The 57,671-nt window shown below is 49.0% G+C and carries 49 protein-coding genes (2 of these 49 running past the window's edge); 39 read left to right on the top strand and 10 right to left on the bottom strand.

The features are described from left to right. Nucleotides 1-1,472, top strand: partial view of an alkaline phosphatase family protein gene (locus ODZ53_RS11145; protein ID WP_372677014.1) — the 3' portion only. Its footprint begins 595 nt before the window's first position; the window shows 1,472 of its 2,067 coding nt (coding positions 596-2,067); its start codon lies beyond the left edge, outside the window; it ends in the stop codon at nt 1,470-1,472. A 75-nt stretch (nt 1,473-1,547) separates the two neighbouring features. Here the strand turns inward: ODZ53_RS11145 and ODZ53_RS11150 are convergent, their stop codons facing one another. Further along, nucleotides 1,548-2,147, bottom strand: a complete 600-nt coding sequence (locus tag ODZ53_RS11150) for a MerR family transcriptional regulator (protein WP_234127071.1) — start codon at nt 2,145-2,147, stop codon at nt 1,548-1,550. A gap of 273 nt (nt 2,148-2,420) precedes the next feature. Here ODZ53_RS11150 and ODZ53_RS11155 point away from each other — a divergent pair, with 273 nt between their 5' ends. The 3 genes from ODZ53_RS11155 to ODZ53_RS11165 all read left to right on the top strand — a co-directional run bounded on the left by ODZ53_RS11155 (nt 2,421) and on the right by ODZ53_RS11165 (nt 4,579). Then, nucleotides 2,421-2,618, top strand: coding sequence for a hypothetical protein (locus tag ODZ53_RS11155; RefSeq protein ID WP_048031656.1), 198 nt, complete (start codon nt 2,421-2,423; stop codon nt 2,616-2,618). Nucleotides 2,619-2,751: 133 nt separating this feature from the next. After that, on the top strand, nt 2,752-3,447 hold the full coding sequence (locus tag ODZ53_RS11160; protein WP_199930224.1) for a metal-dependent hydrolase: 696 nt from the start codon (nt 2,752-2,754) through the stop codon (nt 3,445-3,447). Nucleotides 3,448-4,120: 673 nt separating this feature from the next. After that, nucleotides 4,121-4,579 carry a TspO/MBR family protein gene (locus ODZ53_RS11165; protein ID WP_372677017.1) on the top strand — a complete coding sequence of 153 codons (459 nt, stop codon included), beginning with the start codon at nt 4,121-4,123 and terminating at the stop codon, nt 4,577-4,579. 12 nt (nt 4,580-4,591) lie between these two features. Here ODZ53_RS11165 and ODZ53_RS11170 read toward each other — a convergent pair whose 3' ends face one another. Further along, nucleotides 4,592-5,884 (bottom strand): amidohydrolase, encoded by a 1,293-nt coding sequence (locus ODZ53_RS11170; RefSeq protein ID WP_372677019.1) that lies wholly within the window; start codon nt 5,882-5,884, stop codon nt 4,592-4,594. 218 nt (nt 5,885-6,102) lie between these two features. Between ODZ53_RS11170 and ODZ53_RS11175 the strand changes: the two genes are divergently transcribed. The 9 genes from ODZ53_RS11175 to ODZ53_RS11215 all read left to right on the top strand — a co-directional run bounded on the left by ODZ53_RS11175 (nt 6,103) and on the right by ODZ53_RS11215 (nt 15,292). Beyond that, nucleotides 6,103-6,960, top strand: a complete 858-nt coding sequence (locus ODZ53_RS11175) for a MurR/RpiR family transcriptional regulator (protein ID WP_483862073.1) — start codon at nt 6,103-6,105, stop codon at nt 6,958-6,960. 17 nt (nt 6,961-6,977) lie between these two features. Then, nucleotides 6,978-8,015, top strand: a complete 1,038-nt coding sequence (locus ODZ53_RS11180; RefSeq protein ID WP_372677021.1) for a serine hydrolase domain-containing protein — start codon at nt 6,978-6,980, stop codon at nt 8,013-8,015. Nucleotides 8,016-8,040: 25 nt separating this feature from the next. Next, nucleotides 8,041-9,324 carry an ABC transporter substrate-binding protein gene (locus tag ODZ53_RS11185; protein ID WP_372677023.1) on the top strand — a complete coding sequence of 428 codons (1,284 nt, stop codon included), beginning with the start codon at nt 8,041-8,043 and terminating at the stop codon, nt 9,322-9,324. Between the two features lie 92 nt (nt 9,325-9,416). Next, entirely contained in the window at nt 9,417-10,355 is a 939-nt protein-coding gene (locus ODZ53_RS11190) for a carbohydrate ABC transporter permease (RefSeq protein ID WP_372677409.1), read from the top strand. Between the two features lie 33 nt (nt 10,356-10,388). Beyond that, nucleotides 10,389-11,213, top strand: coding sequence for a carbohydrate ABC transporter permease (locus ODZ53_RS11195; protein ID WP_372677025.1), 825 nt, complete (start codon nt 10,389-10,391; stop codon nt 11,211-11,213). Then, complete coding sequence (locus tag ODZ53_RS11200) at nt 11,200-12,183, top strand: N-acetylglucosamine kinase (protein ID WP_372677027.1); 984 nt, start codon at nt 11,200-11,202, stop codon at nt 12,181-12,183. The genes ODZ53_RS11195 and ODZ53_RS11200 overlap by 14 nt, the downstream gene beginning before the upstream one ends. Before the next feature lie 127 nt (nt 12,184-12,310). Further along, on the top strand, nt 12,311-13,723 hold the full coding sequence (locus tag ODZ53_RS11205; protein ID WP_372677029.1) for an ATP-binding protein: 1,413 nt from the start codon (nt 12,311-12,313) through the stop codon (nt 13,721-13,723). 12 nt (nt 13,724-13,735) lie between these two features. Then, the gene (locus ODZ53_RS11210) at nt 13,736-14,050 is read left to right on the top strand and encodes a DUF3870 domain-containing protein (RefSeq protein WP_007725309.1); all 315 of its coding nucleotides are present in this window, start codon (nt 13,736-13,738) and stop codon (nt 14,048-14,050) included. Nucleotides 14,051-14,077: 27 nt separating this feature from the next. Next, nucleotides 14,078-15,292, top strand: coding sequence for a sensor domain-containing diguanylate cyclase (locus tag ODZ53_RS11215; protein ID WP_372677031.1), 1,215 nt, complete (start codon nt 14,078-14,080; stop codon nt 15,290-15,292). Here the strand turns inward: ODZ53_RS11215 and nhaC are convergent. Further along, on the bottom strand, nt 15,289-16,641 hold the full coding sequence (nhaC, locus tag ODZ53_RS11220; RefSeq protein ID WP_142495337.1) for a Na+/H+ antiporter NhaC: 1,353 nt from the start codon (nt 16,639-16,641) through the stop codon (nt 15,289-15,291). The two genes, ODZ53_RS11215 and nhaC, sit on opposite strands and share 4 nt — an antisense overlap. 328 nt (nt 16,642-16,969) lie before the next feature. Between nhaC and ODZ53_RS11225 the strand changes: the two genes are divergently transcribed. From ODZ53_RS11225 to ODZ53_RS11235, 3 genes are read left to right on the top strand one after another with little or no spacing between them, the layout of a single operon-like run. Further along, nucleotides 16,970-17,893 (top strand): NAD(P)/FAD-dependent oxidoreductase, encoded by a 924-nt coding sequence (locus ODZ53_RS11225; RefSeq protein ID WP_372677033.1) that lies wholly within the window; start codon nt 16,970-16,972, stop codon nt 17,891-17,893. Between the two features lie 22 nt (nt 17,894-17,915). Beyond that, the gene (locus tag ODZ53_RS11230) at nt 17,916-18,164 is read left to right on the top strand and encodes a glutaredoxin family protein (protein ID WP_087344647.1); all 249 of its coding nucleotides are present in this window, start codon (nt 17,916-17,918) and stop codon (nt 18,162-18,164) included. Between the two features lie 45 nt (nt 18,165-18,209). Then, nucleotides 18,210-18,764 carry a peroxiredoxin gene (locus ODZ53_RS11235; protein ID WP_041749801.1) on the top strand — a complete coding sequence of 185 codons (555 nt, stop codon included), beginning with the start codon at nt 18,210-18,212 and terminating at the stop codon, nt 18,762-18,764. 108 nt (nt 18,765-18,872) lie between these two features. Here ODZ53_RS11235 and ODZ53_RS11240 read toward each other — a convergent pair whose 3' ends face one another. Beyond that, nucleotides 18,873-19,787, bottom strand: a complete 915-nt coding sequence (locus ODZ53_RS11240) for an NAD(P)/FAD-dependent oxidoreductase (protein ID WP_372677035.1) — start codon at nt 19,785-19,787, stop codon at nt 18,873-18,875. A 399-nt stretch (nt 19,788-20,186) separates the two neighbouring features. Between ODZ53_RS11240 and ODZ53_RS11245 the strand changes: the two genes are divergently transcribed. The 11 genes from ODZ53_RS11245 to ODZ53_RS11295 all read left to right on the top strand — a co-directional run bounded on the left by ODZ53_RS11245 (nt 20,187) and on the right by ODZ53_RS11295 (nt 33,588). Next, nucleotides 20,187-22,409, top strand: a complete 2,223-nt coding sequence (locus ODZ53_RS11245; RefSeq protein WP_372677037.1) for a hypothetical protein — start codon at nt 20,187-20,189, stop codon at nt 22,407-22,409. Nucleotides 22,410-22,430: 21 nt separating this feature from the next. After that, entirely contained in the window at nt 22,431-23,615 is a 1,185-nt protein-coding gene (locus ODZ53_RS11250) for a HEAT repeat domain-containing protein (RefSeq protein WP_372677039.1), read from the top strand. A 17-nt stretch (nt 23,616-23,632) separates the two neighbouring features. Further along, the gene (locus ODZ53_RS11255; protein WP_372677041.1) at nt 23,633-25,075 is read left to right on the top strand and encodes a glycosyltransferase family 2 protein; all 1,443 of its coding nucleotides are present in this window, start codon (nt 23,633-23,635) and stop codon (nt 25,073-25,075) included. Continuing rightward, nucleotides 25,072-25,863: a response regulator transcription factor gene (locus ODZ53_RS11260; protein ID WP_372677043.1), complete on the top strand. Its 792-nt coding sequence runs from the start codon at nt 25,072-25,074 to the stop codon at nt 25,861-25,863. The genes ODZ53_RS11255 and ODZ53_RS11260 overlap by 4 nt, the downstream gene beginning before the upstream one ends. A gap of 30 nt (nt 25,864-25,893) precedes the next feature. Then, nucleotides 25,894-27,255 (top strand): nucleotide sugar dehydrogenase, encoded by a 1,362-nt coding sequence (locus tag ODZ53_RS11265; RefSeq protein WP_012685085.1) that lies wholly within the window; start codon nt 25,894-25,896, stop codon nt 27,253-27,255. 44 nt (nt 27,256-27,299) lie between these two features. Continuing rightward, nucleotides 27,300-29,132, top strand: coding sequence for a glutamine--fructose-6-phosphate transaminase (isomerizing) (gene glmS, locus ODZ53_RS11270; protein ID WP_372677046.1), 1,833 nt, complete (start codon nt 27,300-27,302; stop codon nt 29,130-29,132). 55 nt (nt 29,133-29,187) lie between these two features. Beyond that, nucleotides 29,188-29,394 carry a hypothetical protein gene (locus ODZ53_RS11275; protein ID WP_012685087.1) on the top strand — a complete coding sequence of 69 codons (207 nt, stop codon included), beginning with the start codon at nt 29,188-29,190 and terminating at the stop codon, nt 29,392-29,394. Continuing rightward, on the top strand, nt 29,391-30,413 hold the full coding sequence (locus ODZ53_RS11280) for a sugar phosphate nucleotidyltransferase (RefSeq protein WP_372677048.1): 1,023 nt from the start codon (nt 29,391-29,393) through the stop codon (nt 30,411-30,413). Before ODZ53_RS11275 ends, ODZ53_RS11280 begins: the two co-directional genes overlap by 4 nt. Next, nucleotides 30,368-31,327, top strand: coding sequence for a hypothetical protein (locus tag ODZ53_RS11285; RefSeq protein WP_372677050.1), 960 nt, complete (start codon nt 30,368-30,370; stop codon nt 31,325-31,327). The genes ODZ53_RS11280 and ODZ53_RS11285 overlap by 46 nt, the downstream gene beginning before the upstream one ends. A gap of 3 nt (nt 31,328-31,330) precedes the next feature. Continuing rightward, nucleotides 31,331-33,010 (top strand): hypothetical protein, encoded by a 1,680-nt coding sequence (locus ODZ53_RS11290; protein WP_372677052.1) that lies wholly within the window; start codon nt 31,331-31,333, stop codon nt 33,008-33,010. 71 nt (nt 33,011-33,081) lie between these two features. Then, nucleotides 33,082-33,588 carry a hypothetical protein gene (locus tag ODZ53_RS11295; RefSeq protein ID WP_199930241.1) on the top strand — a complete coding sequence of 169 codons (507 nt, stop codon included), beginning with the start codon at nt 33,082-33,084 and terminating at the stop codon, nt 33,586-33,588. 57 nt (nt 33,589-33,645) lie between these two features. Here ODZ53_RS11295 and ODZ53_RS11300 read toward each other — a convergent pair whose 3' ends face one another. From ODZ53_RS11300 to ODZ53_RS11320, 5 genes are all read right to left on the bottom strand, one after another. Beyond that, nucleotides 33,646-34,497 carry a hypothetical protein gene (locus tag ODZ53_RS11300; RefSeq protein WP_372677054.1) on the bottom strand — a complete coding sequence of 284 codons (852 nt, stop codon included), beginning with the start codon at nt 34,495-34,497 and terminating at the stop codon, nt 33,646-33,648. 335 nt (nt 34,498-34,832) lie between these two features. Continuing rightward, entirely contained in the window at nt 34,833-36,140 is a 1,308-nt protein-coding gene (locus tag ODZ53_RS11305; protein WP_372677055.1) for a YheC/YheD family endospore coat-associated protein, read from the bottom strand. Nucleotides 36,141-36,181: 41 nt separating this feature from the next. After that, nucleotides 36,182-37,558, bottom strand: coding sequence for a YheC/YheD family endospore coat-associated protein (locus ODZ53_RS11310; protein WP_064202475.1), 1,377 nt, complete (start codon nt 37,556-37,558; stop codon nt 36,182-36,184). A 3-nt stretch (nt 37,559-37,561) separates the two neighbouring features. Then, nucleotides 37,562-38,650, bottom strand: a complete 1,089-nt coding sequence (locus ODZ53_RS11315) for a YheC/YheD family endospore coat-associated protein (protein WP_064202474.1) — start codon at nt 38,648-38,650, stop codon at nt 37,562-37,564. A 5-nt stretch (nt 38,651-38,655) separates the two neighbouring features. Next, nucleotides 38,656-40,101: a YheC/YheD family endospore coat-associated protein gene (locus ODZ53_RS11320; RefSeq protein WP_372677058.1), complete on the bottom strand. Its 1,446-nt coding sequence runs from the start codon at nt 40,099-40,101 to the stop codon at nt 38,656-38,658. 91 nt (nt 40,102-40,192) lie between these two features. Between ODZ53_RS11320 and ODZ53_RS11325 the strand changes: the two genes are divergently transcribed. The 3 genes from ODZ53_RS11325 (at nt 40,193) to ODZ53_RS11335 (ending at nt 44,197) form a co-directional block, all read left to right on the top strand. Next, nucleotides 40,193-41,350: a DUF445 domain-containing protein gene (locus ODZ53_RS11325; protein WP_372677060.1), complete on the top strand. Its 1,158-nt coding sequence runs from the start codon at nt 40,193-40,195 to the stop codon at nt 41,348-41,350. Nucleotides 41,351-41,564: 214 nt separating this feature from the next. Continuing rightward, nucleotides 41,565-42,875: a DRTGG domain-containing protein gene (locus tag ODZ53_RS11330; RefSeq protein ID WP_012685098.1), complete on the top strand. Its 1,311-nt coding sequence runs from the start codon at nt 41,565-41,567 to the stop codon at nt 42,873-42,875. A 692-nt stretch (nt 42,876-43,567) separates the two neighbouring features. Continuing rightward, complete coding sequence (locus tag ODZ53_RS11335) at nt 43,568-44,197, top strand: DUF2087 domain-containing protein (protein WP_172140983.1); 630 nt, start codon at nt 43,568-43,570, stop codon at nt 44,195-44,197. Nucleotides 44,198-44,416: 219 nt separating this feature from the next. Here ODZ53_RS11335 and ODZ53_RS11340 read toward each other — a convergent pair whose 3' ends face one another. Then, nucleotides 44,417-44,728: a YtpI family protein gene (locus ODZ53_RS11340; protein WP_199930246.1), complete on the bottom strand. Its 312-nt coding sequence runs from the start codon at nt 44,726-44,728 to the stop codon at nt 44,417-44,419. Nucleotides 44,729-44,906: 178 nt separating this feature from the next. Between ODZ53_RS11340 and ODZ53_RS11345 the strand changes: the two genes are divergently transcribed. From ODZ53_RS11345 to nrdJ, 9 genes are all read left to right on the top strand, one after another. Then, the gene (locus ODZ53_RS11345; RefSeq protein ID WP_372677062.1) at nt 44,907-48,335 is read left to right on the top strand and encodes a DNA polymerase III subunit alpha; all 3,429 of its coding nucleotides are present in this window, start codon (nt 44,907-44,909) and stop codon (nt 48,333-48,335) included. A gap of 168 nt (nt 48,336-48,503) precedes the next feature. Next, nucleotides 48,504-49,748 (top strand): NADP-dependent malic enzyme, encoded by a 1,245-nt coding sequence (gene ystJ, locus ODZ53_RS11350; protein WP_234127128.1) that lies wholly within the window; start codon nt 48,504-48,506, stop codon nt 49,746-49,748. A 105-nt stretch (nt 49,749-49,853) separates the two neighbouring features. Further along, a complete protein-coding gene (locus ODZ53_RS11355; protein WP_012685105.1) occupies nt 49,854-50,525 on the top strand; it encodes a FadR/GntR family transcriptional regulator in 672 nt (223 codons plus the stop codon). 81 nt (nt 50,526-50,606) lie between these two features. After that, nucleotides 50,607-50,789, top strand: coding sequence for a glutamate decarboxylase (locus tag ODZ53_RS11360; protein ID WP_199930248.1), 183 nt, complete (start codon nt 50,607-50,609; stop codon nt 50,787-50,789). A 19-nt stretch (nt 50,790-50,808) separates the two neighbouring features. Beyond that, entirely contained in the window at nt 50,809-51,753 is a 945-nt protein-coding gene (gene accD, locus ODZ53_RS11365; RefSeq protein ID WP_372677064.1) for an acetyl-CoA carboxylase, carboxyltransferase subunit beta, read from the top strand. Then, nucleotides 51,720-52,676, top strand: a complete 957-nt coding sequence (accA, locus tag ODZ53_RS11370) for an acetyl-CoA carboxylase carboxyl transferase subunit alpha (RefSeq protein ID WP_012685108.1) — start codon at nt 51,720-51,722, stop codon at nt 52,674-52,676. The genes accD and accA overlap by 34 nt, the downstream gene beginning before the upstream one ends. 221 nt (nt 52,677-52,897) lie before the next feature. Then, nucleotides 52,898-53,857: a 6-phosphofructokinase gene (pfkA, locus tag ODZ53_RS11375; protein ID WP_199930250.1), complete on the top strand. Its 960-nt coding sequence runs from the start codon at nt 52,898-52,900 to the stop codon at nt 53,855-53,857. A gap of 40 nt (nt 53,858-53,897) precedes the next feature. Then, on the top strand, nt 53,898-55,652 hold the full coding sequence (gene pyk, locus ODZ53_RS11380; protein ID WP_372677067.1) for a pyruvate kinase: 1,755 nt from the start codon (nt 53,898-53,900) through the stop codon (nt 55,650-55,652). Nucleotides 55,653-56,094: 442 nt separating this feature from the next. Then, on the top strand, nt 56,095-57,671 hold the 5' portion of the coding sequence (nrdJ, locus tag ODZ53_RS11385) for a ribonucleoside-triphosphate reductase, adenosylcobalamin-dependent (protein ID WP_372677069.1). 685 nt of this gene lie beyond the right edge of the window; the window shows 1,577 of its 2,262 coding nt (coding positions 1-1,577); the start codon lies at nt 56,095-56,097; the stop codon falls past the right edge of the window.

The raw sequence follows: 57,671 nt of genomic DNA on the forward strand, positions 1-57,671 counted from the left end.
TCGACGGTAAAGTAGCAAAAACAATCGATATCAGCCAATCCAAGGGAACAATCGACACTAGCTTCACTACCAAGATTGGAGTAGATGGCGCTGGAAACCATTTTGGAAGTCGCTATGACGTGCAGTTGGACCAGTTGCAGATTCTGAGTCGCACCGTTACAGATAAAGAAGTAGCCGATAGTTACGCAAGTGCTCCGAAGATTCCAGTGAAGAGCCTTTCCCTGGATCAGAAGGAGCTCAAATTGAAGGCTGGAGCAACGATGCCTGTTACAGTTGTGATCTCTCCGAAAGAAGCATCCGTTCAGGATGTCAAATGGAGTTCCAACAACAAAGAGGTCGCGAAGGTCGAAATGATCAATGGACGCCCAACTGTTGTAGCAGGCAAGCCGGGCAAAGCAAAAATCACGGTGAAAACTGTCGATGGAGGCAAAACAGCGAAAGCGGAAGTAACCGTTACAAATTCGATTGACGTATCGGGAGACGGTCTCCTAACCGAGGAAGATCTAAACGTCATCTTGGACAACCAGAAAAGCCGCTTCGGTGATCGGCGTTGGGAAAAAGCGCAACACGCGGATATTAACAATGACAAGAAAGTGGACAAAGCCGATGTGGAGATGATGAAAGAAAAGCTGGCTCCTTATGAGAACGATTTCCTTTACAGACGTGTCGTAGTTATCGGCATCGATGGTGCAGGGAATGCAGTCAAAGATCCGGAAGCAAAGGCGACGAATATCTTGAAACTGATCGAAGAAGGTGCTGGAACATTTGAAGCGAAAGCAGAGCTGCCCACGATCAGTGCGCAAAACTGGGGATCTATCCTGCACGGCGTCACTCCTGACAAGCATCAATTGACTAACGATAGCGTAGCGGCTACTCCTTATCCGGAGAAAAACGAGTATCCTTCCTATTTGAAGCTGTTGAAACAAGAGCGTCCTAAGCTCCAGCAAGCTTCCTTCGCTACATGGGGCCCGATCAATATCGGTATCATTGAAGATTCAGCAGGTTCTTACAAGCAAAATAGCAAGTCGGATGAAGAGACTGCGAAAAAAGTAGTCGATTATATCAAAAAAGAGGGTGAAAATACTCGTAACATTTTCGTTCATTTAGATGAAGTGGACGGGGCTGGCCATAATCAAGGCTATTTCACACCGGCATTTTATAAAAAGCTCCAAAAAGCAGATGAGTATGTAGGTAATATCCTCGAGGCACTGGAAGAGGAAGGACTGATGGAGGATAGCCTGATTATCGTTACGACTGACCACGGTGGAAAAGGAACAGGGCATGGGGGTTCTTCACCGGGAGAACAGACGATTTTCTGGGCGGCAAAAGGTGGCTCCATCACGCCTGGTACAGAGCTCTCAGAGGTAGGAAACATAGACACTGCCGCCGTAGTAGCCCATGCGCTTCGGTTAGAATTGCCTGCAAATTGGGATGCTAAAATTCCAGAAGGGTTGTTTGAAGACAACGAGTAAAAAGACCAGTTATTCCTTATTCCACCATGGTGTAATAGGGGATAACTTTTTTCTTTCTAGCTAGTGACAGCGCAACTAGTACAGACGAATCAGCTTTTGCCAAAAGGAAGTTTTTCTACTCGCGTCCTTGATCTTTGCCAACTCGATTTTGGCATCCATAATGTCATTCATCGCCTTTGTCAAGCGGCGATCTCGTTCCTTCAGATTGTTGGTAATATAGGCTTCCTGCTTTTCTACACGCGCTAACAGCGCTAAGTAGGCGGCGTCTTGTTGCTGGACATGGGAAGCCAAGGCATGCAGCTTTTCATCCAGCTCTTCGAGGACAACAGTATGGTTCAAAGCCGGATGTGAGGAAACAGGGGCAGGGGGGAATGCAACCGCAACGGCCGTTTCCTTTCGGGCGGGTTCAGGTGAGCTCTGCGTGACAACCATTCGGGCAGCTTCATCTTGCGGAATGAGCTGATCCTTTGTTAAGCTATAGAACCGCTGAAGACACGTAATATCTGCCTGTCTGTACTCCCGACGATTCTGACTATCCCGCAAAAACCAGTAGCCGTGCTGTTCTAAGAGCATGCTCCACTTGCGCAAGGTGCTGGCCCCAATCCCTAACAGTCCCGCCACATCTCTTCCACTGTATGTTCTCTCCCGTGCCAATAACTCGATAACCTCTCCCATGGAAATCCCTCCTCTGGCGTAAGTCCGCTCATCTCTTGCTATACCGTTTCTGTACGTGAAAAAGGTTTTCCTTTTGGAATCGTACGACAAAATCTCACAGTGTTCGTAAGCAGCGGGGTGGTTTGGCGTCAATTTGTCACCAGTCGACAAAGTTGTTGAGGAAAATGAGGACAAATGACGGAAGGGTACAAGTACATTTTCTCTTTGACTCCGCTTTTGCTCAGTAGGGCTATGCCAAATGTTCATAGGATGCATGAGAAGGAGGGATTAACCATGGCATTCAAAGACCAAGTAAAAAAATTCGAAGGCAGAAATGTTAGGGTTGCCACTGTAGACGGTACTTTTTTCGGTCGTCTGGTACAAGTAAAATCGACCACCATTATTTTGGAAGAGCGAAATGGTAATCGCCGCACCATTATTCGTGATTCGAAAATTGTTGCCGTTACAGAGCATGACGGCGACGATTGCTAAGTTCTGATTGTAGAAAATTGGGATTTGTTTCTCAGGCTGTCGAGTGATCGACGGCCTTTCCTATTCTTTACACCCGGCGGCATGGTAACATAAAAGGGACTGAAAAAACGCTGCGAATAGAGGGGGTACCACTATGTTGGACATTCGATTTCACGGACATTCTTCCGTGCAGGTAACAAGTGAAGGGCATTCAATCATGATCGATCCGTTTATTTCAGGAAGCCCAGTGGCAGCAACCAAGCTGGAAGACATTTCGGTTCAGTACATCCTTCTGACACATGGACACCAAGATCATATTTTGGATGCAGTAGAATTGGCTAAGAAAAACGATGCGACAATCGTTGCAACCCATGAGCTTGCTACCTATTTGAGCTGGCAGGGAGTCAAGACCATCTCGATGAATCTGGGAGGCTCTGTAAAACTTCCATTTGGAAAAGTGAAAATGACACAAGCGTTTCACAGCTCTGGTGTCGTGCTGGATGATGAGAAACAAATCGTGTACATGGGGATGCCAGGGGGCTTTGTGATCGAGCTGGGTGGAAAAACGATCTATCACGCAGGGGATACAGGACTGTTCGGTGACATGAAGCTAATCGGAGAGCGTCATAACATCGATTTGGCATTCCTGCCGATTGGAGACGTGTTCACAATGGGACCTGAGGATGCACTCGTGGCTGCCGAGTGGGTACAAGCCGATTTTGTTGTGCCCATTCATTATGATACGTTCCCGCCGATCAAACAGGATGGGGAAGCATTCGTAGCCGAGCTGGCTGAGAAAGACATCAGAGGCAAGGCATTGAAGCCAGGGGAAACATTGCGTTTGCCATAACTCGCTCTAGATACATAGAACCGCTAATCTACTTAGGATGAGGTTAGCGGTTTTTTTATGGAGTTCTTTTGGATGTGGCTGCGGTGGGGAGAAGAATATTTCCAGTCTAGGCTCAGTGCTCCGTCCCGCTGAGGGTTGGGACTGTCCGCTCCGAAGGGATTTGCGGGGAAACGCAAAAGTGGTAGCCGCTACGTCGTACGGGCACGGTTGCGTTTCTTTTGCCCGCAAATCCCTTCTCCGCTGGGTAGGACTCCACAAGTCGCTACGTCTGGAAATATTCTTCTCTAGCGTTACAGATGAGATTCTGCAATCTTTTAAGGCATTTAAGACCGATCTAACAGGGAAAGCTCGTAGAGGAAACAGGAGAAAAAAGCGAAGATCTTAGGGACACCGCCCGAGACGGAATGAAAAAAAGAGAAACAAGCTCTTAGCGTCCACCTCTGAGACGCTCCCAGAATGGACCACTTTGGACGCGTGTTTCGCTTTTTTTCATGGAGGCGGGCAGTCAATCCCACAGTGGGTGGCCCTAGAAGCTGAGCGTTTTCTCCTGTTTCCTCCCCAGCACTACAGCAACGTACCAAAAAGTTTTTTATAAATCTCTGAAACTAGCATGAAAAGAGCAGGACCACTCATAGATATAGAAGAGAAAGAAGAAGAAAGGGTGACTACCTGGATGAGATTGGTGCACAATAGTCTTCTATTTCTTGCGGGAGTGGTCCTCTATTCACTGGGTGGTATCGCTTTTCCAGACGGTGGGACCTGGTATGATTCCCTTGCCAAGCCCGAAGGAACACCGCCAATCTACTTGTTTCGCATCATCTGGCTCATATTATACGCACTCATAGCATGGTCGTTCGTGATTTTGATTCGAACAAAACAGATAGACCGCGAGCTTTTGCTCCTCTATGGGATCAATTGGTTTTTTCATCAACTTTTTTTCGTGTTGTTTATCGGTTATCAATTGCTCGTGTTGGCTGCGTTGGATACCATTCTAGTGATGTATTCCACATGGGTACTCATTCGCGCCATTCGTCCCCACCACAAAATCGCATCCTCGCTACTCATTCCCTATTTCATGTGGAGCGTGTTTTTTATGTGTCTCGCAATTGGCTTCTGCCTGCTCAACCTGTGAGTACATAAGCAGCTACAGGCCCTCGACGAGTCGGCTGGCTCGCGCTGTCGCTTCTCGCTGTATTTCCTCCCAATGAATGGTTTGGAATTGGCGCTGATGCATCAAAATTTCTCCGTTCACAATGGTTGTATCCACATCGGCTCCCGTCGCGCTGTATGCAAGCAGGGCATGGATGTCATGGACAGGCAACAGGTGCGGTTTATCCAGATCGATCAGGATGAGATCAGCTCGCTTCCCGGCTTCCAGGGTTCCGACCTCGTGATCGATCGCAAGTAGCTTCGCACTTTCGATAGTAGCCATGCGCAAGGCCGCTTCGGCAGGCAGTACCGTCGGATCGCCGTGCTTGAGCTTTTGCATCCAAGTCGCGGCTTTGATCTCAGCAAACATATCGAGGGTCGTAGCACTGCCGGCACCGTCTGTTCCCATCCCGACAGTAACCCCGGCTTCGATCAGCTCTCTGACAGGGGCGATGCCGCAGCCGAGCTTCAAATTGCTGACAGGATTATGTGCGACACCGCCTCTCATCCCGCGAAGAAGCGCGACATCGGATTCATTCAGATGAACAGCATGCGCGAGCAAGACGTGCGTATCGTGAAACATGCCCAGTTCATGCAAATACTCCGTGGGTGTTTGATCATACTTGACCCGGATTTTCTCTCCTTCCTCAATCGTTTCAGCCAGATGGATGTGGAGAGGGATTTGGCGCTTGCGGGCAAGCTCGATGACTCCTTGCAAAGACTCCGGCGGGCACGTATAGGGAGCGTGCGGGCCGAGCATCGTCGTGATTCTGCCATCGCCAGCCCCCGTCCAGCTGTCGATAAGGTCTAAGGCATCGGTCATTCGGCGTCCTCCATCATCCTCAAGAAAGACCATTCCGCGTGTTAAAGAAGCGCGTATCCCGGAATCAAGTACCGCTTGGGCAACCGCATCCATATGCACATACATATCGGCAAAAGCGGTCGTGCCAGAAGCGATCATTTCTGCAATCCCGAGTGTCGTTCCCCAGTAGACATCTTCTCTTGTCATTCGGGCTTCAGCCGGGAGCATCTTTTTGTCCAACCAATCCATCAGCTTGAGATCATCGGAAAAAGCACGCAGCAAGGACATACTGGCATGGTTGTGAGCGTTGATGAGACCGGGCATCGCTACTCTATTTTTAGCCAGTATGACACGGTCTGCCTCCTCTTCAAGGGATGGTCCGATTTTGGCGATTCGACCATCCACGATCCAAATATCCCCGAGAAATGGCTTCTCTCCCTCAACCATCGTCAATATCATGCAGTCTTTAATCAGTAACGTTTTCATGGGAAAATCCTCCTTTTTCTTCCTGGTAGCGATGCAAGCGTAAAGCTTGACGCCGCGAGAAAGTCAAGGAGGGAATTTATGAAAAAGAGAGAACAAATTCAGAAGCGTTGTGCTGAGCTTCGTGATTTTGAAATATTGTTTATTAGATAATAATTGACGAGAGAAATAATGCTACATAAAATGTAAGTAAGATTTGGGGGAAGAAAGTGATGTCACATATGTTAAATGGAGGGCTTGTCGGCCTGCAAGCAATCTTGGATCAATTAAAGCCTTCGGAGCGAAAAGTCGCCGATTATATTCTGGCTCACCCGGAAGATGTCGTGAAGCTCTCTGTCCAAAAATTGGCGGAATATAGTGGGGTATCCGAGGCGACGATCATCCGTTTGGCTCGTTCTCTTAATATGAAGGGGTATCAGGAGCTAAAGCTGCGCGTCGCTGGAGATTTGACGAAACAGACGGCGATGGGCAGTTATCAGGAGATCATGATGGAGGGTTCAGTTGAATCGATTATGCAAGCGGTTAGCTGGAACAATATTCAATCCATTCAGGATACGCTCTCAGTCTTGTCCAACGAAGAAGTAAAGAAAGCAGTCGACGTGCTGGCAGTAGCCAGGAAGATCGATGTTTACGGTGTCGGTGCTTCGGCGGTCATTGCTGACGATATCCGGCAAAAATTTTCGCGGATTAACTTGTGGTGTGAGGCTTATTCGGATTTTCACGCACAATTAACGTCGGCTGTCACTTTGACGGAAAAAGACGTGGTCATCGGCATATCTTATTCAGGACAGACCGAAGACATTATTCAATCGTTGACGGAGGCCAAGCAGCAGGGAGCGACCATCATTACCTTGACCAAATTCGGACCCTCGCCAGTAGCCGAACTAGCCAACATTCGGTTATTCACCAGCTCGGTAGAAAAAAGCATTCGTAGCGGAGCCATGGCTTCGCGCATTGCTCAATTGAACGTCATCGATATTTTGTTTATTACCATGATCAGCAGGATGCAAGAGCGAGTCATTCCCCTGTTGGAAAAATCAAGGCTTGCTGTTAGTCGGACGAAACGCTCCTCGACGTAGGAGAAGGGAGGGAAGACATGGACGATCTAGAGCTACTTTTGCAAGGATGGGTGGACAGCGGTTTGCTCCCGGGAGCTGCCTTGCGAATCGTGCGTGATCGTCGTATCTGGTATGCGTGTGATGTCGGAACGACGAGTATTGCCAAAGACAAGCCAGTGACGCCGAATACCATGTTTGACCTGGCGTCGCTCACCAAAGTGACGGCGACGCTACCTGCTATCCTCTTGCTCGTGCAGGAGGGAGTGGTAGCGCTGGATGATCAGATTGGTCAATTTTTTCCCGATTGTCCCGCTGACAAAAAGCGGATCACACTCGAACAGTTGCTTGTCCATACCTCAGGAATGCCAGCAGATTTGGCAGAGAGAAGGCGCGATAGTAAGATCCATTTGCCAGAGCTATTGTATGCGCAACAATTGCTTCACGAGCCTGGGGCCCAGGTCGTTTACAGTGATTTGGGCATGATCTGGTTGGGCCTCGTTATTGAGCAAGTAACAGGAGAGCGCTTGGACCAGTTTGTTACTCGGCGCATCTTCACCCCATTGGGCATGACACATACTGTTTTCTGTCCGAACGAACATATTTATCGGAATATTGCGTCTACTGAATATTGTAGTCTCACCAACGCCTACATCGCAGGAGAGGTTCATGATGAGAAAGCATTTGCGATGGGAGGGGTTGCGGGACATGCTGGACTTTTCTCAACAGCTGACGATCTGTGCCGATATGCGATGAGCTGGTTGTACCAAGAGCCTCGAATACTTACGGGCGAATGGTACGAACTGGCGATTCGCAATCATACAGAGCAAGCAGGGGGGAGTAGAGGGTATGGCTGGGAGATCAATCAAGCATCCACCACCTTGAGCTGTGGAAGCGGCTTTCATCGTAGGAGCTTTGGGCATACAGGTTTTACTGGAACCAGTATGTGGATTGACCCAGAGAAACAGTTTGCTGTCATCTTTCTCACTAACGCCGTTCATCTAGGCCGTAATCATCAGCTTCGGCAATTACGACCGATTTTGCACGATGCTGTTACGGCCCAGCTTTTGCAGACCTAAGGGAAGAAAAAGGGGAGGGTTTCGGATGAAGCAATTTCGTTTTCGCTATGTAGCTTCTCTCGTGTTGACTGCGGTTATGGTGGTGACAGGATGTAGCAGTGGAGGAACCGAAACAGAGTCAGTCGGCGGACAAGGTGACGGACAGCAGGTAACACTCTCCATGCATAGTTGGCGCGTAGAAGACACGGAGGGCTACAAAGCCATCATCAAAGCTTTTGAGGCAGACCATCCGAATATCAAGATCGACTTCAAGCCATTTAAAGCAACGGAGTACAATACCATCCTCAACACGGCGCTCCAAAGCGACAGTGGCCCAGATATTTTGCAGCTGCGTCCCTATGCTCCGGGGATTGCCTTGGCTGAAGCTGGACATCTGGAGCCTCTCGACAATGTGCCAGGCATATCTACCATCCCAAAAGACGTCCTCGCAGCGGCCACAGGTAAAGATGGTAAAGTCTACGGTGTCCCACTATCCCTGAACTCCACGCAATTTTACTACAACAAGAAAATCTTCGAGCAAAATGGCCTCCAGGCACCGAAAAGCTGGGATGAGCTGATTGCGACAGCCAAAACATTGAAAGAGAAAGGAATCGTCCCGATCTCTTTCGGAGCAAAGGAAGGCTGGCTCCTCTCTCTTAGTCATGGTGTAATTGCTCCAGCTAGCTATAGCGGTACGGACTATCTCGACAAGCTGCTAAAAGGAGAAAGTGACTTAAAAAGCGCTGAGTTCCTCCAATCTGTGCAGCGTATGCAAGAACTTATCCCTTATTTCCCGGAAAATTATGTGGGTCTCGAATTGAATGATATGCGGACGTTGTTCGCCACGGAAAAAGCAGCAATGTTCATCAATGGCAGCTTTGAACTGGAAGGCATCAAAAAGCTCAACCCTGATTTGCCGCTTGATTTCTTCCCGATGCCAACCGATGACGGAAAACAAGTCCTGACAACCTGGGTCGATGGCTCCTATGCTGTAAACGCCAAGTCCAAACACAAAGTAGAGGCATTGAAGTTCATGGAATTCATGGCGACGAAAAAGTTTGGGGAGCTATTCGCTAATAAGTTCAAACGAATCAGCGCGGTGCCAGGTGTATCGACTGACGATCCGTTGGTAAACAAGATGGCAGAGCTGTCCCAATCAAGCGCCACACCCTATTTGATGGTCGTCAGCTTCGCGGAAGGAAAACCGACCACGAAGCAAACATTGGAAAACGCCCTCCAAGGCATGTATTTAGGCAAGCTCACCCCTGAGCAGGTCGTAGAAGAAGTACAAAAGTCGGCGGCTACCTGGTTCCCTCCCTTTAAAAAGTAGAAAATAGCAGACGGAAAGGGGGAGTGGACCTAAGTTGGGTTCACTCCCGGCTTCTGAACAGGCCGCGATGATTTTCGTAAAAAGGGGTGGGCATCATCGAGAGGGTAAACCGAAAAAGCATTCGAACAAAGGGGCAAGTACGCTGGCTGATTCACTTGTTTCCGCTGCCCGCGCTTGTTATTTATACGTTGTTTGTCGTGTACCCGATCTTTTCGGCATTCTTATACAGCCTGTACGACTGGAATGGCATAAAGCGTGGGGTTTTTGTCGGACTGCAAAATTTCATTACGCTGTTTACGGTAGAGCCTTTCAACGAAATGTTCTGGAATGCTTTTCGGCATAACGTCTTCTACTTTGTGGTCGAAATGATTGTGCAAAATGGGATTGCCTTCGGTCTGGCTTTTCTCATCTATCGCAAAATACGAGGATCCGGCTTTCTCAAGATTGCTTATTTCATGCCAAGGCTGTTGTCAGTTATTGTAATTGGGTTTTTGTGGAAGTTAATTTTAAACCCGAATTACGGTGCACTCAATAGCATTTTGGCAAAAATTGGTCTAGAAGAATGGGCCAGACCATGGCTGGGTGACCCAGATACAGCGCTACTTGCGATTATTTTGATTAACTCTTGGTTTGGCATAGGCTTTGCCATGCTAATCTTTTTGGCGGGACTTCAGTCGATCCCGGAGGATTTGATCGAGGCGGCGAGATTGGATGGGGCAACAGGCTTGCGGATGCTGTGGAAAATGATTTTGCCGCTGTGCATGCCAGCGATTACGATTATGACGATATTTACGTTCATTCAGGCGTTTGAAGCGTTTGAGCTCGTTTACGCTATGCAAGGCTCGATGGGTGAGCCGTTTTATTCGACGGATACGCTGGCTGTTTATTTTTATCGCATGGCGTTTAGCAGCGGAGCTGGGGATGTCACACTTGGACTCGGTTCGGCATTGGCTGTCGTGTTGTTTTTCATCGTCGGATCTGTGTCGGCGTTGTCGCTCTATTTGATGAGGAAACGAGAGGTCCAACACTAATTGCGTGTTCCTGAGTGGAAAGGAGGGTGCGATGTGAAGATGACTGTGGGTGGGAGAGCTATATCTTATGTGCTGGCGTATTTATTTGCGTTACTCGCGCTATATCCGATCGTACTGATGATTTCTTCTTCCTTGAAAACGAATAGGGAGATATTTGCGAGTCCGCTCTCCCTTCCGAAGACGTTTAGTTTGGATACGTACAAAAAGCTGTGGGAAGCCGTGCCTTTTGCCGACTTTTTATGGAACAGTGTATTCGTCAGTGCTCTGTCTGTCTTGCTCATTACGGTTTTTTCAGCGATGGCGGCCTTTTACTTGTCGCGTTTTTCTTTTACATGGACAGCGGGGCTCTACTTCTTTTTCATTATTGGCCTGATGATTCCGATCAAGCTGGGGATCGTTCCCTTGTTTTTGCTGATGAAGAATCTCGGCCTCTTGAATTCACTGTGGTCGCTGATTCTGATTTATACGGCGAGTGGGATTCCGATCTCTGTTTTTATTTTGACGGGCTTCTTTCGGACGTTGCCGATTGAGCTGGAGGAAGCGGCGCGGATCGACGGATGCAGCCATTTTCAGGTGTTTTGGCGCGTGCTTTTACCGCTGATCCGTCCTGCTTTGGCTACGGTGGTCATTATTAATTTCATCCATGCGTGGAACGACTTTTTCTTCCCGTTGATTTTCATTCAGGAGGAAGCGCTCAAGACGATCCCGGTAGGCATGATGGTGCTGTTTGGAGAATATGAAACGGATTGGAGCCTGTTGTTTGCAGGGCTCACGTTGTCTGCTTTACCGATGATCATCGTGTTTTTGCTGGCATCGAGGCAGTTTATGGAGGGGTTGACGGCAGGTGCAGTCAAGTAATGGGGAAAAGTGGTTTATCGGGATCGATGGGGGCGGAAGCAAAACCAGAGCAGCCATCTGCAATGAGGCAGGACAGGTGGGGGCAATCGTGGTGGGGGAATCATCAAACCCGCTCTCCAGAAGCTGGGGGGATGTGGAAGCTACACTACGCCAACTCATGGTTGCTGTGAGAATAAAGGCAGGTGCCAAGGAAGAGGGAGTAGCCGGTCTGTTTATTGGGCTTGGCGGTGCAGATCGTCCGCAGATCAAGGAAAGAATTCAGCTTGCCTTTGTCGATGAGTGGGGAGAACGGCTATTGATTGATAACGATGTCATCGCAGCCCTTTACGCAGGGACGTGGGGGCAGCCAGGCGTCGTACTCCTTGCTGGTACAGGCTCGATTGCCTGTGCCTTTTCAAAAGAGGGGGCGCGGCACCGTGTAGGCGGATGGGGGTATCTGGTAGGAGATGAGGGCAGCGGGTTTGATTTGGGCAAAAAAGCGGCAAGCGCCGTATTGCGCGAATACGATGGACGCGGTGAATCGACAGTGCTGACACAACTGTTTATGGACCACTATGGCGTTGAGCGTCCTGATGAACTGATCAGCCTGATCTACGGGGGAAGCAATCCGCGAATGGAGCTGGCAAAAACGAGTCAGCTCGTAGAACAAGCCGCAACACTAGGCGATCCGGTGGCGAATACATTGATCATGCAAGCAGTGGAGGATTTGCTAGATTTGGCCGATGCTTGCTTAAAAAAAGTTCAGGAGCCTGTACCAGTCGTTTTAGCGGGAGGATTGTTAACGTCCAGCACGATCCTTCGCGAACAACTGATTGGGAGAGCTTCGTTTCAAACAATCATTCCCACGGTACCACCTGTCGTCGGAGCGCTGGTAGCGGCTTTCACAAAGCTGGGCTTCGTTGTTGACGAAAAAATGGCCGAGCAGCTACGAGTCAGTGCAGAGGTACTGGAAGAGAAATCACACAATTAAATTTCCAGAGGGATGGAAACAGCAGAACGAATAGGGTAAAATTGGGTGAGAATAGGATTTGAGAACGTTGTAGGCTATTTCCGTAATTTGGAGTAGCCGTTTTCTCGTCCCAGGAGGGAGGGGCACGATGAAAAATTTATTGGACAGTGGATGGAGAAGTGGTCATCTCTATCGTTCCTTCTTTGATCAAATGATTCAGGCCACTTTTCTGCTCGATCAATTTGGTAGAGTTTTTAAAGGCAATCCTGCCTGCCAAGTATTGACTGGCTACTCCGTAGAAGAATGGGAAGGATCCTCATTTTGGAAGCTGGCTATTTCGGAAGAACAGGAGATGGTACGCCTTCAAACACAATTTGCGATGAATGGTGATCCGAGACCTTTTTTCACCGCTTTTCGTCATAAGGATGGCACAAGTATCCCCGTGCATATTACATATGGAGCTTTTTGGGAGGAAGGCACATCAATTGGGTATTATGCGATGGTGCAGAGGCTCCCGGCCCCGTTTGGTGACAGCTATGGTTCCAAACAGTGCAGAGTATTGGATATTTCCGGTGAAGGTGCGTTCATTTTCCGTGCTGGGGAGCTTCAATACGTCAACCAAGCAGGGATGCAACTGGTTGGGGCTTCCGGCTTGGACGAGCTGTTATGGTATCCATTTCAGTCGTTTTTCCATCCACGTGATGTACCGAAGATCAAGGGCCTCATCCGCACTTTGGAAGAAGGGGAAACAGCCTCGCCAATTGAGGTTGAGCTAATCCGTTTGGATGGCAGTCGGACGGAGGTAGAAGTGTGTGGAACATCCATGACGATGTTGGACCAGCTCTCCCTGTACATACTGATCCGGGATATTACGGAACGCAAACGGGCGCAAGAATTTTTGCAAAACTCGGAAAAACTCGCGCTGGTCGGGCAATTGGCGGCAGGGATCGCGCATGAGATACGCAATCCGCTTACCTCGTTAAAAGGCTTTGTGCAATTAATGCAAAAGGATGGCATGAGAAAGCCGGAGTATTTTTCGATCATGAGCTCGGAATTGGCGCGAATTGAGATGATTGTCTCAGAGCTGTTGGTCTTGGCGAAGCCGCATACGGCTGTGTTTGAAGCCCGCGATCTGTCCAACCTGATCACGCATGTGGTTACGCTCTTGGAGACGGAGGCGATTTTGAAAAAGGTCATGATTCAGGTCGTTTTCGAATCGGAAGTCCCCTTGATCCATTGCGATGAAAATCAGTTGAAGCAAGCTTTCATTAACTTTTTGAAAAATGGGATCGAAGCGACCGCTGGGAATGGAGAAATTGTGATTCGACTGCGGTGTGAAGATGATCGAGTCGTCATTCGGTTTGAAGACAATGGAGTGGGGATCCCGGCCCATCAGATGGCGAGATTGGGAGAGGCTTTTTTCACGACGAAGGAAACGGGGACGGGCCTGGGATTGATGGTGAGCCGCAAAATCATCGAGAACCATCGGGGGACGCTGCGGTTAATAAGCACCCCAGGTAACGGAACGGCAGTCGAGGTATGCTTGCCGATCAGCAGCTAGGAGGACGACTGGATGAACAAAAATACGGTACTGACAGCAGGCTTCGCCCAAATCCCCAAGGGAACTACCTTGTACGAGGTTTCAACCATGGTAGGCTGTGTACTCATCATTGATGTAGACGCCGAAGTGATTTGCGACGCCAGCTTTACCTTTGTCATGGACAAGACGAGTGAGTTTTTGGTTAGCTTGCTTGTAGGCAAGACAGTTGCAGATGGCATGCAGGAGATCACGAAGGCGATCCAAGAACGTTTTTTAGCACCTGGTCAGGGAGCTGTCTTGCAAGCCATCCGTGCAGCTATTGAGCGATATCATGAAAAAAAAGCGTAAAGCTACCCAATAGCCGGAGGGTTGAATATGCATGAGAAGCACGACGTTAGAGAAGCGTATGCAAGACAGTTGTTGGAGCGTTATAGCCAATGGCTCGGCAACATAGAAGCAGTCGAGCTTGGCGAGGTTGAAGCGCTATCTTGTGAGGTAGATAGTATGCTGTCGGAACAGGACAGTGTCCTGCATGCAGAACTGCTGAAGCAGATTGTGGAGCTCCGAAATAAGGTAACCGAAATGATGTGGATCTCCGAGCACATGAAGATTTTACATGACCTCAGCCACATTTTTGCGAAAACGTTTGAGGAAAGCGAAATTTTGTGGAAAGCATTTGAGCTGGTCTCGCGCGTGATGCGTGCAGATGCTTTCTTTATTGCCTTTTATGATGAGGGCGACAGTGAGATCAAAATACCGATCAGCATCGATAATGGGGTCAATTACGGTCCGCTCACGATTCCCTATGGGCAAGCGATGGTGTCCAAAGTGATTGATACACGGGAAACCATCCATATCAAGACGATGAAGAATGAGCCAAGCGAGCCGGAAATGATCCGCTGGGGAAGCCCGGAAATGGATACGAATACATGCATTTTCGTTCCACTCATGCTGGGGAATCAGATCAAAGGCGTTGTTTCTGCCCAGTCTTATCGGGAATTCGCCTATAAAAAAGAGCACGAGGAACTACTGAAAATCATTGGTTTTCAGGTAGCAAGTGCTATTGAAACGGCGCGCTTGTATGAGCGAATGTACCAGATGTCGTTTCAGGATGAGCTAACAGGGATTGCGAATTATCGTGCTTTCCATCGTGATTTGGAAAAGCTGCTGAGTGAAGAGGATGCGTCTGTCTCTTTGATCATGCTGGATTCAGACAGCTTAAAAGCGGTGAACGACCATTATGGTCATCATGCAGGGGACGCATTGATTAAGCAAATTGCCGAAGCGATGAAAGAAGTAGCGGGACCGGAGGATACAGCGTATCGTTATGCGGGAGATGAATTCATGCTGCTCTGCCCGGGGGCGTCGATGGAGATGGCGGAGGAAAAAGCGAGTGCCATTCGGGAATATTTGCGCTTGCGCCCCTTAACACAGGACGATTGCTGCATCTTGATTGCGGTCAGTGTTGGCATTGCGCGCTACCCTCAAGACGCAAACACGGCAGATGGCTTGAAGCGGGCAGCAGATGAGGCACTGTACCGCTCCAAGCGCAAAGGGAAAAACTGTACGACCGTGTATGCAGCCGGCTAAGCTTTTTGCCGACGCATGGCGAATAGAAACGTCAAAACTGGCGAGATCCACAGGTAGATGACATAAGGCAAGTATTCCACTGTAGATACGTGTAAGGTAGCGGTAAAGAATGCACCACTTACCCCCCATGGAATGAGTGGGTTGACGAGTGTCCCGCAGTCTTCGAGAGTACGAGACAGTCGTCTGCCCGCCATTCCGCGAGCTGTGAATGCTTCACGAAACATCTGCCCAGGGAGCAGGATAGACAAATATTGTTCTCCTGTCAGCAGATTCACGAGAATAGAAGAAGATCCGGCAAGTCCGACCATCTCAGCGTCTCGTTTGATTCGATTGATGAATCCAGAAAAGAGTGCATGAAACACACCGCTGTATTGCAGGATGCCGCCTAAAGACAAGGCAATCAAAATCAAGGCGAGGGACCAGGTCATCGACAACAGTCCACCGCGGTCCACAATCGATGCAACGGCTTCATTGGCGATATTGCTGGTGAAGCCTTTTTGCATGACAGTCATCCATTGGACCGGAGAGGTGACTCCTTCGGAAAGAGCAGCTGTGACAATCCCGCTCAAAATCCCGAAGACCAATGTAGGCAAAATCGGTTTTCGCAACGCTGAGCATAACAGGACGACGAATGCTGGCAGTAGCGATAAGAGGCTAAGAGAGAAGTTTTGTTCCAAAGCATGCTGGATTTCTTGAATGGCGTCCAGATTCACATTGGCGCTTTGTCCTTGAATTCCGAAGAAAATCGCGGTAATGACAAGGGCTGGAACAGCAGTACGTGACATGAACTTGACGTGCTCCGACAAGGAAACCCCTGCAATGGCTGCTGCAAAGTTGGTCGTGTCGGAGAGCGGCGACATTTTATCCCCAAAGCAAGCTCCACAAATAATGGCCCCAGCTGTAATCAACGGATCAAGTCCGAGTGCTGTCGAGACCCCCATCATAGCGACCCCTACCGTACTAATCGTGGTAAAAGAGCTCCCTGTAACAGTGGAGACGATCACTGTCAGAAACAGGGCGGAGAGTGTGAAGTACTCCGGTGAGATCAGCGAAATGCCGAGGTGCAGAATCATCGGAACGGTTCCACTCATCATCCATACCCCGATCAAAATTCCAATTAAGGAAAGAATCAGCATGGGGGCGATCGCGGTTTGAATTCCTTTGATCAAGCCCTCCTCCATTTGCTTCCACGGAACGCCGAACAGGAAGAGAAGAGTGGCAGCTCCTATGGTTGCGAGGAAGAGCGGCATATGCGGCTCAACTTTGCCCCAAAAAAGGGCAGGAAACAAGATTCCGAATACGGTGACAAGCACCCAAATACTTTGCGAAAAAGATAATGGCTTGTTCATAATGGCAACTCCTTGTTAAATCAGCCTAAAGAAGTGAGAAAGTATATTTCGCTTTCGCACTTTTGTGCTTTCTTGCTTCTTTGCTTTTGTGCGTTCAAGTGTTAGTGGTACTTTATCCTGAATTACTTGTTTCGTCAACGAAATAGGTTGAATTCGGAATCGTAAAATAATACAGACGAGTATGCAGGTACTGAGTGAGATGAATCTTATTGGTCTTATTTAAAATTATTATAAAAAGATATTGACTTTAAAATTATATCAAGTACAATGATAATTGTTCCTAGTTGATAATAATTATAATCTGATAATAAGAAAAGGGGGGCCGTTCATGTATGATGTCGTCATCATCGGCGGAGGACCAGCTGGTGCTTCTGCTGCCATATACACAGCTCGTGGAAATCTAAAGACGCTCGTCATTGATAAGGCACCCGGAACTGGTGCGCTTGCCCTGACACATAAAATCGCCAACTACCCAGGGGTAGAAGGCGAGATGACAGGGAAAGAACTATTGGATAAAATGCGCAGACAAGCGGAGGGCTTCGGTGCAGAATTCATTCAGACTACGATTTCTGCGGTAGATGTAGAGGATGAGGAAAAAAGCATTTTCACGGCTCATGGTACTTTCCAAGCGAAGGCCGTGATCGTCGCGACTGGTTCCAAAGGACGTAACCGAATGCTTCCAGGTGAAGAGCAATTGCTCGGACGAGGCGTGAGCACTTGCGCGACATGCGACGGAGCTTTTTATGAAGGCAAGCATGTTGCGGTCATCGGTGATACGGAGGAAGCATTGGAAGAAGCGCATGCGCTGACCAAATTTACGGACAAAATCACTTTCTTGGTGCCGCGCGCTGATCTTCAAGGGGTAGATGAACTACCTCGGCTGCCGAACACGGAAATACATTTTCGTACCCGCCCATTAGAAATTGTGGGGGAGAAGTCAGTGGAAGGGTTGCGCATTCGCACAGCAGAAGGAACGGAAGAAATGCTGTCCGTAGACGGGGTTTTCGTCTTCCTGTCTGGCAGCAAGCCGGGTACCGATTTCTTGGATGGGCAAGTTCCCCTCGATGAGGAAGGATTTATGATTTTAGATGAGTTCATGCAGTCTTCTGTTCCAGGCGTATTTGGAGCGGGTGAGGTGCGCAAAACACCTGTGAAGCAAGCAGTTGTCGCTGCGGCAGACGGTGCCATTGCGGCTATGGCTGTAGACAAATACATCAACAAGCGCTCCAAAGTTGTTCCACAGTACAAATAGAAGAAAAAGGAGAGAAACAAACATGGCTCAAGCAATCGTATACTCCAGCACACATTGCAACTTCTGCCAGCAATTAAAATCGTATTTGACAGAACAAAACATTTCTTTCGAAGAACGCAACATCGATGAAAAAGAAGAGTACTTCCAGGAGCTGAACCGTTTAGGCGTGATGTCTGTTCCTTTGACAGTCATTGGTGAGAAGCAAGTTTTGGGCTTCAACCCGACCCGTATCAAAAAAGCACTGGCAGTATTGGAAGAGGCTGCGAAGTAAATTTCATTAGATACCATATAAAAGGAGAGATGTATCATGACAACAATGACAACACAGCAAACTGTCCAACTTCAAGTAGGAAAACCGGCACCTGACTTTAACATGCTCACGACCAAAAACCTCGAGACACTGGAAGAACGTGTGTCGCTGGCTGATTACAAAGGAAAATGGCTGATTTTGTTCTTCTGGCCGTTCGACTTCACGTTCGTTTGCCCAACAGAGGTAACTTCGTTTAGTGACAACATGGAAGAGTTCGAAGAGTTGGATTGCGAAGTATTGGGTGTATCCACAGATAGCGTACATACGCACCGGGCATGGATCAAAACACCGCGAGATGAAAACGGCATCGGTGAAGTAAACTTCCCGCTCGCGAGCGACTTTAAAAAAGAGACGGCACAAGCTTATGGCGTTCTGGATGAAGAGACTGGTGCAGCTCACCGTGGCTTGTTCATCATCGATCCAGACGGCATTCTGCGCTACCAAGTGGTAACGGACATGAACGTGGGCCGCAGCGTGACAGAGACAACTCGTATTTTGCAAGCCCTGCAAGCTGGCGGTCTGTGCCCGGCGAATTGGAAGCCAGGACAGAAGACGCTGTAATCAAAGAAAGAGCATTGCTTCTATATAGAAAGAAGAGGGACAATCCCACCCGTCTATTGCAGTCGGAGGGATTGTCCTTTTATATGGAAGGAACGCGGAGGGATAGAGCTAGCTTTGACGATTCCATGCCTCTACAAGTAGTTCGTTGTTGATGCTCATTCCAGCCGCAGAGCCTAGAGCAGCAGCAGTTATCACTTGGTATTTGGTAGTTGCTGCATCGCCTGCACTGTAGACACCCGGTACGCTCGTTTTCCCAAAGTTGTCGACGATAACCGTACCAGCTTCCGTTACCTGGCAGCCTAATGCTTGTGGCAAGTCAGATGCAGCGACGAGTTTTGGGGCAAAAAAGATCCCTGTGCACGAAATGCTATTGCCATCTGTAAGCTCAATACGTTGCACCATCCCATCGATAGATACAATCCGTTCGATCGGGGAGTCAAAGACAGGAATGCGATGCTGCAACAGCTCCAACCTTTGTTCTTCCGTGAATTCATCTGGTCCATTGGTGCAGAGGGTGTAATGATTAGTCCAACCAGATAGCACTTTTGCCAAGTGCAATGCTTTCTCGCCGTTTGCTATCAAGACAAGTGGTTGGTCGCGTAATTCCCATCCATCGCAATAAGGGCAGACAAAAGCACTTTTTCCATACACTTCTGCTAATCCGTTAACAGGTAAAGGAAGATCCTTCATTCCCACTGCGAACAGTAGCTTTTTGCTTTGATAAGTCGTTCCCTGTGCAGTCATTATGAGAAAATTTCCATCGTGCCCCGTGATCGTTACCGCTGTATCCTCCACAAAGTGAACGGAAGGGTAGGCGCTGATTTGCTCTCTTGCAATGCGACGAAACTCGCTCGGAGTGATGCCGTCTCTCGTAAGAAAGCCATGGGACTCACGTGTAACACGATTGCGCGGACGGCCTTCATCGATAACGACGACTCTTTTTCTTGCTCTGCCAAGTGCGAGAGCGGCACTCATACCTGCTGGTCCTCCACCAATAATCCCTACATCGATAAGTTGATTCATGTTTGTTTACCACCTTTACAGATCCTTTATGTCTATTATAAACAAACCTTCCTCAGAATCAAGCTTCGAAACACTTTGTATTCTTTTTGTAAATAATCCCTTATATCGAAAAAATCTAACGCCTTTCAAATAGTAGCAACCTACCATTTTTACGAGCAAAAAGGAAAAAAAAGGAAGGAGCAATTGTACCTAGTTGGCAAAAAATGTGGGCCAGAAGACCGTCCCGGTTGCAGGACTTCCCTCCAAAAAACGTAGGACAATGGAGGCGAATCCGTCCCAATATTACATTTTCATGACAAATCTGAAAAAGACACAATAGTGAATTTTGTCTATGGGAACGATTTGCTCCCTATGTTTACAATGACTGTGACGTGGCAACATATCGGAGGTTGACGAGAAATGGAGCCAACAAAAAAGAAAAGATGGCGCTGGATGAGCTTGACCATGCTGATCGTGGTGGGGGCAAGTGCCTTCTTGTGGTTTTGGGCAGCAGATCGTGTCGAAAGCATGGAGACGACTACAGGTGCTCAATTAAAATTTCGTACGAATGGTGAGCTGTTCGAAGTCTATCAGAATCAGAAATGGCAGCCCTTTTTTGCGAAAGGTGTCAATCTGGGGGCATCGCTACCGGGTCATTATCCGGGTGAGCTTCCCATAACGAGAGAGGATTACATGCGCTGGTTCGCGATGATCGACGAGATGGGAGCGAACGTCATTCGTGTGTATACGATCCATTCTCCTGTCTTTTATGAAGCACTGGTCGATTACAATCGGCGAAAAGAAGGGGATCCTCTCTATTTGATGCAGGGCATTTGGAGTCCAGAAGAGCTGTTGATTGAAAAGAAAGACGCCTATTTGCCAGAGATTCGCGAGGAGTTTCGACAGGAAATCAAGGATGCAGTCGGCGCTGTCTACGGAGACATCACCCTGCCGGAAAAACCGGGAAAGGCAAGTGGTACGTACCGTGCCAATGCGGGCAAATACTTGATCGGCTGGCACACAGGGACCGAGTGGGACCCCGTGATGGTGAAAAACACCAACCGCCTGCATCAAAAAGTTGCACCCTATCAAGGGAAGTACTTCCACGCGACACCGAATGCAACCGCTTTTGAGACATGGATTGCTGAAATGGTGGATACCGTGGCAACGGAGGAGAGCAAATACGGTTGGCAGCATCCGATGACTTTCACCAATTGGGTGACAACAGACCCCTTATCGCATCCGGGAGAGCCGATCCATCATGAAGATTTGGTCAGTGTCGATTCTACCCATATAGAGCCAACACAGTGGGAGGCAGGCTACTTCGCTTCCTATCACGTGTACCCGTATTATCCGGATTTCTTCCGCTACGACACTACTCTGCAACAGTTGAAGAACGATGCAGGGCAAATCGATACGTACAAAGCGTATTTGCGACAACTGAAGCAGTATCACAAAAACATGCCGATCATGGTGACGGAATTCGGGGTCCCGGCATCGGTGGGAGTCGCCCATCTGGGAAATTTGGGGCGCAATCAGGGTGGTCATTCAGAAAAGCAGCAGGGAGAGATTGATGCCGAGCTTTTGCAAGAAATCCATCAAGAAGGGTATGCGGGAGCAATCGTATTTGTCTGGCAGGACGAGTGGTTCAAAAAAACATGGAACACGATGCGATTTGAGTTGCCGGAAGATCGGCGCTCCCTGTGGATCAACGTATTGACCAACGAGTCTCTGTTTGGAGTCCTCGGCATGTACCCGAACAAAGAAGGTGTGCTGACCATCGATGGGAATCGCACAGATTGGGATCAGCTCGTGCCGGAAGAGAAGCAACGCCTCGATGTTCAAGTTCCGGGTGTCGACGAAATCTGGATGACACACGATGAAGGGTACGTCTATTTCCTTGCTCAGTTGAAGGAAGAGTTTGACCCGGCTAAACAACAGCTCTATGTAGGTGTTGATACGCTTCCTGGCGGGAACAAGCATGCTGTGCAGCTTCCCGGCCTGACACTGGATGAGGGACTAGAGACGTTGATCGCGTTGGGAAAAGCAGACGAAAGCCAGATTCAAATCGCTGCCAATTACGACTTTCATGCACGCTTATACGGAAAACGCTACGGCATGCTTGCGGTCAAGGAAGAGGAGAAAAAAGACGATTCTGGGATATTCAAGCCGTGGAAGCTGGCCGTTAGCCTGGAGATGGAGCCGCCAGACAGCAAGAAGTACTATCCGTTGGAGGAAGTCGAGGTCGGCAAGCTGATCCGGGGAACGACAGATGCCCAAGACCCGCAGTACGACTCACGAACCTCGTGGCAAGCGAAGGGAAAAGTGGTAGAGCTGAGAGTGCCGTGGATGCTGCTTGGATTTACAGACCCGAGCTCCTTGTCCGTCATGAGCTATGAAGACGATGGCAAAAGCTTCACGACGAAGACGACGAAAGGCATACGTATCCTGCCGTTCCTCGTGGATACGGCGACGAAACAAATCGTCGGACAAAACGCTTATGCACTGACGAAGCTCCCGATGTATACATGGCAAGGCTGGGAGCAGGTCGGTTATCACGAACGCAAAAAACAGAGCTATTCCATACTAAAAAAAGCATTCCACGAGATTGAGGCTCCGATGAAGACCGGGACTCAGCCTTGATTGGATAGGAGAGTGGCAAACGTGCAAACACCATTGGCGACGGCAATTGTTTTTCTGTACGCGCTATGTGGATTGACATTACTAGGCTTGCTTGTCTTGTTCGCACTGAAGCTACGCAACATTTCGGTGGAGAAACAGACCATGCGCTGTCTGGAAAAATATCGCGATTACTTCGTTTACCTGCAAGCACACGGGGAAGAAGAGGAGCGCTTGCAAGTGCCTTATGGCGATGTGACGCAAAAAGAAAAGCAAATCATTCAGAAAAAGCTGTTTGAGCTGATGGAATGCTTCACAGGTATTCATCGGGACAAGCTGATCTGGCTCTGCGAGGATATGGGACTCGTAGAGCTGGATATGCAAAGACTAAATGGCTGGTGGAAATGGACGAGAGTGGATGCCGCTTACAATTTGGGGATCATGCGCTCCAAGCTCGCCGTACCAGCTCTCATGACCCTCCTGCAAAAAAACACGAATGACACCAGTGTTTTTATCATTGCACGCTCCGTCGCCAAATGTGCTCGCAATACAGAAGATTTGCGGGAAATGGCGACCCACGTTGTCCGAGCGAAGAACAATGTCCACCAGCTCATCGTGGACATCATCAGTGATTCGCAGGTGGATACGGCACCGCTTTTCGCACAGTTTTTACAAGATTCCGATGTTGAACTGGTCAAAATCGGACTGATTGGCTACGCCGTGCATGCCCAGCCTGGCATAGAGCCTGTGCTATACCAGCTCATTCAATCGCCTGACAAGGAAGTCCGAATCAAGGCAGTCAAGCTCATGTGTCGGGATATCCGCTATATGAATGAGCAGACACTCACGGATTTTATGAATCACAAGGATTGGGAAATTCGGGCAATGGCAGCGAAGGCAATCGGCTCACTGAAATTGCATGCGTACATTCCCTCGCTGAAAAAGGCGGTGGGCGATGCGAACTGGTGGGTTCGTCATCACAGTGCACGCAGCCTGGCCCAGCTGGAGGTCGAAGGCTTTGCTGCCCTGTGTGAAATTTTGCAGGAAGAGAGAAACGGTCATAAGAGCGAGATGGCTCATCAAGTGATCCAGGAGGAGCTGGAAAAAGAGAAGCTGGTTCTACAAAGCGCGACAGCGACAGAAAAGCTCGTGCAATACAACGAAAAGCTGCATCTGTACCGCAAGTCGTATCGCAAAACAATTTCCACGGTTCAGGCATTGGAAAGATAGAGCGAAAGGAGGCTGCCATGAGAGATTTTCTACTTTACTACGGAGTATTTGCGGTCTATTACGTCATCGCGATCAACTCTTTGTACTTCATCATCATGCTGTTCTCGTTTAATAGCATCATGGGAATCTTAAAAAGCTCCATCTATTCGAGATTCCAGACACTTTCAGGCTCTGAGCACGTTCCGCCGATTTCGATTCTCGTGCCGGCTTACAACGAGGAGCTGACGATTATTGAAAATGTAAGGTCGCTCTTATCCTTGAACTATCCGCGCTACGAGGTACTCGTGGTAAACGATGGATCAAAGGATGCTACCTTGCAGGTAATGATTAACGAGTTTTCACTGGTTTACTCCGAGCACATGCCGGTGCAGCCGCTTCTTCATACATCGAAGATCAGGGGAATCTACCACAATCCGGCTTTTCCGAATCTGTATTTGATCGACAAAGAGAACGGAGGAAAAGCTGACTCGCTTAACGCGGGGATCAATCTCTCCCACTATCCGTTGATCGCTTCCATTGATGCAGATTCCCTGCTGGAAAAAGACGCGCTGATTCGCATTGCGAAGGTGTATATGGAAAACCCGGATGAAACAGTGGCTATCGGCGGAGATATCCGCATTGCCAACGGCTGCAAGATCGAAGACGGTGTCGTGAAAGACATTCGTCTGCCAGACAAGTTTTTGCCGATGATGCAATCTGTCGAATACCTCAAGGCGTTTCTCGGGGGACGGATCGGCTGGAGTGCAATCAACGGATTGATTATCGTCTCAGGTGCGTTCGGTGTTTTTCGCAAGGATTACATCATCAAGGTAGGCGGCTATCGCGAGGGGTATCCGGGTGAAGACATGAACATCATCATCAAGCTGCACAAGTACATGCTGGAAAACAAGCTGCCGTACCGAGTGGCATTCTGCCCCGATGCGGTCTGCTGGACGCAAGCGCCGGATACACTCAAAATTTTGGGCAGTCAACGGCGCAGATGGGGACGCGGCAATCTGAAAAACATGATTGAGTACGGCAGACATATGGCGTTCCGCCCCAAGTACAAGCTGTTCGGGATGCTCACGCTACCGTTCAATATCCTGTTTGAAACCTTGAATCCATACTTCCGCATCACGGGTCTACTAGCCCTCATCGGTTACACCTTACTGGATATGACCAACGGCTACGTCCTCTTACTCTACGGCTTGCTCAATGTGCTGTATGGCATGCTGCTTGGCATTGGCTCCTTGTTGCTGGAGGAAATCGCGTTTCGACGGTATCCACGCTTTCAGGACATCGTCAAAATGCTTTTCTATACGATTCTGATGTTCTTCGGCTATCGGCAAATCGGCGTCATCTGGAGATTCCTCGGTCATATTGAATACTTGCGCAACAACAACTCCTGGGGAACGATGACGCGGACGAGCTGGCAGACGAAGGGCAGCGAAAACATTTCAAGTTTGGAGGCTAGATCATGAGTAATCTCGTACCTGTTTTTTACGAGCATCTGAGCAAGATGGAAGAGAAACAATTGGCGTGTGGGGTTATTCTAGCGGCTTGCAAAAACCTCACAAAAGAGTCAATGGAGCTTATCAAGCAAGACCTGGACACCAGTTCAGGAGACGGCTCCGAGATTGCTTTGCACTACGCGTATGACAAAAACAAGCAGCTCTTCGGAATCCTGCTTGAAGGACAGAAGCTTTCGAACACTCATTTCTATGCTTTGCGTGTCAAAGACTATTTGCAAGAGCACAAACTGCTTGCGGGCAGCCTGTTGATTGCGAGTTTTCCCGAAAGCTCCCGCTCGTCCGGACAAATGCTGATGCGGATGATCCAAGAGATGAGAGAGCCAGGCGCTCACGGGGAGATCAAGATTTACGAGCAGAATCCCGCTCAAAGAGAAGAACCCGCGAGTATTTTGCTGGTTAACCATGATGAGACTGTCAACGAGTTTTTGAGCATCTACTTTCAGCGCAAGGGGTACCTCGTTACGGTAGCCAATGACGGGATGGATGGCATGGAAAAATATCAGGAGGTCGCTCCTGATCTCGTGATTACCGACCTGAATCTCCCTATCCTCAATGGATACCAGCTCATGGAAAAAATCAAGCATATCAGCGCTTCCATGAGCAAGATTATGGTGCTTACAGACAAACGTCTGGAAGAAGATGTGCAAAAATCGTTTGCGATGGGAGCATCTGACTACATTACGAAGCCATTCTCCCCGGTAGAGCTGGAAGCCAGGGTGAAAAGGCTGATTTCATAATTCTAGAAAGAGAAAGGGAGAGAAACGAGGATGGCGAGATACGAGGAACTGCAACAGAAGATTCAACGAAAGACAGCGAGAGTGGGTGTCATTGGGCTTGGGTATGTAGGGCTGCCGCTTGCCGTAGAGACGATCAAGAGCGGTTATACCGTAATCGGAATCGATTTGCATGGTGGAAAAATCGAGAGCCTGAAAAGAGGAGAGTCTTACGTCCAGGATATTTCTAATGAAACCTTGCAGGAATGCCTCGCGACCAACCGCTTTTTTCCGACGACTGATTATAGCGTAATCGAAGAGCTGGATGCGATCAGCATTTGCGTTCCGACACCGCTCAGTCCCAATCAGGACCCGGACACCTCTTACATTATAAACGTTGTCGAGCAAATCAAGCGATTCATGAAAAGAGGAATGCTCATTACACTGGAGAGCACAACCTATCCGGGAACAACGGAAGAGCTGATCCAGCGCGAATTTGAAAAGCTGGGCTACCGGGCTGGCATCGACTTTTTCCTCTGCTACTCGCCAGAGAGGGTCGATCCGGGCAATCGCAAATACAGTACGTACAATACGCCAAAGGTGATCGGCGGGACGACAGAACGTTGCATGGAGTTAGGCACACTCTTGTATGGCAGTCTGGTCAAAACCGTCGTACCGGTCTCCTCGCCAAAGGTGGCGGAGATGTCCAAGCTTTTGGAAAATACCTTCCGTAGCGTCAATATTGCCTTCATGAATGAGATGGCGATGATGTGCGACAGAATGGGCATCAATGTTTGGGAAGTAATCAAGGCCGCATCGACCAAGCCTTTCGGGTTCATGCCGTTTTACCCGGGACCCGGAATCGGTGGGCATTGCATACCGCTCGATCCGATGTATTTGTCGTGGAAGGCCAAGGGCTTTCGTTTTCACAGTCAATTTATTGAGATCGCCCAGTCGATTAACGACAACATGCCGGACTATGTGCGAAACAAGACAGCACAGGTACTTAATATTTACGCCAAAGCGATTAACAGCTCGCGCATCTTGATTCTTGGCATGGCCTACAAGCCGGAAGTCGATGACTTGCGGGAATCACCTGGGCTGGAGATTTACGAGCTATTCACCAATAGCGGAGCAACGGTTGACTATTACGACCCGTATGCGCAGAGCTTTGTGAATAAAAAAGGGGAGATCGTCCATTCCATTGCCAATGACTACGAGGCGTTCAAGACTTACGATTGCATGGTGCTCATTACGAATCACCAATGCTTTGCCTATCAGGAGCTGGCGGATTTGGGAGTGGCTATTATCGATACACGAAATGCGTTTGAGGGCATCACGAATCCGAATGTGTATCGCATCGGAACCTCCGTGGCTATCAAGCAGGAGAAGGAAGTCGTCAGCTTGCTCGCATAATACAAAGTCGCAACATTATACGCAACAAGGGAGGAACCAAAGACATGTGCGGAATTATGGGATATATCGGGAACAGGGAAGCGCAGCCGATTCTTATCAATGGGCTGCGAAAGCTGGAATACAGAGGCTACGATTCCGCTGGCATTGCGATTTGTGACGGGGCAACGATCGGCATTCGCAAGGCAAAAGGCAGAATTGACGTACTGGAGAGCCAAACCCAAAAGTCCGGCTTGCAGGGCTCCATCGGCATTGGTCATACGCGCTGGGCGACACACGGACGACCATCTGACGAAAACTCTCATCCTCACTTTGATCAGTCTGGCAAGTTCTCGATCGTGCATAACGGCATTATCGAAAACTATCTGGATCTCAAGCAGGAGTTGATCGAAAAAGGTGTGACGTTTACTTCGGAGACGGACACGGAGGTCATCGTGCATCTTTTGGCGCAGGAATACGATAACAACCTGGTTGCGGCAGTGCAGAAGGTTGCTGGCAAAATTCGCGGAGCCTTTGCCCTCGGTGTGATGACGGAGCATGAGCCTGACAAGCTGATTGCGGTTCGTATGGCGAGCCCGTTGATTATCGGGGTAGGGGAGAATGAGAATTTCATTGGCTCTGATATCCCGGCGATCCTGGAGCATACGCGTGATGTGTACGTTTTGGAAGACGGAGACCTGGCGATTCTGACCAAAGATTCCGTTCACGTCATGCGTCTGGATACGACGGAGCCAATCGAGCGAGAGCTGGTGCGGATTGAGTGGGACAAGGAACAAGCGGAAAAAGACGGCTTTGCGCATTATATGCAAAAGGAAATTTACGAGCAGCCGCGTGCCCTGCGCAATACAATGACAGGCCGAATCGATACTACTGAGCAAAAGGTTATTTTCCCTACTCTTCAGTTATCAGAAGAGAGTGCCAAGCGTGTGGAGAAAATCTACATTGTCGCATGCGGTACCGCTTATCATGCGGGCTTGATCGGCAAGCATGTGATCGAGCGACTGGCACAAATTCCGGTAGAAGTGGATGTAGCGTCGGAGTTTCGTTACCGTCGCCCACTCTTTCAGCCCAATACGCTCACGATTGCCGTCAGCCAGTCAGGGGAGACAGCAGATACATTGGCAGCCATGCGTGAAGCCAAACGAAATGGCTCAGCAGTACTCGCGATTACGAATGTAGTCGGAAGCTCGATTGCCCGTGACGCCGATGACGTGATTACGACAAATGCAGGTCCGGAAATCGCGGTTGCTTCGACGAAGGCATATACCTCGCAGTTGATTGCGTTTTACTTGCTTGGCATTTATTTGGCGCAAGCGAAGGGTACACTGGATGCTGACACCCGTGCCTCATTGCTTCAACAACTGACCGCACTCCCGGATCAAGTCGAGCATATTCTCCAACATGCGGATGAGATTCGTCATTTCGCTGAATCGATCAAGGACGAGCAGCATCTGTTTTTCATTGGACGAGGACTCGACCATGCCGTATCGATGGAAGGCTCGCTCAAGCTGAAGGAAATCTCGTACATTCACTCGGAGGCGTATGCGGCAGGAGAGCTGAAGCACGGCACGCTGGCGCTAATTGAAGAGGGAACGAGAGTCATCGCCTTGGCTACACAGGATGAGCTGCATGAGAAAATGATCAGTAATATTACAGAAGTAAAAGCCCGTGGAGCAAAGGTTCTCGGTATTACCTTAGATGGACATGTAGAGCTGCATCGCTCGGTTGATGATGTATGCCTGATTCCGCAGACAGATGCCTTGCTTACACCGGTGTTAGGCGTGATCCCCCTCCAGCTCATTTCCTATTACACTTCTGTTGCGCTCGGCAATGACGTAGATCGTCCACGAAATTTGGCCAAAAGTGTAACAGTTGAGTAAACACAAACGTCTGTCGTAAGAAAGGTAGAGACATTCAAATAAGGGGGAAAGATGAATGAACACCTCGAAGCGGACGTTGAATCAGGAGAAATTACTGGAGATTATGCTTCAGGCCTATCAGCTGGGCGTGCAGAGGAAAGACATTAATTTGAGCATGATGATTGACACACTGACCTATGAATTGAAACCATACTTCGATCAGCAAATCCAACAAGGTCAGCTTGCAAAAGGGGAGCTGACCAAGACGGAGGCGATAGGATGAACATACATGCAGTAGTACTCGCAGCAGGAAAAGGAACTAGAATGAAATCTTCGCTCTACAAGGTCATGCATCCAATCTGCGGGAAGCCAATGATTGAGCATGTCGTAGAGACATTGGAACCATTATCACTTCGACATTTGGTCGTCGTTGTCGGTCATGGAGCCGAAGTGGTCAAAGAACAGCTGAAAAACCGTGTTCAGTATGCGTATCAACCGGAACAGCTGGGGACCGCTCATGCTGTTTGGATGAGCCACGAAATTCTCGGGGCGCAGGATGGCATAACGATTGTCATGAATGGCGATACACCGCTCGTACAAGAACAGACGCTGCGAAGCTTGCTCGAGTATCATCAGCTCAAACAAGCAGCAGCCACGGTTTTGACCTCCATTGTGGACGAGCCTACAGGCTATGGCAGGATCATTCGCGACGAGAACGGCGATGTCCGGAAAATTATCGAGGAAAAGGACGCGACCTTGGGCCAAAAAAAGGTGAACGAGATCAGCACCGGAATCTTTTGCTTTGACAATCAAAAGCTGTTTTCGATGCTGCCGATGGTCTCAAACGAAAACGCGCAAGGGGAGTTTTACTTGCCGGACGTTCTGGGGCTATTGCAAGAGCAAGGTCATTTGGTAGCGGCGTTTGCAACGGATGATCCCGCAGAAGGCAATGGCGTCAATGATCGTGTGCAGCTCGCAGATTTGGAACAGCTAATGCGCAAGCGAATCAACGATTTCCATATGCGAAACGGAGTGACGATGATAGACCCGAGCTCGACGTACATCGATTCGGACGTAATGATCGGGCGTGATACGGTGCTCTATCCGGGAACCTGCCTTTTTGGCGACACACAGATCGGTGAAGGCTGCCAGATCGGGCCGAACGCGTTGGTCAAAAACAAGAGCATCGAGGATTACACGAGAATTCCGCCGTTTTCAGCAGTTGACGGCAGTACGTTTGGTGAGCGGGCTTTTGCTTGCGTGGGAGCGACGACACAGCAGTACGGTATCGACCAGCGCTGATGCAGGTACTTCGTCGATATAGCTGGCTTTGGATAGCATTGCTCCTTGTGACAGTGACTTCGATCATCATGCTGTCGTTGGCAAGCACCCGCTCCGCCCTGACAAAAGCAACCTGGATATGGGATACCAAGCAAATGAAGACCCAAACCGATGAAATGATCGAGTTTGCCGAGAAAAACGACATCAACCTGATCTATCTTCACGTTGAACCAGCAGCAGTTGCGCCAGAGACGTATCGTACCTTCATTGAAAAAGCCAACCAAGCAGGCATCAAGGTAGAGGCGCTTGGCGGTGACCCAAATTGGGCGTTAACAGCAAATCGACAGAGTATCGACGATCTCATCTCCTGGGTGAAGGCGTTCAATCGCAGTGCCAAGCCAGCTGAACAATTTTCGGGGATTCACGTCGATATCGAGCCGTATTTGTTGCCTGCATGGAAGGAAGACCAGGCAGAAATCGTTCGGCAATGGCTGAAGAATGTCAGTTATTTGGCAGCAGAGACGAAGAAGGATACGGATCTTGCTGTCGGTGCCGACTTGCCTTTTTGGATCGACTCCGTAAACGTTCCTGGCAGTGATGAAAAAGTGAGCAACTGGATGGTGCAGCGACTCGACAGTATTACATTAATGGCCTACCGCAATCAAGCCCTTGGGCAAAATGGGATCGTCGAAATCGTAGAAAAGATCGTCGATGATGCCAATGTACGCAAAAAAGGGTCGGTCATTGTTGGCGTCAACATCATGGAAACGATGGAAGGCGCTCATGTGAGCTTTTATGAAGAAGGCACAAAAGAGATGAATAACCAGTTGGCCATTTTACAGGAGGAGCTGTCAAACAATCCGGCGTTTGCAGGAAGTGCGATCCATGATTACGAGAGCTGGAAGCACGCAAGTCAACGAGAGGAGCAACTTTGACGAATGAAAGCTGCGCGCATCTATTTGAGTGTTCTCTGCCTGACGGTCGGCTTTCTGTTCGGCTTTTCCCCCGCGGAGAAGAAGAGTAAAGCAACGTGGATCTGGCAATCCGAAATGATCGGGAGAGAGAAACAAGAGATTCTCGATTTCTGCAAAAGGAACGATATTAATCTCGTCTACTTGCGAATCGAAATGAACAAGCCCTATGAATACTACCGCGATTTTATCCGCGAAGCGACAGAGATGGGAATCGAGGTACATGCGGTTGCTGGTCATCCCGCATGGGCACTCAAAAGCAATGAAAAGCGGATGATGAACATCGTCCACTGGGTAAAAAGCTACAATCGTGAAGCCCAGAAGAATGAGCGAATTCGCGGGATTCAGCTAGACATCGAGCCGTATCTCCTGCCGTTTTGGGAGAACGATCAGAAGCGGATTATTCGGGAATGGCAAGCCAATGTGCAGGCGTTCACAGCCGAGGTGTCAGAAGATGAGGAATTGGTTTCCAGTGCAGCCATTCCATTTTGGCTGGACGATATTCCTGTTCCGGGACAAGAAGACATGTCTCTGTCCAAATGGATGATAGGTCAGTTTGATACGGTATGTATCATGGCGTATCGTGACACACTGTCAGGTCAAAACGGCATCCTGAATTTGATTGATCAGGAAATGAAAGAAGCGGATGAATTAGAGAAGCGTGTCTTGGTTGCTGTGAATATGAAGCCGCTTGATGAAGACCACGCTTCTTTTGCAGAGGAAGGCTCCGCTCTCATGCAACAGCAATTAGAGCAATTACCTGCCCTTTTGGCACAGCATCCGTCCTTCTCTGGCGTCGCGATCCACGATTATCGCTACTGGAAGGAGGCGGCTCCATTGCCCCCGGCAACAAAGAAACGCTACAAAGGCACCTACATATGGCGTGCAGAATTGATTGACACGGAAAAGGAGGAAATTCTCTCCTTTGCAGAACAAAACGGGTTGAATCTCCTCTATGTGCGTCTAGATTTGGAGCAGCCGATTTCCTATTATCGTGATTTCGTGAAAGAGGCTCGTGAAGCGGGTATCGAGGTTCATGCGATGGGGGGCCATCCGATTTGGGCTCTGTCTGAAAGTCGGAGCAAGATCATGAAGCTCGTGAATTGGGTGAAAGCCTACAATGAGGCTGTCTCGACAGAAGAGCAGTTTCACGGCATTCACTTAGACATTGAGCCGTATGTCCTTCCTGTCTGGCGCGAGGATAAAGAGGCAGTTTTACGGCAATGGATGGGTAACATCGAAGCATTTGTCGAAGAGACCAAGAAAGAAACATCCTTGGAAGCAAGCGTCGATCTCGCCGCATGGCTGGACAAGACACCGACACCGGGTCAGCCGGAATTGCCGTTTTCGCATTGGATGATCAAACAGCTTGATCATACGACCTTGATGGCCTTTCGCGATCGCGCTCCTGGCATCATCGGCTTGGTTGAAAATCAGATGAAGTACGCAGAGAGCCTCCAGAAAAAGCTGGTCGTCGCCGTGGAAACGAAAGAGAGTCACGAAGGGAACGGGATTACCTTTCACGAGGAAGGCATGGGCGAAATGGACCGGCAGCTGGATCTGGTGACAAAAGTGCTGGATCGATATTCCTCTTATTGGGGGCTCGCTATTCATGCCTATGACTACTGGAAAAACGGGAAAGAGTAAGCTGCCAGCATCGTGCGCCATTGTTGTTGTACAATAGAAGAAAACGAGCGTCGGAAAGAGGAGAACAAGCCATGCGAGATGTGCAAAACCGACATCGAAATCTTCCGCCGCGTACACCAGAAATGTTGTACAACGTGGTGCGCAAGTTTTACCGTGGAGCAGTCAGTCATTTTGATCTGATTCAGGAGAAAAAGCAGGAAGCACGTGCAGCCTTGGAAACGGGTGACCATGACAGAATCCGTGCAGCTGTACACACGTTATTTTTGGAGTTCCATTTTTATGTGACCTGCTGGCTCCAGATTGAGCTTGCCCTGTATCGGCTGGCGCGTCAGGATGAACGGCTTGCGCAAGTGGTGGAAGACTATCGACCATCGTTGGAAAAGCATGTAACGGTACGGCAACTGCTAGATCAGACAGAGGCGTGTGTGAAGGCGCAGTTTCAACCAACCGGGGATGGATGGTCCTGCGTGCAGAAGGATGCCTACGTGTTTGGCAGCATCATTTTTACAGTGGATGAACAGAGTCTGCAAGACTTGCACGCCGTGTATCAGGCGATTTGGGAAAAGGTAGACCGCTGAACCATCTCCCATAATAAAAAGCGTGACCGTCGCGATGGATGGTCACGCTTTTCTCGTTTAGAATGTGCCAGGGAAAATGGAGCCTGTGTGAGGAGCCAATTGGCCTGGGGTGTTCAATTGGTGAACCTCTTGCGTATTCGTGCCCGCAAAGCCAGGAGAGAAAATCGCTTGTGCTCCTGCGCCAGCCTGATTGTTGTATGCCTGATTGGCATAAGCCTGTGGTTGCAGCTGAGATTGTTGTAACTGAGATTGTTGTAACTGAGATTGTTGCAGCTGACCTTGCTGCCCATACATGCCATAGCCCGTGTTATTCAACTGGCGAACTTCCTGGACATTGGTATTGGCAAAGCCAGGCGAAAAAATACTGCCAGTCATCGCTGGCGGATAGGCTGCTTGATTCGTATAGCCAGCTTGTCCACCGTAGCCGCCATAGCCAACTTGATTGCGGGCTTGAACCTCTTGAACATTCGTGCCGGCAAAGCCTGGAGAGAAAATGGAGCCTTGTCCAACCGATTGCTGATAAGAAGGCTGTGCTTGTATGTAGCCAGCTTGCTGGCCTTGACCATAGCCAGTGGATTGGTTTTGCAACGAGTGAAGTGCTGGATTTTGAGCATAGCCGAAATGCTGTTGCTGTTGTTGTTGTGGATAGCCAGTGTTATTTAGTTGTCTCACTTCTTGGACATTCGTATTTGCAAAACCTGGGGAGAAAATCGCTTGTGCCCCACCGGAGGACATCCCCAGTGAAGGAGTTCCGATGGATTGGGCATGACCGCCGTGGTTCCAATGTTGTACTTCTTGTACGTTTGTTCCGGCGAATCCTTGTTGGAACATAGCACCTGCAGGGCTCATTGCTCCAAAAAATTGCGGTTGTTGCTGGGAGTGCATCATATTGTTAAGTATATGGGTCATGGTTAAGACCACCTCCATGGAGTATTTTTTCCAAGGTTGATCAGGTCATGCATCCGAAACGAAAAAAACATGCCGGAGTCTAGACGGCATGTTCCTTTAAATCAAAATGTGAGACTTGCCTCATTGTTCAGTGCTACCCGCACGTGCAGCCAGCATGCCAATTCACTTATTGCGGTAGCGTTTATCTACAACCAGGAAGGATTGACCCATTATGAGCCAACAGCCTGGGGGTCAATCGCGTCAGCCAGTCGTCGTTGGGTGACGCGCCGTTCCCCTTCCTGACGGGCAAATCGCACCAAGGTCGTCTGTGAATCAGCTAGTGCTGTTCGACTCCCTTATCCTGCGGCACTCCCTCGCTTGCTTTGCAAGTGGGAGACATGCTGTGCGTAGTGGATCAAATTCGCTAACGACAATCGTCGAATCGATGGTTCATCGAATTTCTCCGGCTTTGCATTTGCTTCAAAGAGCCATAGCTTTCCTTCTTTTGTCAAGCCAAGGTCCATCGACATCTCAGCCAAATCCGTCCATTCTGCATTTAATGATCGTGCGATGGCGAGCGCCGTATCGTGAATGTGTCTTTCCATTTGCTCGTGATCATTATGAAACAGGGCTTGCATAACGGTTGATAACGAGTGGATCGATCCGCCGCGTGGCACATGTGTAGTGATGCTTTGCGAGCCAGACCTTCTGATGCCAACTCCGGTTACACTCCACTCGCCCTCACCATCTTTTTGTACGAGGACGCGCACATCAAAAGGTTTGCCGTTGTAGCGGGCACGACGGATGCCTTGCTGCATGATGTACTTCTGCTGTTTGACATGAAGCCTAATATGCTTCCATACGTCATTCAGATTGGAAAAGCGACGAGTAATGGCCTTATGCTCCTTTAACCGTTGCAGGAACCACTTATCGTTTTTGAAATCAATGCGCATGATTCCCTGACCAGCTTTGCCGCGCACAGGTTTCAAGTAGACAAAGCGATGTTCGGTGCAAAAGCTTCGAAAGCGGGCCAAGGTATCCAGCTGTTTCGTCTCCGGCAGAAAAGCTTGCACTTCCAGATGGGACTCAAGCATCGTAAACAGCTGTTGCTTGTCAAAAAAGCTGCGATTAAACAATGTGACATTTGGCATCTCATGGATGCGGTTCAATGTTCTTCGGACTTCAGGTCGCCGTTCTGCTTTTCTCGTCGGAATTCGGTTGTAAACCACATGGGGGAAAGGTAGAATCACCTCTTGCCACGAGTTTAGACGATTGTTGTACAAATAGCCGCGCACCTTTTTCTTCTCCCAATTGATTCCTTGTGGAGTGAACACATATACGAGTGCGCCCCATTGCTTTCCCGATTGAGAAATATCCTTGAAGTTCTCGCGATTTCCTAAAAATGTTGCCCCTTCACCAACGGTCAATATGCCAAATAATGGGCCAAGCTTCAGGGAGTCGTCCGCCATTTTCCAGTTAATGCGTGTACGAATACGGCTTGCTTGCACGCGGGGTAAACCAGCGTATATCCGTTTCGTATGAGAAAAGGGACCGAGACTGGCGACCAGTGGCTTTGGCGAGCGTTTTAGGACTAGCCGAGGTAACTGTACGAACCATCTACCGCTAGGGAGGATCGTCAGCCACCCGGAGCGCTGCTGAAGCATGGTGTTCCTCCTTCCTGAAAAACGGTACAGATCGCGTGCGACTAGAAATTGGCCAAGTAACAGCTATAATCGACGAGCAACTTGCGTGATTCCTGATCAGCCTGCTTGAGACGGGCGTGCTTGAATATAGAACGGCCAGGCTTGGAATTCGCTTCGAACATCCAGACATGGCCTTGTGTATCAATCCCCATGTCCAGCCCCAATTCTCCTAAATCAATCCCTTTTGCCAGTTCAATTGCGGTAGCGAGTCGGATTGACGCGTCAGAAATGCGCTGAGTCATGAGGGGTTTTTGTTTGCCAAACAAGTGCTGCAACAGGTCATCGCCAGGGATAACAGTTCCACCTGTGCGTACATGGGTAGTTACGCTGCCGGAACCAGCAACCTTCGCTGCCGTGCAGGAGACGACCCATTCGTTTTGTTGATTTTTATGCAAGTGAACACGGAAATCAAACGGTCGTCCATGGAATGTCATGAGCGAAATGCCTTGTTGTGCCAGATACGCACTGACGCGGCGACTACGGAAGACATGCTGATAAAGGCTGGACAGCTTGGAGAATTGTTTTTTTACATTGCCGCTGCCTGTATGATAGGAGGCAGTAAAGCCACCACCTGCCTGGCGAACAACTTTGACAATGCCGTACCCGAGACTTCCATTTTTGGGCTTCAAATAAACGATAGGGTATTTACGCAGCAAGTCTCGAACCGTTGTAAGGGAAGGAGAGGTATAAGTCTCCGGGATATGCTCATTCACTTCTGGATTCGGATACAGCAGTTGGTGCACGCCCCATTTGTTGAAAAAGCCCTGATTGAACATCGGTAAATTGGGGTAACTGGCGAGTCGATATTTGAATTCCTGAACGGCTTCATGTTTTTCTGCTGAACGAGAGGGAATACGATCATAGACGACATCGGGCATGGCGGTAACATGCTTTTTCCAAAAGTAGCTGCCTGATTTGTTTCTGCGCAAAAACCACGCTTTGACCGTATTCGATTCCCAGTCTACATCGGTTGGGGAAAATATATAGTAGAAAACGCCTTTCCCTTCTTGTGCCTGTAACAAATTTTGAAAAAACGAGGTGCGTGAGCCAATTGGCTGCTTGGGATCTCGTCTGATGCCAGTCGTAACGATCCCGATTGAAGGACCGATCCGGAGCGCGGAACCCTCTAGTTTGAGCTGGATCAAGCCAGGGTGAGGAATGCCCAGCTCTGATTGCAATAGCGTCGTCACTTTTATGACATTCGCATCCGGATAGCGTTTGTCTTGTAAGACAGTTGCGACTACTTCCTTTTTACCCAGCAAGACTTTAATTTTCTGGCGTTGCCGTAGCTGTAGCTTTTGGAAGAGACTAGCTGGCAGAATAATCCCACTGATACGGGGGTTGGAAAGGAAGCGAAGCCGCATTCTGAACGTTTCCATGCTTTAACCTCCTACGCGCTCTTTCATGAGATAGTGGGCGTAGCGAACAGGCTGAGTAATCGAATGTAGTTGTGCAGTTGGGTCGTCAATCATTCGAAAAACTGTTCGCCCTGGTCTGCTGTTTACCTCGATGATCCAAACATTACCTGCGGTGTCGATGCCAATATCGATTCCCAGCTCAACGAGTCTGCCGTGTGACTCTTCCAAAAAACGGGGAAGTTCTTCCGCCACTCGGTTGATTGTTTGCTCGATGCGTGCCGCTTTTGCGGATTTGAAGTGAAGGGGCAGGAAAGAGGCCAGAGGTGTTGCTTTCCCTCCTCCGTGCAAATTGGAGGTGATGCTGCGTTTGTCTCCCAGGCGCACAGCTTTGCCAGTTGTCGCCCATTTACCTAGTCCGTTTTTTTGAACCAGAACACGGACATCAAATGGGGTACCATCCGGGGTATGCAACTCCAAATAGGGCTGTACTAGGAACTTGCGACCGGCTGTAAAGACAGACACAAAACTTTTTAATCCGGCAGTGTCACGAATTCGCCTGGTGAAAGGTTGATTGTCCCGGTTTCGTCCAGAAGCTTCATAGCCACTGCGCACTTCTTTGATTCTCACGACGCCAATACCGTGAGTTCCCGCCATTGGTTTGATGATGGCTGCCCCGTATTTTTCCAGGGTTGCCTGAAGCACAGGATATGAGAATATTTCAGTAGGTGGTAGCAGCGAGGCGAGAAGAGGAGACTTAGCGAGCATCTGGTGCACCTGCCATTTTCCAGACAGACCATGCCCCAAAAACGTAATGTTGCGATCGTTTTGCAACTTTTCCACAAATGGTTTATAGTGGCGATAAGATGGGCCCACAAAGCAACGATCATAGATAAAGGCGGGGATTGGGAATTCTTTCGCGTGCCAGGACCCATTGCGATATTCGAAGCCTTTTACCATACGGGTGGAAAAGTTAACCTGACGTGGTGAAAAAACGAAGACACGTATGCCGTGCTTGCGTCCATAGAGCGTAAGCTTTTTATAGTACCCTTTGTCTACAAAGTGGGAGCCTTGGCACCGGGCCATGATGCCAAGACTTCTCTCGGATGCTGTCATATAGGTCACCTTCGCCTGTTATTGTTGCGCTTCGGTCTTCTTTTTATGGGCTTTTGTGGTTGAATGGTCCGGGGAAAACCACTTAGAAAGGCGGAATAATCCAGCATGCGAACGACAGAAGGGCGAGCGCGCCGAGGCAGCTCTTCGGCACCCTCAGGCAACGGAACTGTTTTGGCTGACTTGGATGGCTTACTGTTGACCTCCAAAAGCCACACCCGTCCATGGACATCGACTCCCAAATCAATTCCGAATTCTCCGTAATGCCCAGGCAGTGATTCTTCTAAAAGGATCGCGAGCTTAAGTGCTACTGTGTGTAACGTTTGAGGGGATGGTCGTATCGCGCTCGCCCGTGGTCCACATACTCGCAGTGCCTGAAGGGGAGTCATCATTTGCCCACCTCTGGATATATTGGAAACAATGCTGTTTAATCCCAGGCGAGCGACCATGGAAGTGACGGACCATTCGCCTTTTCGGTCTTTTTGTACCAATACACGAAAGTCTGTCGGTCGTCCTTGGATGCCAATTAACGGTAACCCTTGCTGCAGCAAATAGGATGTGCCTTTTGTCCTTTTTTGCAAATACTGATGTAAGCCCTGAATGCTAGCAAATGATTTGCGCAATCCTCCGGGGAACGCGAGCTGGTATCCTCCGGGTGAACTGCGAACTCGAATGATCCCGCGCCCCATGCTGCCGTTAGCTGGTTTAGCATAAATCGTGCGATAGGTAGATAGCATTTGTCGCAGGTCTTCTTGATTCAAATAACGAACCATGCTGGGAAGATGCTCGGAGGCTGTCGGTTGATTCTCAAGAGCGGCGTGAACATGCCACTTATTCAAAAAACGCTCGTTAAAAAAGGGAATGGAAGCTTCCTTGCAGCGTTGAACCCAGTTGGCCATCTGTTCACTTCGTTCGCGTTGGCGGGACACGAGTCGGTTGTAAATGCATTGTGGAAGCGGAAGTAAGGTTTGTCTCCAAACGCCTCCTTTTCTAACGAGGCCGCGCACAGTTCCTGCATCCCAGTTGACATCCTGAAGCCGAAATGCGCAAAGGATCCCTCCGCGTTTACGGGTGATATCGGACATTTCGTGAAAGAAATTGTTTAGGTGTCCAAACGGTCCTTGCGAGGCCGCTGCATTGTAGTTTGAAACAAGAACACCTACATACGGTCCGAAAACGATTGTTTTCTGATTCGTATCATAACGGACTAAGAGTGGAACGCCCTTGGGTAGATAGAGTGATTGAGCTAAAGAGGGTCGAATGAAGGTTTTGCCCGAGGTTTTGCCTCCCCGTTCCCAACCGCCTACGCGTGCGGAAACGGTTTTGTTCCCAAATTGGACCGAAATGGTGGATGGTGTTGAAAGATTCCATTTGCGCAAGTGCGCCTGGGGCAGGTAAAGGTCTACTTCCGATATTATCTCGTTTTCGACAACGATTGTTGGAACGTAGGACATGAGTATCCCCTTCCCATCAGGCAAAGTTAGTCTATGGTATGAGCATCCAAAACGTTTGGTGCCATGTAGAGAAGAGAGGTTGTTAGGATTTATGAACGCTTGGATACTATTAGTGAACATTGCAGTAGGCTCTGTCATCGGTGGAGTGACGAATGAGTTAGCCATCCGAATGCTGTTTAAACCAGTAAAACCGTGGTATATAGGCAGGTGGAAAGTGCCTTTTACTCCGGGATTGATCCCGAGAAGACGAGACGATATCGCGATACAAATGGGCAGACTCGTCGAAGAGCATTTGCTGACGACAGAGGGGGTCAAGCGTGCGCTGAACCAGAGTGGTTTGGAGAGTACACTGACAGGATGGATGAACACCATCGCTCGCGATTGGATGACAGATGAGCGTAGTCTACGTCAAGCATTGCTCACAGTGATGCCACAGTTATTTAAGGAAGACGGAACGTGGAGTGAGGGCGTCCGAGCGCCTATCGAGGCGAAATGGGGTGCCTTTGTCGATCAGGTTCTGGCACAATATGAAGAGAAAAAACTGCGAGAGTTGGTTACGGACAATGGACGCGAGCGTCTGGATGCTGCACTTGGCAGTGTGAGCGAACTGCTCTTGAAACGTTTCCGTGAATATTTGCATTCCCCGGAAGGTCAGCAAACCTTGCAAAACATGGTTCGCGGATTGCTCGGCGGAGGCGGAGGCATGTTTGGTGGCTTGGTCGGGATGTTTCTTGGGGATGACAAGATTTTGGGCAAGATTCTCCCGTATCTCGATGAGCTTTTGCAGAGCAGAGAGCTTTCGGAACGCGTGCACTACTTTTTGCATAATGAAGCGGACAAGCTCTTGGACAAAAATGTGGGCGAAGTGGTTGCCTGGATTGGGCGAGATCAAGTGGACGATTGGGCGCGAAAGCTTTTTGCCAAGCTGGAGGAGCAAAGCCTGCGTATCGTGGACGAGCCTCTGTCTCGTTTGACGGCGCCTATTTCTGAGACAGTGACAACGGAACTCGTTCCCCGTTTGGCCAAGTGGATGGTGGACACGCTGCAACAAAATATAGAGAGAATATTTTCGCGCCTAGCCATCCGGGATATTGTTACCCGGCAAGTAGAGGGTTTCCCGATTGAAAGAATTGAAGAGATGGTAGTCGGAATCTCAGGCAAGGAATTCCGCATGATCACCGTGCTTGGATTTATTCTTGGCGGGATTATTGGGCTTGTCCAAGGTATATTGGCAAATTTGGTTAGTTAAACAAAACTGAAAAGAAACTGTAACTGTGTTGTAATAATCCTGTAATATTCCTTGGGTATGATAAAAGCACGATGAAAACCCCCTTAATGATATACTTTCTGGTCGGTAGCTTTCGAAAAAGCTACCCTTTTTTTTTGCCCCGCCTTCGGGTATATTGGTCGAAGGAGCGCACGTACATGGAACGGGTGGGAGAAAAGGAAGGGGGAATAGCAATATGGCAACGAAGCATGAACAAATCTTGCAACATATTGATCGCCTTCCGATCGGTTCGAAGATTTCCGTGCGGCAGATCGCGAAAGACCTGGATGTGAGTGAAGGGACTGCATACCGCGCGATCAAGGAAGCGGAAACGCAAGGATACGTCAGCACGATTGAGCGTGTCGGTACGGTGAGAATCGAGAAGAAGCAGAAGGAAAATATTGAACGTTTGACCTTTGCGGAGGTTGTGAACATCGTCGATGGTCATGTGCAGGCTGGACGTGAAGGCTTACACAAGACCTTGAATAAATTTGTAATAGGAGCCATGCAGCTCGAAGCCATGATGCGCTATATCGATGCCGGGAGTCTCTTGATTGTCGGTAACCGCTATCAGGCACATAAAATCGCTTTGCAGCAAGGGGCTGCTGTATTAATTACCGGAGGATTCGATACAAGCGAGGAAATCAAGCAGCTTGCTGACCGCTTAGCGCTGCCAATCATCTCCTCCAGCTACGATTCCTTTACAGTTGCTTCGATGATTAACCGAGCCATCTATGATCGCCTGATCAAAAAAGAAATCGTAATGGTAGAGGATATTTTGAAGCCGCTTGCAGAAACGCCTGTTTTATTGACATCCGATTCTGTTGCCAAGTGGCATCAGTATACGGAGCTGTATCAGGACACGAGATTCCCCGTTGTTGACGAGCAGATGCGTCTGATCGGGATTGTTACTTCCAAAGACATCATCGGTCATGAGGAGACGGCCATAATCGACAAGGTCATGACGAAGAACCCGATTACGACCTCGCCGCGGGTATCTGTAGCGTCATCTGCGCACACTATGGTGTGGGAAGGAATCGAGCTATTGCCTGTCGTAGACAATCATCGCAAGCTCGTAGGGGTCTTGAGCCGCAACGACGTGTTAAAAGCGCTGCAATTTACAGCGAAGCAACCACAGATGAGTGAAACATTCCCGAATCTGATCATGTCCCATTTCCGGGAGGAGCGACAGGCAGATGAGATGGTCTATCTGGGTGATGTGAGCCCACAAATGACCAACCATCTCGGTACGATTGCCAGCGGAATCATGACGACGGTCATGGTCGAGGCTGCTTGTAACCTGTTGCGCCACCATCGTCGAGGAGACATGGTACCGGAAAATATCACCGTCTATTTCCTAAAGCCAGTCCAGATGGAAAGCCATATCGAAGTAAAGCCGCGCCTATTAGACATCAGCCGCCGCTTCGGAAAAGTCGAAGTATCTGTATTCCACGGCGACCAGCTCGTGGGGCAGGCCATGATTACTGCGCAAATTATTGAGCGATAAAGGAACAGTCTCTTTATGACTGTTCTTTTTTGTTTGGAAAAGTGGCTGTAGTGGGGAGAAGAAGCGCATTTCCAGTCTACGCTTCGACCTCCGCCCCGCAAGGGGTGAAGACTGTCCGCTTCGGAATAAATGGCGGGAGCGCTTCAAACGTTGAGGTTTCGAGGAAGTATTCCATAGGTGAAGCTGAAATTCCCCGCCATTCATTCCTACGCTGAGATGGGCTCCAGAGGCGCTTGACTGGAAATGCGCTTCTTCTACGCAGCTTTGGTAATAAAGCATCATGAAAGTACTTTCATGAAGTAAAAATCATCTCTGATTCACTGAAAAACCAGCTACAACAAAGTAAACAGCCGCTTCAAGGAAAAAGGAGAAAAAAGCGAGGCTCTTTGGGACACCAGCCGAGGCGCAGTGGAAAAAGGGAAACACGCCTTTAAGCGTCCACTTCTGAACATGCTCCATGGGGAGGACTACTTTGGACGCGGTTTCCCTTTTTCCACGGAGACGTGCAGGAATGACCCCCATGCAGGGGGCCCAAGAAGCTCGAGCGTTTTCTCCTTTTTCCGCTGCCACCAGTAGCAACGATATAGAATTTGTTTATCTCCTACGAATTGACAGGCAAAGCAATGCAACTTATCATCTAATTAGAACATCATCTAATCGGAACGAATAAACAAAGAAAGGAGCACCCCATTTTGCAATTAGACCAACTCGTCACCTTTTACAAAGCACTCGGAGACCCCACGCGCGTACGCATTCTCGCGATTTTGGCAAACGGCCCCCTACATGGACAGGCGTTGGCAGGCAAGCTCGGCGTGACACCTCCGACCATCACACATCATATGGCAAAGCTTCGAGAAGCAGGTGTCGTTTACGAGCGTCGTGATAAAAACACCATCTATTTCTATTTGCATGATGCCAATGTAAAACGACAGTCGCAGGCAATCGTGAATGTCATGGAAAAAGCAAAGGATACGTCAGTAGAGGAGTTATTTGCAGAAGACACCTTACATGTTCAGAGGAGGCACCAGATGGCAGCCGAAAAAATGCAGGTTATTCGCAGCTTCATTACTCCAGATGGCAAGCTGAAACAAATCCCGTCCCAGCGTAAGAAAAAACTGATCGTCTTTGAATACATGGTGCGCGGTTTAGAAAAAGGGCGCAAGTACAAAGAACCGGAGATCAACGAGTATATCCGTCAGTTCCATGAGGATTACGCTACGATTCGCCGGGAATTCATTATGAATCATTATATGTATCGAGAAGAGGGGATCTACGAGCTGAACCCAGAGGAAATGTGGGCAAAAGCCGAGGACCTGCAATAATGGGAAATGTTTCCTCCTGACTTGAACAGAAAAAAGGACAACCTTCGGCACTGCCGCTCAGGTTGTCGAAGCAATAGAATGTCACACAAATTCATTATAGCGAGAGCTCTAGCAAGTTTGTATGATAAACGGCTGGGAATAGAGGAAAAGTATTTCCAGTCATCCTTTCCCAAAAATGAAAAAGGCATGCGGAACGTAAAGCTGTTCCCATGCCTCTTTTTATACTCCTTTTTTCAATTCTGCCTGCCAAGCTGTACGATAACGGAAATAATTGCGAGTTCCCAAAAATAAATTCATAGCCCCTACAATCAGCATGATCAACGCAACGACAATACGGAGCGTATCGAGAGAATCAAAAGTAAACTGATTGATACCGAACAAAGAGACGAGTATCCCCAATGACACATTCATTTTCCCCAGCAACATACGCGATTCAAGCGGATGGATGCCTCGTCTACGCGCATGGATACTATAGTAGACACTGGCTACTAGGGAAGCGAGAACACCGGTCATGTAAAAGGCAGACCACATAGATGGATTCATCCTTTCTATCCTTTCTAGCCATTCTGGTATTACCCATCCTACCAAAATCAGGGGATAACGGTCAAATATAGGTAGGAACGTTTGTTCTTATCGTCCGTATACGTTATACTTCCGGTATAATGTAAGGGAGAAAGTTTCAATCGTGAAAAGTGAGAGGGGTAATATCATGACCTCCTTTGTCCATTTGCATGTTCATACGGAGTATAGTCTGCTGGATGGAGCAGCACGTATCGATACGCTAGTGAAGCGAGCCAGCGAATTGGGCATGCATGCACTGGCAATGACAGATCATGCCAACTTGTACGGGGCAATCCCGTTTTATAAAGCTTGTCTGGAGGCAGGCATCCGACCGATTATCGGGATGGAATTATACGTAATAGATGGGAATCTTCAAGATCGCGTGCGAAATGCACCGCCGCCTAGTCATCTGATCGTTCTCGCTGAAAATGAAACAGGCTACCGCAATCTCCTGAGGTTGGCAACAATCGCGAATACAGATGGCAACTACATCCTTCCGCGTCTCAACAAAGAGGTGTTGGCAAAGCATACGGACGGCCTCATTGCACTGAGCGGCTGTCAGCAAGGGGAAGTAGCCAAGCTGTTACTGGCTGGAGAAGCGGACACTGCCAAAGAAGTAGCCCTCCGGTATCAGCGAATGTTTGGTGAGCAGCATTTTTATTTGGAGCTGGCTGATCACGGATTGGAAGTGGAGCGCAGGCTGAATACTCGTCTCGTGAAACTAAGCCAGGAGACGGGGATTCCGCTGATTGCGACCAACAACGTTCACTACATCCACAGAGAGGATCACCAGCAGCATGATATCTTGTTGGCAATCAAAGAAGGCAAGACCATTGGCGAAGAAAACCGTTTTCGTTACGAGACGGATCAGTACTATCTGAAAAGCGCTGAGGAAATGGCGGCGCTCTTTGCTTTTGCTCCACAGGCGTTAGCGAATACGGTAGCTGTTGCAGACAGATGCAAGCTGGATCTTACCTTTGGTGCGCATATTTTGCCGGAATTTCCCTTGGCAGAGGGACAAGATTCGACGCAGTATTTGCGTGAACTGTGTGAAAAGGGCTGCCTGGAGCGATACGGTGAGATTACGCCGGAGGCACAAGCGCGTCTAGATCACGAGCTGGCGATCATTACAGGGACGGGCTTCACTGATTACTTCCTGATTGTTTGGGATTTCATGCGGTACGCTCACGAAAACGGGATACCGACTGGACCTGGACGAGGTTCTGCGGCAGGTAGTCTGGTCGCGTACGTTTTGAAAATCACGAATGTCGATCCACTTCGCTTTCAGTTGCTCTTTGAACGCTTTCTCAACCCGGAGCGGGTGACGATGCCCGATATTGATATCGATTTTTCCGTAGAGCGCCGTGACGAAGTCATTCACTATGTAGCGAGCAAGTACGGTCATGATCGCGTCGCCCAGATCATTACCTTTGGTACGATGGCGGCTCGTGCAGCAGTACGTGATGTTGGGCGGGCGCTAGGCTTGTCTTTGGGCATCGTTGATCGCGTTGCCAAAATGATTCCGCAATCGCCAGGCATGACGATTGAACGAGCCATGCAGATCAACCCGGATATCGGCAAGCTATGTGCGGAAAACAAACAGGCAGCGCAACTGATCGAAACGGCAAGGGGCGTAGAAGGTTTGCCGCGTCACGCCTCTACGCATGCGGCGGGTGTCGTCATTTCGCGTGAACCGCTGACGAATTACGTCCCATTACAGACGGGCAATGAAGGCTTGGCGCTTACTCAATATCCGATGGAAATTCTCGAAGAAGTCGGTCTGTTGAAGATGGACTTCCTCGGCTTGCGCAATTTGACAATCATTCAGGAGACGTTGCGTCATTTGCAGGAGCAGGGAATATCGCTTGATCTGGATAAGCTGCCGACAGACGATGAGAAAACGTTTCGTATGTTCTCCCGTGGGGAGACAACCGGTATTTTTCAACTGGAATCCTCAGGGATGCGCAATGTGCTGCGAGATTTGAAGCCGAGCAGCCTTGATGACATTATTGCGGTTCTCGCCTTGTATCGTCCGGGGCCGATGGAGATCATCCCGCAGTATATCGCCGCCAAACACGGGACTAGCAAAGTACAGTACGCTCATCCTGTTCTCGAGCCGATTTTGCGGGAGACACACGGCTTTATGATTTATCAGGAGCAAATCATGCAGATTTCCTCGACACTGGCAGGCTTCAGTCTTGGTGAGGCAGATATTCTACGCCGAGCGGTCGGGAAAAAGAAACGGGAGCTATTGGCGGAACAGCGGGAGAAGTTCGTGGCTGGTTGCGTCCGACAAGGGTACGGAGATGAGCTGGGCAATCAAGTTTACGATTTGATCGTGCGCTTTGCCGATTACGGATTCAACAAAGCCCACTCGGTTGCTTATGCAATCATCGCCTATCAGATGGCCTATTTGAAAGCAACTTATCCGCTTGCGTTCATGGCAGCCCTGCTCTCTTTGTCCATTGGAAGCCAAACGAGAATTGCCGAATACACGGAGGAAGCGCGGCGACTGCAGCTTATCGTACTCGGACCTGACGTGAATAAGAGCTTGGCCTACTTTACAGTGGAGCAGGATGCAATTCGATTTGGTTTGGCCGCAGTGAAAAACGTCGGCTACGGTGCCATTGAATCGATCGTCAAAGAGCGAAAAGGCAGACCGTATCGTGACGTCTTCGATTTTTGTGCGCGCGTGGATGCACGATTAGTCAATCGCAGAGTAGTAGAGTCGCTCACTTTATGCGGCGCGCTGGACTCGTTGCCAGGACATCGCAGTCAGCTTTTGCTATTGCTAGATGAGGCGGTAGGGAAGGCAAACAGCAAGAGAATCGAGCGTGACGCCAACCAGCTCAATCTTTTTGCGGGAGAAGAAGATGCGGCACCTTTGCGGGAGCCAGCAGAATATCCCGAGGTACCGCCACTCTCACATACGCAGCAATTAAAAGAGGAGCGGGATTTGATCGGGGTATACATCTCTGGTCATCCACTTGATCAGTTTGCCCATGTCGCAAGTCGCCCGGAAGTAACAGTGATCTCTTCGTTGGGGGATGTGCCGCGCGACAAGACGGTAAAAGTATTTGGAATGATAACGGAAGCCAAACGCATCCAAACGAAAAAAGGGGACCCGATGGCATTTATTATGCTAGAGGACAAAACGGCACCAGTAGAGCTGGTCGTTTTCCCGCAGGTGTATGCAAAGTATGCGCCACTGCTCGAGCGCGAGCAAATCATCGTGGCAGAAGCCCGAGTCGATCACCAAGAAGACATGGTCAAGCTCTTGGCTTCCCGTATCTGGGATGCACAAACGCTGCCGCAGCCGAAGTCTGAGACTGTATTGTTTGTCAAAATATCGGCAGAGCAAGAGCACGATTCGACGCTGCAAAAACTTTCACGGTTGTTTGTCGAAAAAAAAGGAACGATTCCCGTTATCCTTTTTTACGAAGGAAAAAGACAGACAATTCGCCTCCCAGAAGCAAATTGGGTAGACGTAGATGAGTCATTTTTGGAGCAAGCGCGAGAAATTGTGGGGCCTGACAGCGTAATTCGGAAAGAAATGCCTATAAATTGGGGAGGATGAGGAATGTCCTCCCTTTTTCGCCGTTTTCGGCAGGTTTACAGGAGAACAGATTTTTATTATATTGAGAGCATAACTCAATGAGTGGTCAGACCACTTGGAATAACCCAGGCATTTTTACTGCCTACAAGCCATCATAGAAACTATTATCGTGAAATGGAGTGGGATCTCATGTCCAACCTGAGAGAAGAAGCACTGGAGCTTCACAGAAAACATCAAGGAAAATTGGAGGCAGTGACCAAGGTACCCGTTCGCAATGCTTACGATCTGAGTCTTGCCTATTCTCCAGGGGTTGCTGAACCTTGCAAAGATATCTTTGATGACAAGTCCAAAGTTTACGATTACACGATGAAAGGCAATCTGGTTGCAGTAGTCAGCGACGGTACTGCTGTACTGGGTCTCGGAAACATTGGACCAGAAGCCGCAATGCCGGTTATGGAAGGGAAAGCAGTTTTGTTCAAATCCTTCGCAGGCGTAGATGCATTCCCAATCTGCTTGAATACAACAGATGTAGATAAAATCGTAGAGACAGTAAAACTGCTCGAGCCTACTTTTGGTGGCGTGAACTTGGAAGATATCGCGGCTCCTGCATGCTTCGAAATCGAAGAGCGTTTGAAGCGCGAAACAAACATCCCGATTTTCCACGATGACCAACACGGTACAGCGATCGTTACAGCTGCAGGTCTGATCAATGCACTGCGCGTGGTTGACAAAAAGCTGGAAGATATCCGCGTAGTAGCAAACGGTGCAGGTGCAGCTGGTATCGCGATCATGAAGCTTTTGATTTCCATGGGCGTGAAAGAAGTGATCATGGTTGATACAAAAGGAATCGTGTACGAAGGCCGTCCATACGGTATGAACCCAGTGAAAGAACAAATGGCAAAAATTACAAACCGCAGCATGCTGCAAGGTGACCTGGTTGATGCCATGAAGGGCGCTGACGTATTCGTCGGTGTATCCGTAGCTGGCGCTGTTACACAGGACATGGTTCGTTCGATGAACCGCGATCCAATCATTTTCGCTATGGCAAACCCAGTACCAGAAATCATGCCGCAAGAGGCAAAAGAAGCAGGTGCGGCAGTAATCGGTACAGGCCGTTCCGACTTCCCGAACCAAGTAAACAACGTACTGGCATTCCCGGGAATCTTCCGTGGCGCTCTGGATGTACGTGCAACGGAGATCAACGAGGAAATGAAGCTGGCTGCTGTATATGCAATCGCAGACCTGATCACGCCAGAAGAGCTTACTGCGGATAAAGTAATTCCTTCCGCATTTGATCCACGTGTAGCGCCAAACGTAGCTGCGGCAGTAGCAAAAGCAGCGATGGAAACGGGTGTTGCTCGCATCACAGTTGATCCGGAAGAAGTAAAACAAAAAACAATGAAATTGACAGCTATCTCTTACCAAGAAGCGTAAAATACTCTTTATCGAGGCACCGATGACACCCTCCGCGAAAAAACGTAGGTATTTTACAAACGTGGAGGGTGCTCCTCGTTGAAGGTACGAGTAAGGAGGATAATCGTGCTCGACTCTTCCCAAGATCGAAAGGTTTACGAAGGAATTCTCCTGCAACTTCATGAAATCATTCAGGAGCAAAACTTGCGGCCCGGGGACAAGCTGCCGTCTGAGCGGGAGCTGTCCGAGCAACTGGGAGCAGGACGTTCATCTGTACGCGAGGCTCTTCGGGCTCTGGAGCTGCTCGGACTCATTGAGACGCGTCGCGGGGAAGGCACCTTCCTCAAGCATTACCGACACAATCGGCTGATCGATATTCTTGGCTTTTTTATCCTACGGGATACGAAAACCAAGAAGGACTTGATCGAAATGCGGCGAATGCTAGAGCTGGATGCTGTCCGCCTAGCCTGTAGACGGGCGACTGACAAGCATTTTGATGAAATGGAACGCATCCTGGCCATTGCAGAGGAAAGAGTAGCAAGAGGTGAGGTACCTGCGGAGGAAGACTATCAGTTTCATCGTGTCATATGTCGCTCCAGCCGTAACTCGATTCTGCATCGCATCTGGACGCCTTTGGTTGAGTACAGCAACAGTATTCGTATTGAATCACTGTCGCGCGAAGGTAGAGCGAGTGCAGCACTCGTAGAGCATCGACAGATTATGGAAGCCATTCGCGAAGGCGATGTAAACGTGGCATTAGAGAGAATGAAAAAGCATTTGGAGAACAGTAAGCTATAGTTTTCCCCTAATTTGCGAGGGGCGCTGGCGCTGTGATATGATGATGCAGACCTGTATTGGACGATTGAGGAGGAAGCCAGCATGTGGACGGTCATCTACATCGCTCCTAGCGCTAGAATTGCAGAACGGATACAGCAACGTTTGACAGATGAAGGATTTTTGGCAAAAATTCGCGAAGGCAAGGTCTCCAAGCAATACGAGATTCTCGTGCCTGAGAGCGAACTAAACGAAGTCCGGGATGTACTCGGCACGATCCTTCACTGAAGAGAAAGGTGGGTTACCTGTGCTTAAAGATCTTTTTGGGAAAAAGCGCAAATTCGCTACAGTTCCTTCTGAGACACTAGCACGTGTCCCTGCTTCCACCGACATTAGCAAGGAAGCGGGTACGAAAGAAAAGGAAGTCCCTGAGGGATTGATGAATAAATGCCCACATTGTGGGACGATTCACTACTCGAAGGATTTGGAGAAGAACTTGCGCGTCTGCAAAGGCTGCCAGTTCCATTATTCCATGTCCGCTCCTGAGCGCCTGCAAGCGCTTCTGGATGATGGGGTTCTGAAAGAAGAATTTGATGCCAATTTGATAACAGCCAATCCACTCGGTTTTCCTGGTTATTTGGAAAAACTGGAGCAAGATATGGCCAACACCAATTTGAACGAGGCGATCATTACAGGCGAAGGTTTCCTAGGTGGGAACCGCATTGTGATTGGGGTCATGGATTCTCGTTTCCGTATGGCGAGCATGGGCTCGGTCGTCGGGGAAAAAATCACGCGTGCAATTGAGCAAGCGATCGAACGGCGTTTGCCTTTCATTCTGTTCAGTGCATCTGGTGGAGCACGTATGCAAGAGGGCGTATTGAGCCTGATGCAAATGGCGAAAACCAGCGCAGCGTTGTCTCGATTGGATCGCGAAGGCTTATTGTTTGTCTCGGTCATGACGAACCCTACATATGGTGGGGTATCAGCCAGCTTTTCTTCGTTGGGAGATTACAATATCGCAGAACCAGGAGCTATGATCGGTTTTGCTGGGCGTCGAGTCATTGAGCAAACGATCCGTCAGGAGTTGCCAAAAGACTTCCAAACAGCGGAATTCTTGTTAAAAAACGGGCAGCTCGATATGGTGGTACACCGTAAGGACATGCGAAATACGCTGTCCAAACTGGTAGAGATGCACACGTCTCGGGAAGGAGTAGAAACATGGCAGGCGAGCTCTCCTTTGAAAAGCCATTAGTAGAATTACAAGATAAGATTAAGGAATTGCGCCGTTTTACTGAAGAAAAGGGAATTGACTTCTCCGAAGAAGTACAGCGTCTCGAACAAAAATCAAAAGAGCTTGCTGCGCAAATCTACGGCAATTTGACTCCATGGCAACGCGTACAGCTGGCTCGTCATCCGGAACGGCCAACGACTTTGGACTATATACAACTACTTTTTACTGATTTTATCGAGGTTCATGGAGACCGTCTGTTCGGAGACGACCATTCGATTGTGGGTGGAATTGCCAAGCTGGATGGACGTCCGGTTACAGTCATCGGTCACCAAAAAGGGAAAGACACAAAAGACAACATCAAGCGTAATTTCGGGATGGCTCATCCTGAAGGCTATCGGAAGGCATTGCGCATTATGCAGCAAGCGGATAAATTCGGTCGCCCGATCATCTGCTTTATTAATACATCAGGGGCATATCCTGGAAAAGCGGCAGAAGAGCGCGGTCAGAGCGAAGCGATTGCCCGCAATCTGCGTGAAATGGCGACATTTGGCGTGCCAATTATTTGTATCGTCATCGGGGAAGGCGGAAGCGGTGGAGCCTTGGCGATCAGCGTAGGTAACCGTATCTATATGTTGGAGAATTCCTATTACTCCGTGATTGCACCAGAGAGTGCAGCAGCGATTCTCTGGAGAGATTCCAGCTTGGGTATGCGTGCAGCGGAGACGATGAAAATTACGGCACCTGATTTGTTGGAATTAGGAGTCATTGACGGAATTATTGATGAACCATTCGGAGGAGCCCATCGTGATTTGATCGCGCAGGCAGGAATGGTCAAGGCGGTCATCGCGGAACAACTAGAACAGCTAGGCCGTTTAACTCCAGATGAATTGATACAGGAACGTTACGAGAAGTTTAAACAGATCGGACAATTCGCCTCCCTGTAAGAAACAGGGGGCGTTTTTTTCTTTTTTCTCTGAGGAAAATCTGCTACAATCGAAGTCGAATGAAAGAGTTATCAGAGCTTTCAAAAAGTATGGCACATATCTTTTGAGTGTATAACAGATATGTGGATTTGAGTGATACAGCATGTTTCATACAAAGTATGGTACATACTGTTTCCGTTAAATGACATGCTAAAGACGATACGATTGGAGAGGTGGATTCCATGCGGAAACTTGCAGTTCTCACTAGCGGTGGAGATTCTCCTGGAATGAATGCCGCCGTCCGTGCGGCTGTACGTCGTGCTCATTTTCACGAGGTACAAATGTTTGGGGTTTACCACGGATACGAAGGGCTGATGAGGGGAGATATCAAGGAGATGTCTCTAGGCTCTGTTGGGGATATTATCCAACGGGGAGGAACCATTCTCTACTCCGCTCGCAGTGAGGCATTCAAGACGGAAGCCGGACAGCAAAGAGCGGTGGAACAATTACGTGCTCATGAAATTGAGGGTCTGATTGTCATTGGGGGAGACGGATCGTTTCGCGGTGCACAGAAGCTAACCGAAAAAGGTTTCCCGACTATTGGCGTACCAGGGACGATTGATAATGATATTCCATGCACCGATTTCACGATCGGGTTTGATACGGCATTGAATACCGTTGTGGAAGCGATCGATAAAATTCGCGATACGGCCACCTCGCATGAACGCACGTACATTATTGAAGTAATGGGGCGAGATGCTGGTGATCTGGCATTGTGGTCAGGGCTTGCAGCAGGTGCCGAGTCCATTATGATCCCAGAAGCGTCGCAGGATATGGACGACATTATTGAACGTTTGCATGCTGGACAACGCCGTGGTAAAAAGCATTCCATCATCATTGTGGCGGAAGGGGTAGGAAGTGCCGCTTCTTACGCCGAAGCGATCACGAAAGAGACAGGCTGGGAGACTCGCGTGACGGTACTGGGTCATATTCAACGTGGTGGTTCCCCTACTGCGATGGACCGAATGCTGGCGAGCCGAATGGGTGCCGCAGCTGTCGATTTGTTGCTGGAAGGCAAGCAGGACCGAATGGTTGGGGTTCAGAACAACCAGATCGTTGATGTTGATTTTCAGGAAGCATTGGCGAAAAAGCATCAATTGGATTTATCCATTTATCAATTGGCGCGCACGCTATCTATATAAAACTGACAGTTTTTACGAGTGTCGAGGAGGCCTACATCCTATGTTAAGGAAAGCAAAAATTGTATGTACCATCGGACCAGCGAGTGAATCGGTTGAAACGCTGAAGAAACTAATTGAAGCAGGAATGAACGTAGCGCGTTTGAATTTCTCGCACGGTTCCCACGAGGAGCATGGGGCGCGAATCGTAAACATTCGTCAGGCATCAAAAGAAACCGGGAAACCCGTTGCAATCCTGTTGGATACAAAAGGTCCTGAAATTCGCACGGGTACGCTGGCAGTAGATGCAGTCGAGCTCGTAGAAGGAAACACGCTGATCCTCACCACGGAGGAAGTAGCGGGTACCGCAGAGCGCGTCTCCATTACGTATCCGGAATTGCCACGTGATGTGAAAATCGACGATACGATCTTGATCGACGACGGCTTGATCGGGTTGACTGTACAAGAAGTGCGTGGCACCGAAATCATCTGCTTGATCAAAAACGGTGGAACACTGAAGAGCAAAAAAGGCGTCAATGTTCCTGGTGTCAAAATCAACTTGCCAGGTATCACAGAAAAGGATGCGCAGGATATCGAATTCGGTATTGAACAAGGAGTCGATTTCATCGCGGCTTCCTTCGTCCGAAAAGCATCGGATATCTTGGAGATTCGCCAAATTCTGGAGCGCCATAACGTGCGTATCGATATTATCGCGAAAATTGAAAACCAGGAAGGCGTCGATAACGTAGACGATATTCTGGTAGTAACAGATGGAATCATGGTTGCGCGTGGTGATTTGGGCGTAGAGATTCCGGCAGAAGAAGTACCTCTTGTTCAAAAGAAGCTGATCAAAAAATGTAACGAACTCGCGAAGCCAGTCATTACGGCAACACAAATGCTTGATTCTATGCAGCGCAACCCACGTCCAACACGTGCGGAAGCAAGTGACGTTGCGAACGCCATTTTCGATGGGACAGACGCAATCATGCTCTCCGGAGAGACGGCTGCCGGTAAATATCCGGTTGAGTCTGTCGAGACCATGGTGCGGATCGCTGTACGTGCAGAGCAAGAGCTGAATTATCGTGAGATCTTGTATGCACAAGCACAGCTTAAACAAGTGACGATTACGGATGCGATCAGCCAAGCTGTATCCAATGCAGCATTGGATCTGGACGCAGCAGCAATTATTACAGCGACCGAAAGCGGACACACTGCTCGCATGGTATCAAAGTTCCGTCCGAAAGCACCAATCGTGGCTGTAACGCCGCATGAAGCGATTATTCGCCGTCTTGCACTCGTAAATGGGGTGTATCCGGTGAAGGGCGAAATGGCGAATACAACCGATGAAATGCTGGAGATGTCTGTTCAAGAGGCGCTTGATGCAGGCTTCGTTCGTCATGGCGACCTCGTTGTGATCACAGCAGGCGTGCCTGTGCGTGAAGTTGGGACAACGAACCTGATGAAAATCCACGTCATTGGCGATGTGGTAGCAAAAGGACAGGGTATCGGCCGCAAAGTTGTCACAAACAAGGTAGTGATTGCTAGATCAGCTGAAGAGGCACTGGCGAAGGTAGAAGAAGGAGCAATCCTGGTAACCATCGGTACGGACTCCGATATGATTGAAGCGTTTGGCAAGGCAGGAGCGGTGATTTGCGAAGAGGGCGGACTTACCTCTCACGCAGCTATCGTAGGCCTGAATCTCGGCATTCCAGTCATCGTAGGAGTGCAATTTGCTACGGATGTATTGAAGGACGGACAAATCGTTACAGTGGATTCCGAGCGTGGGCATATTTACTCAGGGCACGCCCGGATTCTGTAGGCAAAACTACTCATCTTTAATGGAGAGTGCCTCTGAAGGGTGACCAAAGGGTCACCCTTTTTGGCTTGGTGTAAAAAGATTAGCCGACGAACTACCTGATAAGTTTTACCAGATAACGGTGATTATTAGGTGATGCAAAGCGAGTGGGAATCTGTTAAAATCGGTCGGTGGCTTTGTGTCAGAACGGATGAAATCCATACGTTCGGGGTTTCCAAAACATGCCAGAATGGATGTTGTAGCGCTCGCTGCCTGGAAAAGGCTGAACATAGAGGTGTCCATCTGTACGTCCAATGTTCGGGATTTTGTGTCAAGTGTTTTTTTTAGGGTAAACACAACATCTAGTATTGTCGAAAATTATTTCGCACAATATATAGGTAAAACTATTGAGTTTTACAGATAAAGATAGTTAAACTAGAGAGGATAGATTTGAAGGAGGAACGATATGCTGGCGACCGAAACCGTATCCCGAACTCAATTTTTGCGGGATGAATTCTTAGATCAATACCCTGATTTTCCGAACCATATGAGTCCTCTGGGACAATTTGTTTACTACCGTACTTATTCTCGCTTTGTGCCGGAAAAAGGAAGACGGGAAACGTGGAAAGAAACTTGCCGCCGCTCGGTGGATTACAATATTAAGCTGGCTTATCAGCATTTGAACAAAATCGGAATGAACGCCGATTCCCGCGCAATGGAAAAAGAGGCAGAAGGCTTGTTTGACAACATGTTCAACCTTCGTCAGTTTTTGTCTGGCCGTACCTTGTGGGTTGGTGGAGCAGACAATGGTGTAGCGGATTTGTATCCGTTGGCGAACTTCAACTGCTCCTTCCTGAACATCAAGTCTTGGGATGACTTGGGCGATTTGTTCTACCTTCTCTTGGTAGGAACTGGCGTAGGCTTCAAATGTACGAAGGAAATGGCTGCTGGACTGGGCCCGATTCGCACGAATGTTTCGCTGCTTTCTTCTGAATACAGACCGCTGCCTAAGCATCAGCGCCTGGAGCGTTCTGAACTGAATGTACTGGATAACGGATTTGCCAAAATTTATGTGGGTGACAGTAAAGAAGGCTGGGTAGAATCCCTTCGTCTCTACCTGCAAATTTTGACAGATTCCACTTACGAACACATTCACACCGTGAAAATCTCTTATAACAGCGTGCGTCCGAAAGGCGAGCGACTGAAGCGCTTTGGCGGTACGGCTAGTGGTCATGAGCCGCTTCGTGAAATGTTTGAAGGAATCGATAAAGTGTTGAAAAACCAAATCGACCAGCATTTGGAACCAATCGAGAGTGATGAAAAAGGATACGGTAAAATCCGTCCGATACATATCCTCGACATTGGAAACCTCATCGGAGCAAACGTCGTAGTAGGTGGCGTGCGCCGTACAGCGGAAATTTTCCTGTTTGATCACGATGACTACGAGTGCATGCTTGCAAAATACGGCATCAATGGCTTCTGGACGGAGGATCAGCTGAACCATCACCGTCGTGTAGGCGAGCTGTTGGGAGAGCACAAGCCTGTATGGTTTGACACCATCCAAAATGTAGGGGACGGACGCGTTGGTCTGGATCACCGCCGCATGTCCAACAACTCCATCGCTTTTACCCAACAACCGACCAAACCATTCTTGAACCTTGTGTTCACCTTGATGCAATTGGAAGGCGAACCAGGCTTCATCAACCTGGAAGAAGCAAACCGTCGTCGTCCAAATGCAGAGGGCCTGAACCCTTGTGCAGAAATCCTGCTCGATTCTTATGGCGTCTGCAACCTGACGACAGTCAATCTGGTTGAATTCGTGAAGGATCGCGGGGATGGTTCCAAGTATCTGGATCTCGATGGCTTGCTGGAAGCACAACGTAAATCTGCTCGCGCTGGACTGCGCATGACGCTGGTAACGTTGGAGCTGCCGCATTGGGATACCGTTCAACAGCGTGACCGTTTGCTCGGAACTTCCCTTACTGGTGTGAAGGATGCGCTGGCATCCCTTGGCTATACAGAAGAGCAAGAGCTCGAACTGCT

Source organism: Brevibacillus sp. BD137, assembly GCF_041644655.1.
GTDB classification, from domain to species: Bacteria; Bacillota; Bacilli; order Brevibacillales; family Brevibacillaceae; genus Brevibacillus; species Brevibacillus brevis_D.

Bases quoted from the DNA above. Each gene is read 5' to 3' on its own strand.
- ODZ53_RS11150 (WP_234127071.1), bottom strand. From the start codon at position 2,147: ATGGGAGAGGTTATCGAGTTATTGGCACGGGAGAGAACATACAGTGGA.
- ODZ53_RS11155 (WP_048031656.1), top strand. From the start codon at position 2,421: ATGGCATTCAAAGACCAAGTAAAAAAATTCGAAGGCAGAAATGTTAGG.
- ODZ53_RS11160 (WP_199930224.1), top strand. From the start codon at position 2,752: ATGTTGGACATTCGATTTCACGGACATTCTTCCGTGCAGGTAACAAGT.
- ODZ53_RS11165 (WP_372677017.1), top strand. From the start codon at position 4,121: ATGAGATTGGTGCACAATAGTCTTCTATTTCTTGCGGGAGTGGTCCTC.
- ODZ53_RS11170 (WP_372677019.1), bottom strand. From the start codon at position 5,884: ATGAAAACGTTACTGATTAAAGACTGCATGATATTGACGATGGTTGAG.
- ODZ53_RS11175 (WP_483862073.1), top strand. From the start codon at position 6,103: ATGTTAAATGGAGGGCTTGTCGGCCTGCAAGCAATCTTGGATCAATTA.
- ODZ53_RS11180 (WP_372677021.1), top strand. From the start codon at position 6,978: ATGGACGATCTAGAGCTACTTTTGCAAGGATGGGTGGACAGCGGTTTG.
- ODZ53_RS11185 (WP_372677023.1), top strand. From the start codon at position 8,041: ATGAAGCAATTTCGTTTTCGCTATGTAGCTTCTCTCGTGTTGACTGCG.
- ODZ53_RS11205 (WP_372677029.1), top strand. From the start codon at position 12,311: ATGAAAAATTTATTGGACAGTGGATGGAGAAGTGGTCATCTCTATCGT.
- ODZ53_RS11210 (WP_007725309.1), top strand. From the start codon at position 13,736: ATGAACAAAAATACGGTACTGACAGCAGGCTTCGCCCAAATCCCCAAG.
- ODZ53_RS11215 (WP_372677031.1), top strand. From the start codon at position 14,078: ATGCATGAGAAGCACGACGTTAGAGAAGCGTATGCAAGACAGTTGTTG.
- nhaC (WP_142495337.1), bottom strand. From the start codon at position 16,641: ATGAACAAGCCATTATCTTTTTCGCAAAGTATTTGGGTGCTTGTCACC.
- ODZ53_RS11225 (WP_372677033.1), top strand. From the start codon at position 16,970: ATGTATGATGTCGTCATCATCGGCGGAGGACCAGCTGGTGCTTCTGCT.
- ODZ53_RS11230 (WP_087344647.1), top strand. From the start codon at position 17,916: ATGGCTCAAGCAATCGTATACTCCAGCACACATTGCAACTTCTGCCAG.
- ODZ53_RS11235 (WP_041749801.1), top strand. From the start codon at position 18,210: ATGACAACACAGCAAACTGTCCAACTTCAAGTAGGAAAACCGGCACCT.
- ODZ53_RS11240 (WP_372677035.1), bottom strand. From the start codon at position 19,787: ATGAATCAACTTATCGATGTAGGGATTATTGGTGGAGGACCAGCAGGT.
- ODZ53_RS11245 (WP_372677037.1), top strand. From the start codon at position 20,187: ATGGAGCCAACAAAAAAGAAAAGATGGCGCTGGATGAGCTTGACCATG.
- ODZ53_RS11255 (WP_372677041.1), top strand. From the start codon at position 23,633: ATGAGAGATTTTCTACTTTACTACGGAGTATTTGCGGTCTATTACGTC.
- ODZ53_RS11260 (WP_372677043.1), top strand. From the start codon at position 25,072: ATGAGTAATCTCGTACCTGTTTTTTACGAGCATCTGAGCAAGATGGAA.
- ODZ53_RS11265 (WP_012685085.1), top strand. From the start codon at position 25,894: ATGGCGAGATACGAGGAACTGCAACAGAAGATTCAACGAAAGACAGCG.
- glmS (WP_372677046.1), top strand. From the start codon at position 27,300: ATGTGCGGAATTATGGGATATATCGGGAACAGGGAAGCGCAGCCGATT.
- ODZ53_RS11275 (WP_012685087.1), top strand. From the start codon at position 29,188: ATGAACACCTCGAAGCGGACGTTGAATCAGGAGAAATTACTGGAGATT.
- ODZ53_RS11280 (WP_372677048.1), top strand. From the start codon at position 29,391: ATGAACATACATGCAGTAGTACTCGCAGCAGGAAAAGGAACTAGAATG.
- ODZ53_RS11290 (WP_372677052.1), top strand. From the start codon at position 31,331: ATGAAAGCTGCGCGCATCTATTTGAGTGTTCTCTGCCTGACGGTCGGC.
- ODZ53_RS11295 (WP_199930241.1), top strand. From the start codon at position 33,082: ATGCGAGATGTGCAAAACCGACATCGAAATCTTCCGCCGCGTACACCA.
- ODZ53_RS11300 (WP_372677054.1), bottom strand. From the start codon at position 34,497: ATGACCCATATACTTAACAATATGATGCACTCCCAGCAACAACCGCAA.
- ODZ53_RS11305 (WP_372677055.1), bottom strand. From the start codon at position 36,140: ATGCTTCAGCAGCGCTCCGGGTGGCTGACGATCCTCCCTAGCGGTAGA.
- ODZ53_RS11310 (WP_064202475.1), bottom strand. From the start codon at position 37,558: ATGGAAACGTTCAGAATGCGGCTTCGCTTCCTTTCCAACCCCCGTATC.
- ODZ53_RS11315 (WP_064202474.1), bottom strand. From the start codon at position 38,650: ATGACAGCATCCGAGAGAAGTCTTGGCATCATGGCCCGGTGCCAAGGC.
- ODZ53_RS11320 (WP_372677058.1), bottom strand. From the start codon at position 40,101: ATGTCCTACGTTCCAACAATCGTTGTCGAAAACGAGATAATATCGGAA.
- ODZ53_RS11325 (WP_372677060.1), top strand. From the start codon at position 40,193: ATGAACGCTTGGATACTATTAGTGAACATTGCAGTAGGCTCTGTCATC.
- ODZ53_RS11330 (WP_012685098.1), top strand. From the start codon at position 41,565: ATGGCAACGAAGCATGAACAAATCTTGCAACATATTGATCGCCTTCCG.
- ODZ53_RS11340 (WP_199930246.1), bottom strand. From the start codon at position 44,728: ATGTGGTCTGCCTTTTACATGACCGGTGTTCTCGCTTCCCTAGTAGCC.
- ODZ53_RS11345 (WP_372677062.1), top strand. From the start codon at position 44,907: ATGACCTCCTTTGTCCATTTGCATGTTCATACGGAGTATAGTCTGCTG.
- ystJ (WP_234127128.1), top strand. From the start codon at position 48,504: ATGTCCAACCTGAGAGAAGAAGCACTGGAGCTTCACAGAAAACATCAA.
- ODZ53_RS11360 (WP_199930248.1), top strand. From the start codon at position 50,607: ATGTGGACGGTCATCTACATCGCTCCTAGCGCTAGAATTGCAGAACGG.
- accA (WP_012685108.1), top strand. From the start codon at position 51,720: ATGGCAGGCGAGCTCTCCTTTGAAAAGCCATTAGTAGAATTACAAGAT.
- pfkA (WP_199930250.1), top strand. From the start codon at position 52,898: ATGCGGAAACTTGCAGTTCTCACTAGCGGTGGAGATTCTCCTGGAATG.
- pyk (WP_372677067.1), top strand. From the start codon at position 53,898: ATGTTAAGGAAAGCAAAAATTGTATGTACCATCGGACCAGCGAGTGAA.